This is a genomic window from Sinorhizobium fredii NGR234 (assembly GCF_000018545.1).
In the GTDB taxonomy this organism is placed as follows: Bacteria; Pseudomonadota; Alphaproteobacteria; order Rhizobiales; family Rhizobiaceae; genus Sinorhizobium; species Sinorhizobium fredii_A.
The window spans coordinates 3,625,001-3,682,671 of record NC_012587.1; the positions used below are offsets into that span (position 1 = coordinate 3,625,001).

The window sequence follows — 57,671 nt, forward strand, 5'->3', positions numbered from 1 at the left end:
ACTTGTCTGGACTTATTGGATTGTCCAGGCTCGGACGCGGTCCCGGGAAATAGCTCCACCGTATAGACCGTACCCGAAACCGACACAGGTGGTCAGGTAGAGTATACCAAGGCGCTTGAGAGAACTGCGTTGAAGGAACTCGGCAAATTGCACGCGTAACTTCGGAAGAAGCGTGACCCCATGATGGGCAACCATTGTGGGGTGGCACAGACCAGGGGGTAGCGACTGTTTATCAAAAACACAGGGCTCTGCGAAGTCGCAAGACGACGTATAGGGTCTGACGCCTGCCCGGTGCTGGAAGGTTAAGAGGAGGGGTGCAAGCTCTGAATCGAAGCCCCAGTAAACGGCGGCCGTAACTATAACGGTCCTAAGGTAGCGAAATTCCTTGTCGGGTAAGTTCCGACCTGCACGAATGGCGTAACGACTTCCCCGCTGTCTCCAACGCAGACTCAGTGAAATTGAATTCCCCGTGAAGATGCGGGGTTCCTGCGGTCAGACGGAAAGACCCCGTGCACCTTTACTATAGCTTTACACTGGCATTCGTGTCGGCATGTGTAGGATAGGTGGTAGGCTTTGAAGCGGGGACGCCAGTTCTCGTGGAGCCATCCTTGAAATACCACCCTTATCGTCATGGATGTCTAACCGCGGTCCGTCATCCGGATCCGGGACAGTGTATGGTGGGTAGTTTGACTGGGGCGGTCGCCTCCGAAAGAGTAACGGAGGCGCGCGATGGTGGGCTCAGAGCGGTCGGAAATCGCTCGTCGAGTGCAATGGCATAAGCCCGCCTGACTGCGAGACTGACAAGTCGAGCAGAGACGAAAGTCGGTCATAGTGATCCGGTGGTCCCGCGTGGAAGGGCCATCGCTCAACGGATAAAAGGTACGCCGGGGATAACAGGCTGATGACCCCCAAGAGTCCATATCGACGGGGTTGTTTGGCACCTCGATGTCGGCTCATCGCATCCTGGGGCTGGAGCAGGTCCCAAGGGTTTGGCTGTTCGCCAATTAAAGCGGTACGTGAGCTGGGTTCAGAACGTCGTGAGACAGTTCGGTCCCTATCTGCCGTGGGTGTAGGAATATTGACAGGATCTGTCCCTAGTACGAGAGGACCGGGATGGACATATCTCTGGTGGACCTGTTGTCCTGCCAAGGGCATAGCAGGGTAGCTATATATGGAATGGATAACCGCTGAAGGCATCTAAGCGGGAAACCAACCTGAAAACGAGTATTCCCTCGAGAACCGTGGAAGACGACCACGTTGATAGGCCGGGTGTGGAAGTGCGGCAACGCATGAAGCTTACCGGTACTAATCGTTCGATCGGCTTGATCGTTCCCATTGCTTATGCTCATCATAGATGAGCATCATTCTTCTGTCCTCACGCGCCAAAGGCGCTGCGGACGGCGCGCCAGACGACTGGCGGCTCGGCTCTGCCGGCTGCTGGAGTTGTCCGGATAAGACGCATGACGTGTTCAAAAACGAAGTGAAAGCGATAAACCGCAGGCGGTTTACGCGGACTTCACCAGCTTCTCATTCAGTTTGCGCCCTCCGGGCGCAAAAGCTTGCGCTTTGCCGACCTGGTGGTTCTGGCGGGGTGGCTGCACCCGTTCCCATTCCGAACACGGCCGTGAAACGCCCCAGCGCCGATGGTACTTCGTCTTAAGACGCGGGAGAGTAGGTCGCTGCCAGGTCTGCAAAGCGCAAGAAAAAACACTCATAAGATCATCTTCTCGACACACGCTCGGCCCAAGCCGAACACCGGGCCGCTGACCAAGCGGCCTTTTGCTTGGCCGGACCGCAAACAGAAACAAACGAGATTTTGCTGCGCAAAACTCGGACCGGACAAACGAGACAAATCCGCACGGATTTGCTCGCACGATACGAGACAAATTGCCAAGGCAATTTGCTCGGGTAACGCGGGCTGGAGCAGCCCCGCCGGACCACAGGCCAAAGGCCGAGGACCGGCATACAAGGAACCACCGGGCTGCCGCCCGGTTCAAGAGGTAACGCGGGGTGGAGCAGCCCGGTAGCTCGTCAGGCTCATAACCTGAAGGCCGCAGGTTCAAATCCTGCCCCCGCAACCAAATCCAAAAACAACTGGCCCGCTCGGATCACCCCGGCGGGCCTTTTGCTTTTCCGCTTCCCGCCGCGTCTCCAGCCCCGCTCTCGGCCATCGATTGCGGCGCAAGGTCATGCTTGCGGACCCCCCGCATCGTCGCGCTTCCCCTTCCTGATCTTCTCCATCCCGGCGGCGATCTCGGCGCTGGCGATGCTGGTGTTCGCGATAAGCAACGCGCGCCGCGCCGTCGCCGTGCAGCTTGCCGCGGCTTAGAAGCAAACCTTTGATGCTTCGATGCTTCGAAGATCGCATAGTGTATGTCGGGAACAGTGGACGGTAGACGTTTAAGACGATGGAAATAGCTTTACCGCTGATGCACATAAGTGCCAGGCGCATCATCGATCGGGGGATAGCCTCTTTCGGGAGCGCCGATGACCGGCGGTGTCACCCGTTTCGGCGCGGAATGGCCGGCGAGCCACTCGACCCAGTCCGGCCACCATGAGCCGTCCTTGGATGTGGCTGCCGCAACCCATTCGTCCGCGCTGACGCTGGAATCGCTCTCACGTGTCAATGCGATGCGAAAACCTCTGCCGGGATGGTCTGGCTCGGAGACGATGCCGGCATTGTGGCCGCCGCTTGTCAGCACAAAAGTGACGTCGGTGTCGGTGAGATAATGGATCTTGTAGACGGAATGCCACGGTGCGACATGATCTCGCTCAGTCCCGACGACGAACATGGGAACGCGGATGTTCTGGAGGTGAGCCGGGCGACCGTCAACGATGAAACGGCCTGCGGCAAGTTCGTTGTCGAGATAGAGGCGCTGCAGATATTCCGCATGCATCCTGTAGGGCATGTGCGTCGGGTCCGCGTTCCACGCCATGAGATCGGTCATCGGGGTGCGCTTGCCGATCAGGTAGTCGTGGACGAGGCGCGACCACACGAGATCGTTGGTGCGCAGCAGTTGAAATGCCCCCGCCATCTGATCGGCGGAAAGACAGCCACTATGCCACATCAGGCTGTCGAGAAAATGCAGCTGGCTGTGATCGATGAACAGCGCCAGTTCGCCAGGTTCGGAGAAGTCCGTCTGGGCGGCAAACAGCGTAACCGAAGCCAAGCGCTGGTCCTCGGTGCGTGCCATCGCGGCCGCCGCAATCGCTAGAAGCGTCCCTCCCAGACAGTAGCCGGTTGCGTGGATCTTGCGTTCAGGGACGATCGCGCTGACGGCATCAAGCGCGGCCAGGATTCCCAATCGCCGGTAATCGTCGAGCGTGAGGTCGCGGTCCTTCGCGCTCGGATTGCGCCAGGAAATGCAGAAGACGGTGTGGCCCTGCGCCACGAGATAGCGGATCAGGGAATTGTGCGGTGAAAGGTCGAGGATGTAGTATTTCATGATCCAGGCCGGCACGATCAGGATCGGCTCGGCGAGGACCTCCTCCGTCGCCGGTGCATACTGGATCAACTCGATCAGGTGATTGCGATAGACGACCTTTCCAGGCGTGGCCGCAGTATCGTGTCCGACGCGGAACGCTTCTGTCCCGACCGGGCGTTGCTTCGTGGCCAGCCGACCGACGTCTTCAAGCCAGTTGCGGAACCCCTGCGTGAAGTTCGCCCCGCCCGTCTCCATCGCCTTGTGTATTACTTCCGGGTTGGCGAAAGGAATATTGGACGGCGAGAATACGTCCAGCCACTGGCGCGCGGTGAAGGAGACGACGTCCTCGTGGTGCGGTGTCATGCCGGGGACGTTGCGCGTCACATTGTGCCACCACTGCTGGCCCAGCAAGAAGGCCTGCGCCCAGACTGTGTAAGGTTGCTTCTGCCAGCCCTCCGCGCGAAACCGGTTATCTCCCGGCAGCGCCTCAATGCAGGGCGGCGCGTCCGGACGGGTGGCGGCCGCAGCCATGTAGGTCAGCAGGAGGCCCCAATTCTGCGCTGCCATATGGGCAAGTTCCATGCGCTTGCCCGGCGCTGATGCGAGGTGGATCGACCAGTCGAAAAAGGCGAGCGTCAATGCGGCCGGTGAGAGACCGCCGGTCGCCGTTGCACTCAGAGCCTCACGCATCCGATCGATCGCCCGGAATGCTTCGCCGTCCGCGCCGTCGTTTTCGCATGGCAGCGCCGATTGAGCCGCTATCGCTCTGGCCGACCCTGCTTGCCTCGCGCGGTCTGCAGCCAAAACTGGTCGATCACCCGTCTTCATCGCGAAACTCCGTTCAGCCTTGCCGCCACAGTCGTTGATGCGAATGCCCGCTCGCCGACGGGGAATGGCGAAGTGTCCTCGATCGGAGCAGCAGACGGAAGTTACCATTTATGATGGTGCGCTGCTTCTCAGGTCTGTGCAAGTAAGGCCTTTCGGCATTCCCTTAAGTAGCCTTCGAAGGCCGGGTTCGGTTGCCCTGCACATCGCCTTCCGCAAAGCGCTCCTCTCCCGAAACTCGTCCGTATTCGGGAGGCGCGCTGGAATGGTGCGGACCTCTCAGAAGCGATATCGAACCAGGCGCCCCATCCGATAGGGAGTTAGGATGGTGCTAAAGAGCTGCAGTGCGATCTGGGCGGGCGGTGACATCCGCGCCACCTGTCCGATGTCCCAATCCGAACGATCCTCGATGAGCGTTAGCCTCGGTACCTGCCGTTCTATCTCCGCCGGGTCGTCGAGTGCCCAATGGAGAGAGGCACCGGTGGCGCGGATGGCCGGATTGTAGCGCAGCAGTCGGATTGCGAAACTGCTATAGGCGTCGAAGGCTATCTCGCCCGAGGGAAAATGGCCGGCGATCCGTCGCAGAACCTGTAAAACCTGGTATTCCTTCAGATAAGGTAGAACGCCCTCGGCGACGATCATCGCCGGCCTGTCGGCGGGAAGTTCCGCAATCCAACCACTGTCGACGATCGATCCGGCAATCATCGCGCAGCCCGCGCGGTCGGGGTAGATCTGCTGACGCAAGGCGATGACATCGGGAAAATCCACTTCGAACCAGCGAATTCCCGGCCCGGGATCTATCCGGAAGATACGACTGTCGAGACCACAGCCGAGATGGACAACAGTCGCCTTCGGGCAGCGCTGAAGGAATGCCTCGGTCCAGCGATCAAGCGTATAGGCGCGCAGCGCAATGCCGATGGTCATGTCGTGACCAACCTTAAGATGCCAACTGTCCTGATCGATACGGTGCAATGCATCTGCGGCGAAGCGATCGCGAAGCAGCGAATCCGGCATGGCGCTTTCGGCTGCCTTGGCTTGGAGCGTGATCAGCAGGGTTTCCCTTGCGCCGGTGAGGCGGATTTGCTCCGGTTGCATGATACCTCCAAGGTGCCCAGCATCTGGAGGGTACTCCCTCTGCCGCAGGAGCAGCAACGATCTTGATATCCTCGGCACCCATCATCGAGGGCCGCGCGCCGAGGTGAAACGTCGAATCTGTCTCGGCAGCTACGCTTCGGTTCGGAGCCGGTTACCGCTGCCACCGCGGCATCAAGAAGATCGACGAGGCCCCCCACGGCAGGCTGCATGCCGGGCCAGAACCACGACGCGCCAAGATCGAACCCGTCACCCGACGGTTCACCGCTGGCGCCGACAGACAGAATTCGGCCCGCTCAGGCGGTCGCGGGGCTCGAGAAGCTTAAAGCCTAAAAAGCGGCAGACCCAGCCATCCTTCGAGTCCACGGACCATCTGCCCTACCGCAGCGGCGGTCACATTGAGTTCTTCGGCCGCGCCAGAAAAGCTTCCGTGGGTGCACTCGCTTCGAAGGCACGCAGGGCGTTGAGATAGACCGGTGATTTCCTGTTCAAGGCAGCTTTCTCTTACGGGAAGCGAGGTGGGTGGAGTGCTGCGACACTAAATGAGATCCCGCTTCTCGTCATGCAGCAGATTGGATCAGCAGAGCATGAGATAGGTATGTCCGAAGCGCTCTTTCCACGCCGGAATGGACGCAACGCGGCCCTTGATTAGCGTCAACTTCTGCACGCGCTGCGTTAACGTGACAAAATTTCGCACGGCCGACGACGCTCCCGTCATCAAGGAGAGCCGGCGCCGCACGCGTACCACATGGGCTGCGTGCGGCTGTTTGAAGTGCACCAGAGGTGCCCAAGGATCGCGGTGGCGTCGGGAGTGTTGGCGGGTTGCGCGCCGCGCGTCCAATCGGACGCGCTAAGGCCGCTGTAGCATTTTTGAATGCTCTAATGAATCAGGGATTGGCTGCCAGCCGGAGCGACAAGTCCGCTCCTCAGGGCCTGGACCCACTTCTCGACTTTGCCCATCGTCCCCCAGCCCGCCACGGCAGCAAAGATCGGGAACGCAGCGGTTACAAGGTCGCGGCCCAGACCGCCGCCGGGCTGCGTCGCCGTGGTGCTCACGTTTGCCACGCCATCGATCAGCGTGCCGGCGACGGCCGTTATCGGTGCCAATTGCGGGAAGAATATCGGCAGGACTGTTGTGGCGAGCATCCCGACAACGCCGATCGCGGTCTTTCGACCGTCGAGAGCATGGCCGATCGTCTTGCCGAGCGCACCGTTGACCGGCGTCAGTTGGGGGTCGCTGGTCGAGACGAGTGGGTCCGGTTTCTTGCCATTCAGAATTTCGCCATTGAGTATGATCGGATCGGCGGTGAGCACGCGCAGGATGTCCTGCAACCAGACCATGTCGGTCTGATTCGGCGTCGTGCGCCCGCGCAACATTGCTGCGAGCGTCAGAATCTGTTGCAGCACCTGTGCGGGGTTGACCTCGGCCGGCGTAGGCGCGGGCTGCGATATGGCGGGCACGGTCGTTTCCTCCTGTGGAACATCGTCTTGGTCGACGAGCAAGTAATAGAAGCTCTCCTGGCCATGCTTCTTCAGCAGGCCGTCCACCAGCGTCTTGAATTCATTCCATTGGTGCGGCGGAACGGTCTGGCAGCCGAGGCTCGAGGTCGACGTGATGCCGCCGCGGTGAAGATTGATCCAGAAGCGGCCGCCAGGCGAATCCGTATCCTCACCGGTCTCGTCGCGGATGACGGTGCAGTTGCTGTCCTGGCGAAAGGCGGGATAGGGGCCGTTCTTGCGTGAAAATCCGTGTGGGCCTGGACGATACCGGATCGCCTGGTGCGACTTCAATTTGGCGATGCCGCGGGCGAACCGGCCGGGATCGGTATTGCCGTTGAAGTTATGGACGCCGTCAGGCTCGAGGACGAAGATGGCATCATCATAGACGCCGCGGTCGTTGGCCCCCTCCTTGCCCATTGTGTTGAGGTAATAGCCACGCACGGCCACGACCGCCACCGCATCGTCGCGACCGTCCTCGGGAATGAGGTCGTGGAACTTCTGGAACACGGCTTTTGTGACGCCGATGGTCTGATTGGGGCGGTGGAGCGGCAGAAGCTGCGAGATCGGATTTGCGAGCAGCTCTTCGGTGGACTGCTCGTCCTCCGAACTCACCGCGCCGCTAAGGAGCGCCTCGATCTGGTCGGCAGTGAAAATCTCCTCCGGGCCGCTCTTGCTCTCGAGAACGCGGATTTTCGGATTGCCATAGTCGCCTTTCGAGAACATCGCCGTCTCGCGCTCGCGGCGGGCGACCAGGCCCTCGAGGACCTTGCCCTTGCTCTTGTTCCAGCGGGCGAACTCGGCTGCAGCGCCGGCCGCGTCTCCGGCGTTCAGCTTCCGCGTCAAGGTGGCACTCGATACTGCGCCGGTGTTGAAGTGCCAGGAGACGAGCGCATCGAACTGGTGCTGCGAGAGCACGGCTCTCACTGCTGCCTGGACCTGGCTCTCAGTCTTGGCGAGGTCGTTGCGGTAGATATTGATGGCCTCGGTGAGCGAGATCGTCGCGCCGGCGCGGGGAGCCGGCGGGCCGGCAGCCGCGGTGTGGCCGGCGCCGATCGTCATGGTGCCGGTGCCGTCGTTGTAAGCCGCGAGCACGATCGCCTCTTCGGCAAGCATTGCGCAAATGCCGCGTAGACTTGTTTTCACGTCAGCCTCCCATTCCCCAGATGACCCCTTCGAAGCGCATCAACAACGACGCCTCTACCGTTGGACCATGCTTTCCGCCATGACCTGCTCCGGCAAGAAAATCCCGTCTTTGCTGACCCGCGCCATGATCTTGGGATTCAGAACGTCTCCGGCGCCTGGAAAGACCACCTCGAGCGTGGTGTCTCCATCCAGATCGTCGACAAGTATCGGGGTCGTCCGAAGCAGTTCGAGACGTTTCAGCTTTCGCTTCAGGATCTCCTGGGGCTGCAAAGACTTGCCATTGTCGTTTTCGGTTACGCTCGCAATGAGCTCGACCGCAGGGATCTTCGGACCGGCGAAAGGGCTTTCGGAGCAGCGCCCATCGGTGCCGATCTTCAGCGTCGCCAAGGCCAGTCCGTAGCCTCCGTCCTCCTCCTTCGCGGCAACGAGGCGCGACAAGAGGACGACGGCTTCGTCCGATCCGACGGAAACCACAATTGGCGGTCTGGCGAGCCAGGTGCCTTCTAGCTTCGGTCGGCACGCATCGGTGTTCGCCTTGATCAAGGGCGCCTCGCCCGTGTCGTCGTCCCGCAGCCCAGGCAAGCGCCATTGGCGGATTTGCACGCGGCCTACGCCCGTGTCGTCCGACTTGCGGATCGCCACCAGCGACTGACGCTCGCCCGTCCGACCCAAAGCGAACACGGGTTCGTCAATTTCCTCTATGTCGGCCAGCCATAACGAACCGCGCGACCGGCCGGTATCGTTCTTGGGCCTCGCGGTCTTGCGGGCGATGCCGATGCGCCGCAGAAAGGCCTTCGTTTCATAATCCTTGTCCCGCCGCGCCCAGGTGATCAGCGGATCGCGTTCCAGTGGCGACTGGAAGACCAGTGGCGCAGCCACGTAGTTGCGATAGAAGCCGTCCTCGTCCTGTTTCTGTCCCGGCTTTTCATTCGCAAGCTGGTCCGCCACCCGCAGGGCCTCCTGCGGCTGGTGCTTGCGGCGCAGCGCCGTGCTGATGAGAATGTCGCGAAAACAGGAAGCTTTCGCCCCACTTCCGTCGCAGCTGTTCGTCTGCAGCGCCATCAAGTGAAGCGTATCGGGTGCCGGCTGCGTGCCGTGGGCCGGAACGACCTGGGAGAAACCGCCATCGTCGGTCTCCGCCTTGCCCACTTCGACGATCGCGATGGTATTGCGCGCCGCGCATGGATCGTGGTCACCAAGCATTTCTTCCGTCATGCCGGCGCGGTAGAGGCAGTTCCAGTCCTCGTTGGTCGCCCGCCTCGCAGCAATCGCCAGGATGCGCCCTCCCGTTTGGTTGAGGCCGCGTCGCTGCCACCATACGAACCAGTCTTCCTTCTTGCCCTTGTGCGTCGTGGCGACGACAACGGGAGCATTGACGATGTAGGACGGGTCGCCCGGCAGCTTCACGTGGAGTTTAAGCGCCCCAAACCTGGTTCCTTTACCCATAGTCGCTTTCGAAACGAACATGCCGGAAGGTCGCATCGCAAACTTGTAAAGCGCCTTCGATCCCGGGAGCGTGCCCTCCGCGTCCGGGGCATCCGCAATCCGATAGACGGCGTAGGAAAGGGATCGAACGGGATAGGGATCGAACTCGAAATAAGTCGACGCTCTGCCATCAAGTCCTGCCTTGTTTTCGAGGCCCTGCGACAGGGCATCTACAGTGGGGTTCAGCGACCGGAATGAATCGCTGCCGCCGGCGCGGACGCCGAGGGTGACGAGCCTGGCATCACGGATGCATTTGCTTTGCTTGGCCTCCATGTCGGCGCCCGGTTCCCGACGCTCGATGAAGTAGCAAAGTCGAAACGCGTGCTCCTGCAGCAGGAAGTCGCAATCGGCTTGGGTATAGCCGTAGGTGGCCGCGCCATGTCTGTAGCAATAGTCGTGCGTCGCGCAGGCCTGCCGCATCTGGAGACCAATGGCCTCGCGCCCTTCTTCCTGCGGAAAGGCGAGGTCGGCCAAGAGCTTGGGCAGGCTGCAGCTCAGCCCTTCGCCCCGTCCGCCGATGATCTGGATGTCCGCGGAGGAAAAGGGGATCTGCCCGGAGGTGGGTGGTATCGCTTCGGTCGGCATCGCGGCGTTCGCCAGCACCTTGTCCGCCAGCAGGCGACCGAAAAAATCCATGCGTATGAAGATGGCCACAACGGCGAGGCAGACCAGAAATCCGATGGTAGCCATGAGCATAGAGACTTGGCGCATGACCGTACCTCCTCCATCGTTCTACCTACCATGACGTCGCCTCCTGCGCTGTTTCATTAGGAACAACTGAAACGCGTGCCGCACTCGGCCAAGCGACGGACATTTTGGGGGGTAAGGGGCGCAGGTCAGCTTTGGCGTGCCGTGCCGGCATTAGCGTGTCGGGTGCCTCGCTATAAATAAACGCTATAGCGGCAGAATGGAGTTGTGTTGGCCAGCGGCACTTTCGTGAACCTACTGTGACGGGGCCGGCAGATAAGCTGGCGCAACAAGAACCGCGGAAAGCGGTCAGAAGCACGCTAAGGCACAGGCCCCGGCGATCGCATCCAAGAACATGGAGTGGGAACATGAAACACACGTTGAGCCGCAGGGCACTTTGCATATCTACCGCCATCCTCTCGCTGGCCGTGACTGTCCCCGGACTGTCGGGTCTGGCGTTCGCAGCCGATGGCACCATCAAGCTCGGTATAGTCGCGCCGATGAGCGGCCCGAACGCCCGTTACGGCGCCTTCTCGATGCGCGGCGCCGAACTCGCCGTGAAGGAAATCAACGACGCGGGCGGCGTCGACGGGCAGAAGATCGAGCTTTATTCGGCCGACAGCCAGGGCACGCCGGTCGAAGGCGTATCCGCCACCCGCCGGCTGATCGACGAGGACGAAGTCGACTACGTCATCGGCGACGTTTCAAGCTCGGTCACGCTCGCCATGCAGCCGGTCGCCGAAGACGCCGAAGTTCTTCTGCTGAATGCCGCGTCTTCCAATCCGAAGATCACCTATGCCGCCGGCGTCGGCGGCTTCAAGTGGACCTACCGCAACTATCCGACCGACGAGAACCGCGCCTTCGTGGTGGCGAAGTATGCTGCCGAACAGCGCGGCTTCACCAAGTTCGCCGTCCTCTCCGTCGATAGCGACTATGGCCGGTCGGCGATCGAGTTCACCAAGAAATACCTGCCCGAGTTCAAGGGCGAAATCCTCACCGAGGACTACTACAAGGAAGGCGAAGTCGACTTCCGCAGCGTGCTCGCGAAGATCCGCGATTCCGGTGCGCAGGCGATTCTCATGTACGGTTTGGCGGACACCACGCCGATCGTTGCGCGCCAGATGGTCGAACTCGGTCTCGCTGGCAAAGTGACATTGGTCGGCAATGGCGAATTCAACACCGAGAAGACCATCAAGTCGGCTCCGACGGCGCTCGAAGGAGCGGTCGAGGCGGCGGCATGGCTGCCGGCCTGGGATTCCCCGGAGAGCAAGGCATTCGTGGAGAAATTCACCACGACCTATGACGAAGCGCCGAACAACCATGCCTATGTGCACTGGGACACGGTCCGCCTGCTCGCGCAGGCGATCCACGAGGCCGGCGGCAATGACCGCGAAAAGGTCCGCGAGGCGCTGTCGAAGATCAAGTACAAGAGCCCGGTCGGCGAGGTCACCTTCGATGATCACAACCAGGCCCGCCTGCCGATGATCCTGCTGCAGATCGAAAACGGCAAGCCGGCCATCAAAGGCGCCTATACTGCGGAAATCCAGTATCCCGCGCAGTAAAGATTGAAAGGGGACGCGACCATGTTCTCGACCGTCATCGAGCAGATCGTCAACGGCATCGTGACGGGCTCCGTCTACGCCATCGTCGCCGTCGGAATGACGATGATCTTCGGCGTGCTCAGGGCCATCAATTTCGCCCACGGCGAATACTACATGCTGGGCACCTTCGGGGCATGGTTCGCCGTGGACTATCTCGGCCTCTCCTACGAGGCGTCGATCATCGTCGGCGTGCTGTCGACGATCATCGTTGCCTATGTCGTCGGAAGGCTTGTCATGCAGCGCATGGTCGGCGCCCCGGCGGAGGCCGGGGTGCTCGCCACGCTCGGCATCGCCCTCGTCCTGCAGAACACCGTCATCCTGGTCTTCGGGGGCGGATACAAGTTCTTCTCCGGCGGCTACATCGAACCCCTGTCGGTCCTTGGCTTCAGTCTGGCCGCGCAGCGGATCCTCATCCTCGTCGTCTGTCTGCTCGTCTTCATCGGCCTCGAGCTCATGGTGACCTACAGCCGCATGGGGAAATCGATGCGGGCCGTGTCGCAGAACGTCGAGTGCTGCGAAGTTGTCGGCATCGACGTGCCGAAGGTGGTGCTGCATACCTTCATCCTTGGTGCCGCACTGGCCGCGCTGTCGGGTGTGCTGACCGCTCCCGTGAATGTCAGCGTCTATGGCGGCATGGGTGAGCTCATCACCTTCAAGACGCTGCCGATCATCATCATGGGTGGTCTCGGCAACGTCCGCGGCACGTTCTTCGCGGCAATGATCCTCGGCATCGCCGAGAGCCTGGTGGCGACCTATGTCGGGCTTCAGTTCCGCGACACGGTCGGCTTCGCCACGCTCATCCTGATGCTGATGTGGCGTCCCTACGGGCTCTTCTCGACGCAGGCGCGCTTTTAAGCGCGCCCCATGCCGAACGTTACTCGAATTGAGGACTCGACATGTCTCTCGCTGATACCGCACAGCAGATACGCCGCCGCGATCTTCGCCTTCCGCTTGCTGCGATCCTCGTGGTCGTCGCGCTTGCCGCACCATTCATCGGCAGCCGCTACGTCACCCATTCGCTGATCATCGCCTTGATCTTCATGCTGCCCGCCCACGGCCTGAACCTGCTGGTCGGCTACACCGGGCTCCTGTCGCTGGCGCAAGCCGCATTCTTCGGGATCGGCGCCTACGCCGCCGGCCTCCTTGCGGTGCATTACGGAACGCCTTTCTACGTCAATGCCGCAGCCGCCGGGCTGCTGGCCGGCGCCTGCGCGCTGCCGCTCGGCATACCGGCGCTGCGGCTGCGCGCAACCTCCTTCGTCATGTGTACGCTGGGTTTCGTGATCATCGGCCAGGCGATCGCCAAGAACTGGATTTCCGTGACCCGCGGCGACATGGGGCTTTCGGCCATCCCGAAGCCGCACTTCGCCCTCGGTCCGCTGTCCTTCACCGTCTCCGGAACCACGAGCTTCTACTACATGGCGCTTGCCATCGGCGCGCTGGCGACCCTGGCAGTGTGGATGATCGTCCGCTCGCCGGCCGGCCGCAACATGATCGCCATCCGCGAAAACGAGACGCTGGCGGAATCGCTCGGGGTCCCGACCTGGCGCTACAAGCTGCTCGTCTTCATCATCAGCGCGGCATTCGCCGGGGTCGGCGGCAGCCTTTACGCCCATTACCTCACCGTCGTCAGCCCGCTGACATTCCAGATGTATTATTCGACGACGATGCTGATCATCGTGCTCGGTGGCGGCGCCGGAACCATCTCGGGCGTCGTGTTCGGCAGCCTGCTCTTCGTCGGGCTGACCGAAGCGCTCCGGATCACGCCGGAACTGCGCATGATCGCCTACGGGCTCTGCCTGCTCGTGCTGGTCTTCTGGTTCAAGAAGGGCTTCGCTCCCGTCCTCAACCGCTTCTGGGACATGATCGGAGGTGCGAAATGACCGGTCTTCCCATCCTCGAGATCAACAAAATCAGCAAGTCCTACGGCGCGGTCAAGGCGGTCAGCGAGGTGAGCCTCCATGTCGATCGCGGCGAGATCGCCGGTCTCATCGGCCCAAATGGTTCCGGCAAGTCGACCTTCTTCGACTGCAGCACCGGTCTGCAGAGACCGGACGCCGGAACGGTGAAGCTCGATGGCCAGGACATCACCGGCTGGTCGCTGAACCGCATTGCGCGCGAAGGCCGCATGCTTCGGTCGTTCCAGAAGACGGTGGTGTTCAAGGCCCTCGACGTCGAGGAAAACCTCGTCATTGCCGGACAGATGTTCACCTTTCCATCGCTTTTCTCGACCTTCGGCATCGGCCGCCTGTCGAAGAAGCGCATATCCGGCCTGCGCGACCGGGCCCGCGAGCTCATCAAGATGGCGGGCCTGTGGGACGTGCGCCACCAACCGGCCGGCAATCTCTCCGGCGGCCAGCAGAAGCTGATCCAGTTCGCCTCGATGCTGATGCCGGAACCGAAGATCATCCTGCTCGACGAGCCGATGGCCGGGATCAACCCGAAGATCATCGAGCGGGTCATCGAAACGATCCTCTATGCCAACAAGTCGCTCGGCGTCAGCTTCCTGGTGATCGAGCACAATATCGACGTCGTGACCAGCATCTGCCAGCGGGTGGTCGTCCTCGACCAGGGCAAGAAACTCGTCGAAGGGCTGCCGCATGATATCATCGCGGACGAGCGTGTCAGGGAGGCCTATCTTGGTGGCTAATTCCGATCTTTCAATCAAGGACCTGCGCGCCGGCTACGGCACGCTGGACATTCTCAACGGCATCGATCTCGACGTGCCGGCGGGCCAGTTCGTCGCACTGATGGGGCCGAACGGGGCCGGCAAGTCGACGCTCCTGAAGACGCTCTACGGCATGACCACCATAAAGGGCGGCAGCATTGACTGGCAGGGCAAGAACATCGCCGGCTGCAAGTCGCGGGCAATCCTCGGCGAGGGGATCTCCTTCGTGCCGCAGGGACGCTGCAACTTCCCGGTCATGACCGTCGACGAAAACCTGCAGATGGCCGCCTATACGATCCGCGACAGCAAGGTGAAGGCGGACCGGGACTATGTCTACGACCTCTTCCCGATCCTGAAGACCCGCCGTTCGACCCTTGCCGGAAACATGTCCGGCGGCGAGCAACAGCTTCTCGAGGTCGCCATGGCGGTGCTTCAGCGGCCAAAGGTGCTGCTGGTCGACGAGCCATCGGTTGGCCTCTCGCCGGCCGCCATTCATGTCGTGTTCGACGAGCTGCTCCGGCTTCACGCGGCGGGTCAGACCATCCTGCTTGTCGAACAGAACACCAAGAAGGCCATGGAGGTCGCCGAACGTGCGGTGATCCTGCGCCTCGGCAAGGTCATCTGGGACGGCTTGCCGAAGGACATCACCCATGAGGAACTCGGCGAGCTGTTCCTGACCGGCAAGATGCGCGGCGAGACCGACGCGGTGCACTAGATCAGGGCGGGATGCGGGCCGGGCGCACGCTTCCCCATCCCGCTCCAGAGCCAGATTGCAGCAGATCACAGTCCAATATTGAGGAAAATCCGATGAGCACTTTCGTGCCCGCGTCTCGCGTCTCCAGGATCAAGGTGTCGCCGAGCACGGCGGCCGCAGCCCGGGCCCGCGAATTGAAGGCGGCCGGCCGCGACATCGTCGACATGACCGTCGGCGAGCCGGACTTCGACACGCCCGACAACGTCAAGGCGGCCGCCCACGCGGCGATCGACCGGGGCGAGACGAAATATACGCCGGTGAACGGCACGCCGGCGTTGCGCAAGGCCATCATCGGCGATTTCGAACGCCGCCTCGGTCTCAGCTACGCCGACAACGAGATTTGCGTCGGCGGCGGCGCCAAGCAGATCCTCTTCCTGGCACTGATGGCGAGCGTCGAGTACGACGCGGAGGTGATCATCCCGGCGCCCTATTGGGTCTCCTATCCGGACATGGTCATCGCCAATGACGGCAAGCCCGTCATCGTTCAATGCCCGCAGGAGCAGGGCTTCAAGCTGACCCCCGAGGCCCTTGAGGCCGCCATCACACCGAAGACGCTTTGGCTCGTCCTCAACGCGCCTTCAAATCCGACCGGCGCGGCCTATAGCCGGGCCGAACTCGAAGCGCTTGGCCAAGTGTTGCTCAGGCACCCGCAGGTCTTCGTACTTTCCGACGATATCTACGACCAGGTCTGGTTCCGCGATGAGCCGATGACGACGCTCGTCGCTGCGGTGCCGGAGCTGAAAGGTCGCGTGCTGCTTACCAACGGCGTCTCGAAGTCCTACGCGATGACCGGATGGCGCATCGGCTACGGGGCCGGCCCGGCGCCGCTGGTTGCGGCGATCAACAAGCTGCAGTCGCAGATGTCGTCCTGCCCGTCGTCGGTGAGCCAGGCTGCGGCTGCGCATGCGCTGTCGTCGGATCAATCCTTCGTCGCCGAAAGCGTGAAGGTCTACAAGGAGCGCCGCGACTATGCATGCGCGCGCCTCAATGCGGTGCCGGGTCTCTCCTGCCTGGTGCCGGACGGTGCCTTCTACCTGTTTCCGAACTGCGCCGGCGTGATGGGCAGGAAAACGCCCGAAGGCAAGACGATCGAGACGGACCTCGATTTCATCCTTTACCTGCTGGACGGCGTCGGGGTTGCGGCGCTGCAAGGAAGCGCCTACGGGCTTTCGCCCTATTTCCGTTTGTCCATCGCGACGTCGATGGAGGCGATCACCGAAGCATGTGACCGCATCGAGCGGGCGGTGGCTGCTCTCAAGTAGCGCCGGTGGGGGGGCTATGGCAGGGCGGATTCGGAAGTGCTGAACTTTCGGGGTGCGCCGGGCTCTGCCCCTCACCCTAGCCCTCTCCCCGCAAGCGGGGAGAGGGGACGCCGCTGGCGTATTTGGCTGCTGTTACTGCAAGATCGAGAACGTCACCGCGGGTCCCCTTCGCCCCGCTTGCGGGGAGAAGGTGCCGGCAGGCGGATGAGGGGCGCTTCCTGTTTGCCGAATTTGGTACCCCAGGGAGGTACTTGCTTCCCTCCGGCCACAGGCCTTACGTTTCCATGAAACAAGAAGCCGGTGGCCATGAGTGTCGATTTCAGAAAACTGAAAAGCTTCGTCAAGATCGTCGACACGGGCAGCGTTTCGCGGGCGGCGGGCATCCTGCGGACGGCGCAGCCGGCGCTGTCGCAGCAGATCGCCTCCCTTGAGGCGCACTTCAAGCACAAGCTCCTCATCCGCAGCAATGTCGGCATAGCGCCGACCGAGGCGGGACTGATCCTCTACCGCCACGCGCAACTGATGCTGAAACAGATCGAGCAGGCGCAGATCGACATCGACCAGGCCGCCAAGTCGGTGGCCGGCCGCGTCTCCATAGGCCTGGCGACCTATTCCTCGTCCAGCGCCCTGTCGCTGCCGATCCTGAAGGAGATGAAGGCGCGGCATCCCCATATCGTCGTCCACATCAACGATAGTTTCGGCCATATCCTCAGCGAGCTGATCATGACCGGGAAGATGGACATGGCGCTGATCTATGCCGCCAACCCCATCAAGGGTGTGACCCTGCAGCCGCTGTTCCGCGAGGAAATGTTTCTCGTCTCGCCACCCGGTATCGAACTGCCTGGCGAGAGCAACACGCCCCTTCCTCTCTCGGAGCTCCAGGAGATACCGTTGCTGCTTCCGAGCAAGGCACATTTGCTCCGACGTCTGATCGACGACGCCCTGGCAAGGGCAAGGGCGACGCCGGAGGTCGTCTCGGAAATCGAATCCGTTCCCGCCCTCAGCGCGGCGGTCCTCGAGGGGCTTGGTTCGACCATTCTCCCGGCCTCGGTGGTCACCGAGACGGCGAGCTTTTCCGGGGCGCAGGTGAGGGCACTGACGAAGCCTGTCATCGACGCGACCGTCTCGCTCTGCGTGGCCGATCATCTTCCGCTCTCGGAGCCTGCCATTGCTGCGCGCTCGGTACTCCTGGACGTCGTCGGCAAGCTCATGAGCAGCGAACATCCGGGAATCCGGCCCGCCTAGTGCATGTCGCCCAAAAGTGTGCAGCGGTTTTGGGATGACGACATGCACAAGAAAAAACCTGCAGCGCGCCGCGTGAGTACGTTTGAACGCGACGCGGCGGCTGCCACCAAAGCGTTCCCATAGCGGCCATAAGCAAACCCTATAGCGGCAGACTGTAGTTGTGTTGGCCAATGCGCCAACCGTTCCCCTAACCTTTGAAGCAGACATCGGGTCCGAAGCATCGGATCCGCCCACAACGGCGCTTCCCGCGCCGAACAGTCGCTTCGAGGGAAACATGGCAAAACTGGCTTTCGACACGGGCGGTACCTTCACGGACTTCGCTCTCCTGGACGACAACGGCGATCTCCACCTGCACAAGGTGCTGAGCACGCCGAAGAACCCGGCCGAGGCGGTGGTACAGGGCGTCTGCGAGCTCCTGGAAGAGTTCGCCGGCTCGATCGCCATCGAGAACCTGCAGGTGCTCGGCGCAACGACGGTGGTCACCAACGCGGTGCTCGAACGCAAGGGTGTCGAGACCGGCTTCGTCACGACGGACGGCTTCCAGGACATGCTGCGCATCCGCAACGAGGGCCGTTACGATCTCTACGACCTGAACATCAAATATCCCGATCCGCTGGTGACGCGCGCCAACAGTTTCGGCGCCGCCGAGCGCATCGCCGCCGACGGCTCGGTGATTGCCGAGCTCAAGGAAGAGACGGTGCGCGAGATCGCCGGACGCCTGAAGGAGAAGGGCATCCGCTCCGTCGCCGTCTGCCTGCTGCACGCCTACAAATACCCAGAGCACGAACAGCGCGTTGCCGCGCTGCTGCGCGAAGAGGACCCGGATATTTTCGTATCCCTCTCCTCGGAGGTCTGCCCGGAGGTCCGCGAGTTCGATCGCGCCTCGACGACGGTCGTCAACGCCTATACAAGGCCACAGATGGCCGGCCACGTCGCCCATTTGCAGCGTGAATTCGCCAAGGAGGGCATCGACCGCCAGGTTCTCTGGATGACCTCGTCGGGCGGTCTGGTCCCGAGCCGGCGCGCCGCCGAGCTTCCGGTCCGGCTGATCGAGTCCGGCCCGGCCGCCGGCGCCGTTGCCGCCGCCGAGTTCGGCCGCATCGCCGGCGAGGGCAGCGTGCTGTCCTTCGACATGGGCGGCACGACCGCCAAGCTCTGCCTGATCCCGAACGGCGAGCCGACCGTCGGCACCGACCTCGAGGTCGCCCACTATCAGCGCTTCCGCAAGGGCTCCGGCTTCCCGCTCAAGATCCAGTCGATCCAGATGATCGAGATCGGTGCCGGCGGCGGTTCCATCGCCGCGAAGAACCCGCTCGGCCTCCTCGACGTCGGCCCGCGCTCGGCTGGCGCGCTTCCGGGCCCGGCGGCCTACCAGCGCGGCGGCACCGAGCCGACCGTCACCGACGCCGATATCCTGCTCGGCTATATGGGCACCGAGTCCTTCGTTGGCGGCACGTTCAAGGTCTCCAGGGATGCCGCCCTCGATGCCATGGCGAAACTGGCAAGTTCCCTAGGCGTCAGCGTCGACCGCTGCGCCTGGGGCATCCACGATCTCGTCAATGAATCGATGAGCAAGGCGGCCGCGATGCATGCGACGGACCTCGGCGTTGACCCCCGATCGCTGCCGATGGTCGCCTTCGGCGGCGCGGGCCCGGTCCATGCCTATGGCATCGCCCGCAAGCTCTGCATCAAGCGCATCATCTGCCCGACCGGCGCCGGCGTGACCTCGGCAATCGGCCTGCTGATCGCCCCGGTCGCGGTCGACCTATCGGCCAGCCATCCGATGGCGGTCGACGCCTGGGACATGGACGCGATGAACCAGCTCCTCGCCGACCTCGCAGCCCAGGGCGCCGAAGTCGTCGCCGCGGCCGGTGTCGCGAAGGAGACCATCACCAACCGCTATACCGTCGATATGCGCTATGTCGGCCAGGGCCACGAGATCACCGTGGCGCTTCCGGACCGCAGTCTCCCCAAGGAGGATTTCCTGAAGCAGCTTCTTGCGAACTTCTCGAAGCTCTACCGCGAGCTGTTCGGCCGAACCGTGGCTGCGTCCGTCGAGGTCATCACCTGGCGGTTGAGGGCAAGCGGCGAGAAGGATCAGGTGACGCGGCCGCATGAGGCGGAAGTCGCCGATGCGAGGAAGGGGAGCCGCCAGGTCTATTTCCAGGAAATCGGCAGCTTCATGGAGACGCCGGTCTACGACCACTACAAGCTTCCCGTCCGGCAAGAGATCAAGGGCCCGGCGATTGTCGAACAACGGGAATCGACCGCGGTCGTCGGCCCGAGCGGCATGTTCCACGCCGACGCGAGCGGCAACCTCGTGATCAACATTCAGTAAGGACACCACGATGTCGAAGCCCGCTATCGATTTCCACGATCCGATCAATCTGCAAGTGATGTGGAACCGGCTGATCTTCATCGCCGACCAGGCAGACAACGTCCTCGGCAAGACGGCCTTCTCGCCGATCGTCCGCGAGAACCATGATTATGTGACGGTTCTTCTGGACAGCCGCGGCCGGGCCCTTGCCCAGTGCACCTGGTCGATCCCGGTGTTCATCACCTCGCTGCCGGCCGCCGCGCAGAAATACTTCCTGCCGAAGTTCCCGGCCGAGAGGCTGCAGGAGGGCGATGTTCTCGCGACCAACGATCCGGAGATCGGCACGGGCCACCTTCCGGACGTGACGATGATCACGCCGATCTTCAAGAACGGCAAGGTGGTGGCCTATGCCGGCTCCATCGCCCACCTGCCGGACATCGGCGGCGCGCCGCTGCACTCCGAGGCAAGCGACATCTTCGAGGAAGGCATCCGCTTTCCGATCGTCAAGCTGATGAAGGCCGGCGTTCCCAACCAGGACGTCTTCGACATCATCGCCGCTTCCGTGCGCCTGCCGACCGAGGTGCAGGGCGATCTGGAATCGATGATCGCCGCCAACAACGTCATGGGCCGCGAATTGCTGAAATTCCTTGACGAGTACGGTCTCGACGAGATCGACGGGTTGGCAGACGCCATCCATTCACGCTCGGAGGCGCAGACCCGCAAGGCGATCCGCGAATGGCCAAACGGCACCTACAGCGCCGAGGTTCTCCTCGACGGCTATGACGAGGACGTCAAGCTGAAGGCGAGCGTGGTCGTCAAGGACGACGCCATTCACGTCGACTATGCCGGCACCTCCGACCAGGTGCTGCATTCGATCAACTGCCGCACGAACTATCGCTATGCGCACTCGGTCTATGCGTTGAAGTGCCTGCTCGATCCGGAAACGCCGAACAATGAAGGCTGCATCGTACCGATCACCGACGAAGCGCCGCTCGGCAGCATCCTCAATCCGCAGCCCTGGACGGCGGGCAATTCCCGCAACCTCATCGGCCACGTCATCCCGTCGCTGATCTTCAAGGCGCTGGAAGGGGTCGTTCCGGAGAAGGTGATGGGCGACAGCGGCGGCGCGCCGATCTGGGCCGCCAATTGCGTCGGCCAACGTGACGACGGCTCGCAATATGGTTCGGTCCAGAATTTCCATGGCGGACAGGGTGCGCGCGCCGAATTCGACGGTCTGGACACATTGAGCTTCCCGTCGAACTGCAAGGTCACGGCGATCGAAATGTTCGAGATCGCCGTGCCGGCGCTCACCGAGCGCAAGGAACTGATCGCCGACTCCGGCGGGGCCGGCAAACACCGCGGTGGCCTCGGCCAGCGGGTCGTGCTTCGCAATCTCGGCAAGGCGCCGATGAGCATCTACATGGCTTCAGAGCGCGTCCGCCACCCCTGCTTCGGCGTGGTCGAAGGGCAGAGCGGCAGCGCCGGCAAGGTCAGCAGGGAAGGCAAGCCGCAGTTTCCGAAGGGCAAGGTCGTCCTCAAGACCGGCGAGCGGCTGGAGGTCGAGACGCCCGGCGGCGGCGGCTGGGGCCGTGCAGCCGAGCGCTCTCGAGAACTCATCGAGCAGGATATTGCCGAGGGTTTGATCACTCCGAAGGCCGCCAAGGCGATTTACGGCTACAATGGCCGATCGGCCGTGGCCGCGGAGTAGGAGAGGCAAATGGGTCGCATCGACGGGAAGATCGCGCTGGTAACGGGGGCGGGGACGGGCATCGGCCGTGAGGCCGCGCTGCTCCTCGCCGAAGAAGGCGCTTGTGTGATCCTGACCGGGCGCCGCCTGGGGCCACTTCAGGAGGTGGCGGATCAAATCGAGAAGAAAGGCGGCAGGGCCGTCGCCCGCCCGCTCGACATCGAATCCCGCGAGGCGATCTTCGCCGCGGTGAAATGGGCGAAGGACGAAATCGGGGCGGTCGACATCCTCGTCAACAATGCCGGCAGCGCCAGCAAGGTGCTGAACGCGCGGTTCATCAGCGAGGAGGAGTGGAATTCCACGGTGAACGTCAACCTGACCGCGGTCTTCAATCTGACGCAGGCCGTGCTGCCGGACATGATCGCCAGGGGCGAGGGGACGGTGATCACCGTGTCATCCCTCGCAGCGCTCAACCCGAACCTGCTTGGCGGCGCGGCCTATGGCGCGGCGAAGGCGGCCGTGAAGAACTTCATGACCTTCCTGCACAACACCTACCGCAACCAGGGCATCCGCGCCACGACGATCCTGCCCGGCGAGACCAACACCCCGATCATGGAGAACCGCGCCCGGCCGCCGCTCGCGGAAGAGCGCGCCGTCATGCTCGACCCGCATGATGTCGCAAGAGCGATCGCCCTCTGCGCGACCCTGCAGAAGGGCGCCGTGATCCCCGAACTGCACATCTGCCCGACCTTCATGCGAGACACCTCGGCCGACATCGAGACGGCGCGCTGGGTGGGTGCGCCGGCGGATACGCCGGACCTGCCGAAGAACAAATAGGAGGAGCACCATGAACGGCGCGAAACTGCGCGCCCGGCTTCGGGCCGGCGAACCCATAACCATGTTCACGCCGCACCACGCATCGTCCGGCCTTGCGGCGCGCCTGGTGGAGCTCGGAGCCGACTCGATCTTCGTCGATTGCGAGCACGGCACCTGGAGCTTCGAGGACGTCCGGATGACGTCGCAGATCGTCCGCTCCGTCGGCGGGGCGGCGATCGTCCGGCCGCATTCGCACGAGCGACCGGTCCTGATCCGCTATCTGAACGCGGGTGCCGACGGTCTGATGGTGCCGATGGTCGATACGGCCGAACAGGCGCGCGCCATCGTCGATGCCGTTCGCTACGCACTGCCTGCCGACCACGAGAAGCGGTTGCTCGTCAGCATGGTCGAGACGCTGGAGGCGATCGACAATCTCGACGGGATGCTCGCCGTGGATGGCATCGACGTCTTCTTCATCGGCCCCGGCGACCTGTCGCAGAACATGGGCTATCCCCCGGCTCCGCGGTTCGGCGAACCTCGCCCGGCCGAAGTCATGGAGAAGGTCGCCTATGCCGTCGAGAAGATCCGCAGCGCCGGCAAGATCGCCGGTACGCTGGTGACCGCCGAGGAACTGCCGCACTGGCTCGATAGGGGCGTCCAGTTCTTCTACATCCATTCGGATCCGTTCCTGCGGCGCGGCCTCGCCGGCATTCAGACGGCGCTCGGCCGCTGAAGCTTCGAGGGCGCCGTACTATCGTACGAGATAGGTCTCGGTCCGGCCGATGCCCTTCAGGTCGAGGGCGCAACGCGGCTCCAGCGTCCATCGGCCGCGCAGGGCGCGCCGGGTCGCTTCCGATATCTGCACGCAGTCCGGCACGCCTTGGGATTCGAGGCGGCTCGCAATGTTCACCGTCTCTCCCCACACGTCGTAGACGAAACGAAGCCGGCCGATCAGCCCGGCGACGACCGGTCCCGAATGGATGCCGATCCGGACCCGGAAGCGCTCGCCGTCGGGGGCCGCGTCCCGCAACGATTCCAGCATCGATTTTGCGAGAGCGACGATCCGGTCGGCGTGGTCCGCCGAAGGCTCCGGGATGCCGCAGGCGGCCATATAGGCATCGCCGATGGTCTTGATCTTCTCGACGCGGTGCTGCTCGGTCAGGAGATCGAATTTGCTGAACATCCTGTCCAGCCGCCTGACCAGGTCCGATGGCGGCAGCCTTGCCGCGATGGGCGAGAAGCCGACGATATCGGCAAACAGAATGGACACCTCGTCGAAGCGGTCGGCGATGATCTCCTCGCCGCCCTGCAGCCGGGCAACGATCTGGTCCGGCAGGATGGCGTGGATGAGGGAATCGGCGCGCCGCTTCTCCGTTTCGATCCGTTCGAGATAGCGGTGCTCGCGGTCGAGCCAGCGTTTCTTTTCGAGGGTGGAGTTGATGCGCGCCCGAAGCAGGATGGGATTGAACGGCTTCGTCAGATAGTCGTCGGCCCCTGCCTCGATGCAGCGGGCCACCGCGGCCACTTCGTTCAGGCCCGATATCATGATCACCGGCACGTGCCGCCAGCGGTCTTCCGCCTTCAGCCGCGACAGGACCTCGATGCCGTTCATGTCCGGCATCAGGATATCGAGCAGCAAGAGGTCGAATTCCTGCTCCGTCAGTCTCGCCAGCGCCGACAGGCCGGAATCGGCGGTGACGACGCGATGGCCCTCGCGTCGAAGGCGGCGGGAGAGCAGGTCGCGATTGCTGGCGACGTCATCGACGACGAGAATCCGGCCGCCCTGATCCGGCCAGGCGTCTTGCTCCGTCCTGAACAGGAGCCGTTCAAGCTCGGCGGCGTCGAGCCCGGCCTGGTCCCGCGGTTGAAGCGCCTCGATGGCGCTTCCGTGCGAAAGACCGGCGATGGCCTCGACCTGCTTCAAAAGCTCGGCCGCCGCTGCCAGGATCACACCAAGATCCTCCTTCAGCGTGTGCGGCTGCAGTTCTGCGGCCTCTTCGAGGATCATCTCGGAATAGCCGATGATGGCGTTGAGCGGCGTGCGCAGATCGTGCCGCAACCGTGCATCCGCCTCGGCTGCGTCTTCGGCGGGACAGTTCGCCTTGTCGTCGATCAGGCGATCGATGAAACCGTTCAATTGGGTCGCTGCAGCGCCGATCCGCTCGAGGTCGGCCAGCATATGCGTCAGACCGAGATCTCGCGCCTGTTCGAGCAACAGTTCCTGAAAGCCCAGGATCGCCTGTGCGGGGCCGGCCATCCGCTGTGCCACATGGGTGGCAAGGGCCTGACGCTGGAATTCGTTTCCGACACTCATTTCAAACGCCACTCAATGAGGTGTGGTGAGCAACTGCTCGATCTTACGGACAAGCTGCGGCAGGTCGATCGGCTTGCTGTCATAGTCGTCGCAGCCGGCATCGAGCGCCATGTCCCGATCGCTCGCCATGGCGTGGGCCGTCAGCGCTATGACCGGAATCCCGCAGGTCACCGGATTGGCCTTGATCTGTCTGGTGGCTTCCCAGCCGTCCATCACCGGCAGGCTCATATCCATCAGGATCAGGTCGGGCCTTTCCGAAGCGGCGATCTCGACGCCGTCCTTGCCGTTCTCGGCAATCAGCACGTCGAAGCCGCGACGAGACAACCGCCGCGAAAGCATGTCGCGGTTCATTTCATTGTCTTCCACCAGAAGGATTCTCGTCATTTCGGTTCCTCCGGCCTGCTGCAGGTTTCCTCGAATTCGAAACCGATCCAGGAATCCTGCCACTCAAACTTCTGCAGCAATCCTGAGCCCGTCACCCGCCGGTCTGACCGGCCGTTTCACGCGATGCGATCTGACGTTCGAGAGCCTCGACAAGTTGCGACCGGCTGTTCGCTCCCTTGTTGACGACGGCGACCGCCCGTTCACGCAGCCAACGCAACTCGCTTGCCGAGAGGTCCTTCGAGGTGACCACCACGACCGGAATGTTCTGCAGCTCTGGGATACGCTGCATCTCGCTGAGGGTCTCGAAACCGTCCAGTTCCGGCATCAGAAGATCGAGCAGGACCAGGCGCGGCAGAAGCCGTTTCATCACTTCGAGACCGCGAATGCCGTCGCCTGCCTCGTGGACCTTCCAATCCCTTTTCACCAGAATGCGCCGCAGGAAGTCACGCGAAGCCTGATCGTCGTCGACGATCAGCACGTCGCGGTTTCCGCCGCCGCTAGCCTCGATCGTCCGGATCAGCTTGTCGGTGTCGATCGGCTTGGTCAGATATTCGACCGCTCCGAGCGAGAGCCCAAGTTCGCGATCCGCCAGGATCGTCGCCAGGATCACCGGGATGGTGCAGAGGTCGGGATCGCCCTTCAGCGTGCGCAGCACCGACCAGCCGTCCTGGTGCGGCATGATGATGTCGAGAATGATGGCGTCGGGCCGATACTCCCGGGCGACCGCTATACCTTCCGCTCCGCTTGCCGCCTGCATCGAGGCAAGGCCCGCTTCCGCGAGCGCCTTTGCAATCAGGTTGCGGGCGGCCGGGTCGTCGTCGATGATGAGCGCGGTGCGGCCCGGCTGGATAACCTGCGATGGCTCGGCCGCCGGGGGCACTTCGGCCTCCCGTCTGCAGAGCGCCGGCACTTCCATCGTGAAGACCGAGCCCTTTCCGGCTTCGCTTTCGACATTGACGATGCCGCCGATCATGCGGCTGAAACTGCGGGTGATGCTCAAGCCCAAACCCGTTCCGCCATAGTTTCGGGTGGTGGAAGCATCGGCTTGCGTGAAGGCGTTGAAAAGCCGGTCCAGCTGCTCCGGCGTCATCCCGATGCCGGTATCCGATACCTTGAAGACAAGCCAATCGCCGTCCGCCCGCCCCTCTCGCCGCGCCGAAAGCGTGACGCGGCCGCCGGTGGTGAACTTCGCAGCGTTGCTGAGCAGGTTGAAGAGATTCTGGCGCAGCTTGGTCTGGTCGGAGTGCATCTCTCCGAGGTCGCCGTCGAACTCCTGCACGAAGGCGTTGCGGTTCTTCGCCATCAGCGGGGCGACTGTCGCGCTGACGTCGCCGAGCAACTGGGCGACGCCGAAGCTTTCGAGGAAGACCTCCATCTTGTTCGCCTCGATCTTCGACAGGTCGAGGATGTCGTTGATGAGCGCCAGCAGATGCCGGCCGGCAGAGGCGATTTTCTCGAGGTCCGGAACCAGCTCGTTCTCGCCGTGATCGTGCGCCTCTTCTATCAGCATTTCGCTGTAGCCGATGATCGCATTCAGCGGCGTGCGCAATTCGTGGCTCATCGAGGCGAGAAAGCGGCTCTTGGCCTCGCTTGCCGCTTCGGCATTGCTCTTCGCCCGCTCCAGCTCGGCCTGCCTCTGCTTGAGCTCGGTGATGTCGGTATAAACCGCCACAGTCCCGCCGTCCGGGATCTTGCGCTTGGTGATGCGCACCCACTTGTCGTCGAACCGCCTCTCGTCGGCGAGGCCGGCCGGATCGCGGTGGAGGCGCAGACGGTCTTCGATCCATTCTTCCGGCGCCTTGCCTTCGAGGTCCACTTTTCCTTTTGCGAGGTTCTGTTCCAGGATTTCGCGGAAGCTCTTGCCGCGAAGCTCGTTCGGTTTGTGGCTCGGGAAAATTTCGCAATATCGGCTGTTGGCGACCAGGATCTTGTCATCCGGATCGTAGAGAACGAACCCGTCGGAGATCGCCTCGAGGGCCGCGGCGATCGTCCGCCTTTGCCGCTCCGCCTCGTCTTCGAGCTTCTTCTTTTCGATCGCGTTCTGCTGGAAGAGCGAAAGCGTTTTCGCCATCGCTCCGAAGTCGTCGCCGCCCTCCTGAGGGATCTCCACGTCGTATCGGCCTTCCGTCAGATCTCCGATCACCCGATTGAGGCGCCGGAGCGGGCCGACGATCGAGCGCAGGACCAGGAGCGTCAGAAGCGAGCCGACGAGGACGACGCCGCCGACCAGGATGGCGGCGGTCGTCGCCGTCTTCTGCGCCTGTGCCACGACCTCGTTGCGGGCCGCCTCGGCATCGGCCTTTACCTGCTCGACAAGCCTGTTGAGATTCTGATCGACGTGGCCGCTGTGGGTGCGTGCCTCCGCCAGCAAGGTGTTGCCGAGGATGCGGTTGTCCGCAGTGTAGCTTTCGGTCGCCTGCAGCGCCGTTGCGACATAGGCGTCGATTTCCGTGCGGATTTCCCTGACGGCGTCCGGAGAATGCTTGGCAAGGCGTTCCAGCTGGATCTGCAGGCGTTCGCGGGCCTGTTCGGCGTTGCGCTGCGAATTCATCAGCAGGCTGACGGAGAGATCGGTCAGCCAGTATCTGAGATCGCCGAAGGCGACATGCGCCGCCGCCGCCGATGCAGCGCGGTCGAACAATTCCTGGGTGTCGGCCATGCGCTCGGCGCTGCGGTGGAGTGCCTGGGTGAGAAACACCGATGACAGGATCAGGCTGATCAGCCCGGCCGCCGTCAGCGTTGCGACGCGGGCGGAGATCGGCAGATTGGCAAGCCGGCCGGCGAGCTTCCTGGCCGGCGTCGGGACAGCCTCGACTGGCCGCAACCGCTCTCCCAGCGCGCTCATTGGAACAAGACGATGCTGATCGCACCGCCCAGGTCGCCCGCCTTGCCGCCCTCCTTCGGGTAGCCGGTGACGTCGATTTCACCCTTCGGGGCACCGTGACAGACGAGGCAGGAATCGGTGTAATACTCCGGCAGCAGCATGCGAAAGGCGGGGCGGCCGTTCACCTCGGTCACTTCCGTGTAGCTGTCCTCCTTCGGCCTTTGCGGGTCCGGGAAGACCTCCTCGATGACCTTCGCCTCCCAGGCGTCGGGAAGCGACTTGCGGTTACGCACCAGGACCTCCGGCGCCGTGACGCGGACCAGCGCCTCGTTTCCCACCTTGGCGGCGAATTTCTCGTTCATCAGGCGCGCAAAGACGGCTGGAACGAAGCCTTTGAAGGCGATGCCGGGCCGGTTTATGTCGTCCTGATGTTCGTCGATCACCTCGCGCATGGCGTCGACCTGAGCCTGGAGCAGCTTGCGGTCGCGTTCAGCCAGGCCGTCGGAGATCAATTGACTGCCGGTGCGCTTGCCGTAGAGGGCGATGGCCTCGGCCGTGAAACGCTCGCCATCGAGATGCTTGTCCGCCACGGCCGGATCGTTGATGAGCGTCTGATAATTCGAAAGCACGCTTCTGGCCGCCCTGAGCAATTCGGCGAGCCGCGTCCCGGTCGCGACATCGGCGGCCTCTTCGGCCGCCACTGGAGAGGCGAGAAGCATGCAACCCGATAAAACGGCCAAAATGTATTTTCGCGCGAAGAGTGTGAGAGCTTCCATATTGCTTTCCCTCCGCAAGGAAGCGCCAAGCCGAAAACATAGCACAGGAAGCACTTTGGAAGGAGTCATCTATGGAACACGGGCAGGCCCGGGCTGATCGCGAAAAGCATCCATTTTTGGTGCGCTGCGACCGGTAGGCCGGAAAGGCATTGTCGTTTCGGCCTCCAAGGCTAGTGTGCGCAGGCTCAATTTCGGGCAGGGGACTTACTTCATGAAGCATTCTGTTTTGGTTGCCGTCACCGTGGCGGCGATCGCGTTCGCATCGTCGGCTCAGGCCGAGGATCTGGTCTTCACGTTGAAGAATGACACAAGCGCGACGCTCGTCCGTTTCCATACGTCGCCGGTCGGGGTCGAGGAATGGGAGGACGACGTGTTCGGCAGCCAGGTTTTGGAGCCGGGCGAATCAATCGAACTTACGATCGCCGACGGCCGGGACGTCTGCGAGTACGACATGCGTTTCGAATTCGATGAGAACTCGAATCTCGAGACGACGGAAGACAAGCAGGATCTCTGCAAGCTGGGATCCTACACAATTCACGAATGATAGCGTCGCGAGCCAACGATCCCGCTGCTATTCGGCAGCGGGATCGCCGTTGCAACTTGTCGCCAATCAAGAACAACGTTCATCCGACCGCGCCTGTTGTCCCGACGATCGATCAGACGCCCGTGTTGAACGGCCAGTGAGCGGTGATCCGTCGCCACAGACGGTCGAATGCTCTCGAGACCGTAACATGCGCTTGCATTGCCGATGTGGCCCAAAGCAATAGCCGCGGAAAATCGCCTGACCTTTGGGAAAGGTAGGGCAGCGCGTGAGCTTCTATATCTGCGCGGGCTTCTGCCACGGCGCGCTCTACGCTCGCCGGGTCCTTCGGAAGATAGCGGTACCAATGATCCTGCCGCTCCGGGCGCAGGAAGCCGATGCGCTGGCGGGCCCGGCATTCAGTCTCGGCAACCCAGGCCTTTGTCGACCTTGTATCGGGGGTCACGCCGATATTCACCGTGAAGCGGGAATCGAACTCCGGTTGGTCGTCGACCGTTGCACGGAGATGACCTGGACGACGCCGTCCGTACGCCGGTTCCACGTCTGGCCGTGTCTCAGAAATCCGACCGAACCGAGGTACGGAGCCAATTGCCGGGCGATCATTCGTTCGAAAGCATTCATTCGTGCAAATCGCCTTTGGGCGCAATTTCCCGCGCCACGACCCTCTTATCCGATCCGCGCGATGGAGTCAGGATGTCCAGCACCAGAAATGCCCTGACCGTTCCCGGTCAGGGCGATTCTTGATCTCGAGTTATGAAAAAGAGCGATGGCACGGCAATGCGGCCGCAAACGTCAACCAGATCATCAACGTCATAGGTTGTGCCAGAGCAGAAATGAAAATACATGGTTGCATTGGTTTTGCAACTAGAAATTAGGGGTTTGGAAGCGTCGCGCGGGTGCCTCGTTCTGATCGAGGGTCGCTTTCGTCGAATCTCCAGTCAAGCTGCCGCTCGGCAGCGGCTGCTTGCCGGGGGCAAGCGACCGCGACCGCCGCGCCGAAGCTAGGTCCGCTAGCGACTTCGTCGCGCCGTGGCTTTTTTGCTTGTAGCTCTAGTCGCTAGAGGTTGTAGCCTGCTCTCGAAGCTGGAAGGAGCAACGCATGACAGGTCCGGTTCGGGAAAGCAGGTATCGCGTCGAAGGCATGGATTGCGCGTCCTGCGCGGCGAAGATCGACACCGCCGTCAGGCGGGTCGTCGGCGTCGAAGGCGTCAGCGTGTCGGTGAGCGCGGCCACAATGACCGTGCGGCATGCCGGAAACGACGATGTCGGTCCGGCAATCAGGCGCAAGGTTGCGGGGCTCGGCTACGGGCTTTCGCCCTTGGCCGGCGACGCGTCACCAAGTATGCCTCCGGGCGATCACGCTTGCTGCGGCCATGCGCATGGCGCGACGGGTGGTGACCATCACCGACACGATGTGCCGTCCGCACGTCTCGAAGTCCCCCCGATCATTGGCGTCGCGAATCGTGAGCGGCGCATGGAGCGTTGGTGGCAAACGAGAAAGGGCCGGCTGACGATTGCCTGCGGCATCGCGCTTGCCGGTGCCTACGGCATCGGTAAGCTCTTACCCGCGACCGAGCCCTGGATCTTCACCCTTGCCATGCTTGTCGGCCTGCTGCCGATCGCCAGGCGTGCGGTCATGGCCGCCCTCAACGGCACGCCGTTTTCCATCGAGATGCTGATGACCATCGCAGCCGCCGGCGCGGTTTTCATCGGCGCCGCCGAGGAGGCGGCGATGGTCGTGTTTCTCTGCCTGATCGGTGAGCTGCTGGAGGGGATCGCCGCCGGCAAGGCCCGTGCGAGCATCGAGGCGCTCACCGCACTTGTGCCGAAAACCGCGCTCATGGAGGCCGATGGCCGTATGACCGAGGTTCCGGCGGAAAGCCTGCCGGTCGGCGCCACAATTCTGGTTCGCCCCGGCGACCGGCTCGCCGCCGACGGCGTGATCCTCACCGGCGAGAGCGGCATCGACGAGGCGCCGGTGACCGGCGAGAGCGCGCCCGTTAAGAAAGGTCCCGGCGACAACGCCTTTGCCGGCACGGTCAACGGCGACGGGGCCCTACGGCTGCGTGTCACCGCGGCTGCCGCCGATAACACCATCGCCCGGGTCATCAGGCTGGTCGAGGAGGCGCAGGAGACGAAGGCGCCGACGGAGCGGTTCATCGACCGGTTCTCGCGCGGCTATACGCCGGCCGTCGCCCTCGTCGCGGCACTCGTTGCGACCGTACCGCCGCTTTTCCTCGGCGGTCCGTGGCAGGAGTGGATCTACAAGGGGCTCGCGCTTCTGTTGATCGGCTGCCCCTGCGCCCTCGTCATTTCCACACCGGCGGCGATCGCCGCGAGCCTTTCTGCCGGTGCCCGCCGTGGCCTGCTTATCAAGGGCGGCGCCGTGCTCGAAACTGTCGGCAAGGTCACCGCCGTCGCCTTCGACAAGACCGGCACGCTGACCGAAGGTAAGCCGAAAGTGACGGATATTCTCGGGTTCGGCTGGACCGAGGCGGACGTTCTCCGCCATGCGGCCGTCCTCGAACAGGGCTCCAGCCATCCGCTGGCGCAGGCGATCCTGTCCCGCGCCGAGGCCGGTGGAATTGCCTTGCCGGCCGTTTCGGAGATCAAGGCCCTCGGCGGCAAGGGCATCAGCGGCAGGGTGGCGGGCGCAGACCTCTTTCTCGGCTCGCCGCAAGAGGCTGGCCGCCGGGCGCCTTTGACGGCCGATGAGCAGGCTCAGGTGGCGGCATTGCACGATAAAGGCAAGACCGTTTCGGTGTTGATCGCCGATGGTCGTGCCGCCGGCGCGCTCGCGATGCGCGACGAGCCGCGCGCCGATGCCGTAACCGGTGTGAAGGCGCTGGCCGACAGCGGCCTCCGCGTCCTCATGCTCACCGGCGACAACCGGCGCACTGCCGAAGCCATTGCCGGGCGGCTCGGGATCGAGGCGCGCGCCGAACTCCTGCCGGAAGACAAGCAGCGCATCGTCGGCGAATTGAAGGGCGAAGGATATGTGGTCGCCAAGGTCGGCGACGGCATCAACGACGCGCCGGCACTGGCGGCGGCCGATGTCGGCATCGCGGTCGGCGGCGGCACCGATGTGGCGCTGGAGACGGCCGACGCCGCCAGTCTTCACGGGCGTGTCTCGGATATCGCCGCGATGGTGAGGCTGTCGCGGCGGACGATGCGCAATATCCACCAGAACATCGCGATCGCGCTCGGCCTCAAGGCGGTCTTTCTGGTGACCACGATCGCCGGTGTGACCGGCCTCTGGCCGGCGATCCTCGCCGACACCGGCGCCACCGTCCTGGTGACGATCAACGCGCTGAGGCTGCTGCGGGCGCCTGCGAAGGCATAGGTGGCGCAACCCCTCCCCAACCCCTCCCCACAAGGGCGAGGGACTTGTAGCGCGCCTCGATCAATCCGCCAATTCGATCCGTCGCAGCACACGCAAAGGCTGAGATAGGGACGGAAATGGCGCAGCACCGTAAGCCCCTCCCCTTTGTGGGGAGGGGCTGGGGAGGGGCCTTGCTCTTCGCGGCGCGCGCTCCCGGCAACGTCGGCTTGGTCCCTCATACGCCTGTGTATATTCACGCTGGACTCTCAGCGGCGATCCGATGAGAGTATAAGGAGATCGCGATTTGAGGCTTTCGCGCCGGAAAATCGGTGATAAACTTATACCAAATGGTAAAAATTTGCCGGCACGGTCCTGGGGCGGGTCGAAGCGGGCAAAAAGGGGATCGCAGGCCAATATGGATAATATTGCCATCGAATTGCGCGGGATCGACAAGAGCTTCGGTCCGGTCCACGCCAACAAGGACATCAATCTTAGGGTTCGCAAGGGCACCATCCACGGCATCATCGGCGAAAATGGCGCTGGCAAATCGACGCTGATGTCGATCCTCTACGGCTTCTACCAGGCCGACAGCGGCGAGATTTTCGTCGACGGCAAGTCCGTCTCCATTCGCGATCCGAACACCGCGATCTCCGTCGGCATCGGCATGGTCCACCAGCATTTCATGCTGGTCGAGAATTTCACCGTGCTCGAGAACGTCATGCTCGGCGCCGAGGACAGCCAGATCCTCAACAAGGGCATCGCCAAGGCGCGCCAGGAACTGAAGCGGCTCGAAAAGGAATATGCCCTCGAGGTCAATCCGGATGCGCTGATCGAGGAACTGCCGGTCGGTCTCCAGCAGCGGGTGGAAATCCTGAAGGCCCTCTATCGCCGCGCCGACATCCTGATCCTCGACGAGCCGACCGGCGTGCTGACGCCGGCCGAGGCCGACCATCTCTTCCGCATTCTCGGCCAGCTCAAGGCGCAGGGAAAGACGATCATCCTGATCACCCACAAGCTGCGCGAGATCATGGCGATCACCGACGAGGTCTCGGTGATGCGCCGCGGCGAGATGGTCGCGACCCGCACGACGCGCGAGACCTCGGTCGAGGAACTGGCCGAACTGATGGTCGGCCGCCGCGTGCTGCTGCGTGTCGAGAAGGGCGAGGCGAGCCCCGGCGATGTGAAGCTCGCGGTGCAAGGCCTCACGGTCAAGGACAGCCGCGGCGTGACCATGGTCGACGACGTCTCCTTCGAGGTCAAGGCCGGCGAGATCGTCGGCATCGCCGGTGTCGCCGGCAACGGCCAGTCGGAACTGCTCGAGGCGATCGCCGGCATCCGCAAGGCGACCGCCGGAACCGTGCTTTTGAACGGCAAGTCCGTCGATGTGACGGGCCACAGGGATCCTGCCGAACTCCGGGCCCGCGGCTTGGCGCATGTCCCGGAAGACAGGCATCACGTCGGTCTCGTCCTCAAATTCGAGGAGAGCGAGAATGCCATTCTCGGATACCACAACGACCCGCGCTATCTGAAAGGCGTCTTCCTCGACATCGACGCGATCCGCAGGGATGCCGAGGAGAAGATCGCCAAATACGACATCCGCCCGCCGAATGCGCGCCTGAAGACCGCCAATTTCTCCGGCGGCAACCAGCAAAAAATCGTCCTGGCCCGCGAGATGGAGCGCAGTCCGGACGTGCTGATCATCGGCCAGCCGACCCGCGGCGTCGACGTCGGCGCGATCGAGTTCATCCACAAGCGGATCATCGAGATGCGCGACCAGGGCAAGGCCGTGCTGCTCGTCTCCGTCGAGCTCGACGAGATCCGCTCGCTCTCCGACCGCATCCTCGTGATGTTCGCCGGCCGCGTCGTCGGCGAGCGCAGCCCGGAGGCGACCGAGGGCGAACTCGGTCTCCTGATGGCCGGCGTCGAAGGCCGCAAGGAGGCCGCAGAATGAGCACACCCTACGCGAAGCTCCCGGGCTGGGTCGAATATGGCCTGATCCCGCTGATCAACCTTGCCGTCGCCTTCGTCGTCGCCGGTCTCGTCGTGCTGCTCGTCGGCGAAAATCCGTTCGAGGCGGCTTACCACCTGATCAACGGCGCCTTCGGCCGCGGCGAATATATCGGCTTCACGCTCTATTACGCGACGACCTTCATCTTCACCGGCCTTGCCGTCGCCGTCGCCTTCCATGCCGGGCTCTTCAATATCGGCGGCGAGGGCCAGGCCTATGTCGGCGGCATCGGCGTGGCGCTCGCCTGCCTGTGGCTCGACCAGGTGATGCCCTGGTACGTGGTCTTCCCGCTCGCCATCCTCGGCTCGGCCTTCTTCGGCGCGCTCTGGGCCTTCCTGCCCGGCTGGCTGCAGGCCAAGCGCGGCAGCCACATCGTCATCACCACCATCATGTTCAACTTCATCGCCTCGAGCCTGATGGTCTATCTGTTGACGCGCGTCCTGAAACCGCTCGGATCGATGGCGCCGCAGACGCGGACCTTCGCCGAGGGCGGCCAATTGCCGAAGCTCGACTGGCTCTTGTCGATCTTCGGCCTCAATGTCGGCACCGCCCCCTTCAACATCTCCTTCCTGCTGGCGCTCGCCGCCGCCTTCGGCGTCTGGGTGCTGATCTGGCGCACCAAGCTCGGCTACGAGATGCGCACCATGGGCCATAGTCCCTCGGCGGCGCGCTATGCCGGCATCCGCGAAAGCCGCATCACCGTCATCACCATGATGATCTCCGGCGGTCTTGCCGGGATGATGGCGCTGAATCCGATCATGGGCGAGCAGTTCCGCATGCAGCTCGATTTCGTCCAGGGCGCCGGCTTCGTCGGCATCGCGGTCGCGCTGATGGGCCGCTCGCATCCGGGCGGCATCATCCCCGCGGCGATCCTCTTCGGCGTCCTCTACCAGGGCGGCGCCGAGATCGCCTTCGAGATGCCGTCGATCTCGCGCGACATGATCGTCATCATCCAGGGCCTCGTCATCCTGTTTGCCGGCGCACTCGAAAACATGTTCCGCCCGGCGATCACCCGCGCTTTCGCCATGCGCGGCCAGCGCGCCGCCGCCGTCGTCCAGACCAAGGGAGCCTGACGCCATGGATTTCTTCCACGTCCTCGTGGTGCTCCTCGAATCGACGATCCGCGTCTCCGTGCCGCTGGTCTTTGCGGCGCTTGCCGGCCTTTTCACCGAGCGGGCCGGCGTTTTCGACATCGGGCTTGAGGGCAAGATGCTCGGCGCCGCCTTCGCCGCCGGTGCCGTCGCCGCCGTCACCCAGTCGGTCTGGGTGGGGCTGCTCGCCGCTGTCCTCATCTCCATCCTTCTGTCCCTCGTCCACGGCTATGCCTCGATCACCCAGCGCGGCAACCAGATCGTCTCGGGCGTGGCGATCAACTTCATCGTCGCCGGCTCGACGGTGATTCTCGGTGAAGCCTGGTTCCGCCAGGGCGGCCGCACGCCGGCGCTCGGCGAAGGCGCCAGGTTCCAGACGATCCACCTTCCCGGCGCCGACGCGATCCGGGAAATCCCTCTCCTTGGGCCGATCTATGCGGACCTGCTCTCGGGGCATTTCCTGCTCACCTATCTCGCCTTTGCCATGGTGCCGGCGACCTGGTGGATCCTCTACCGCACCCGGTTCGGGCTGCGGCTGCGGGCGGTCGGCGAAAACCCCGGTGCGGTCGACACGGCCGGCATCTCGGTGATCTGGCTGAGATACCGCGCGGTGATCTGCTGCGGCATTCTCTGTGGTTTTGCCGGCGCCTACCTGTCTCTCGCCATGACCGCCGGCTTCGTCAAAGGCATGACGGCGGGCAAGGGCTATATCGCGCTCGCGGCGCTGATCTTCGCCAAATGGCGGCCGAAGAACGTCATGTTCGCCTGCCTGCTCTTCGGTTTCCTCGATGCGCTCGCCATCCGTCTGCAGGGCACGCCCTTGCCGCTCATCGGCCAGGTGCCGGTACAATTGATGCAGGCGCTGCCCTATATCCTCACCGTCATCCTGCTCGCCGGCTTCATCGGCAAGGCGATCCCGCCGAAGGCCGGCGGCGTACCCTATGTGAAGGAGCGTTAATGCATGTCGCCCAAAAGTGCGCAGCGGTTTTGGGACAGCGACATGCATGAATCAAGGATGCATGTCGCCCAAAAGTGCGCAGCGGTTTTGGGACAGCGACATGCATGAATCAAGGATGCCTGTCGCCCAAAAGTGCGCAGCGGTTTTGGGATAACGATATGCACAATTATAAGGACAGACTTATGCCGAAGGACGAGCTCTTCGTCGCGGCGCGTGAAGCCATGGCAAAGGCGCATGCGCCCTATTCGAAGTTTCCGGTGGGGGCGGCGATCCGCGCCGAGGACGGCAAGATCTATACCGGTGCCAATATCGAGAACCTGTCCTTTCCGGAGGGCTGGTGCGCCGAGACCACGGCGATCAGCCACATGGTGATGGCCGGGCAGCGCAAGATCATGGAGGTGGCCGTCATCGCCGAGAAGCTGGCGCTGTGCCCGCCCTGCGGCGGTTGCCGGCAGCGGCTGGCGGAATTTTCCGGCGCCAGCACCCGCATCTATCTCTGCGACGAGACCGGCATCAAGAAAAGCCTGGCGCTCTCCGACCTGCTGCCGCACAGCTTCGAGACCGAGATCCTCGGATGAGCGGCGCGGCTGAATTCCTGCGGGGGAAGCTCGGCGGACTATCGCCGCGCCACGGCATCGTCCTCGGTTCGGGTCTCGGCGCGCTTGTCGAGGCGGTGAGCGAGCCGGTCCGCATTTCCTATGCGGACATACCGGGCTTCCCGGTCAGCAGCGTTTCCGGCCATGCCGGCGAGCTCGTCCTCGGCCGGCTCGGCAATGTTCCCGTCGTCATGCTTTCCGGCCGGGTCCATTATTATGAGCGCGGCGATGCCAATGCGATGCGCTTGCCGATCGAGACGTTGAAGCGGATCGGCGTCGAAAACCTGATCCTCACCAATTCGGCCGGATCGCTCAGGGAAGACATGCCGCCCGGCTCGGTGATGCGGATCGCCGATCACATCGCCTTTTCCGGCTCCAATCCGCTGATCGGCGTCGAAAGCGACGACCGTTTCGTCGGCATGACCAATGCCTATGACGCGGCGCTCGCCGTCGGCATGGAGGAGGCAGCCGAGCGGCTCGGCATTCCATTGGCGCGTGGCGTCTATATGTGGTTCTCCGGCCCGAGCTTCGAAACGCCGGCGGAAATCCGCATGGCCCGCATCCTCGGCGCGGATGCGGTCGGCATGTCCACCGTGCCCGAGGTGATCCTTGCCCGGTTCTTCGGTCTGAAGGTCGCGGCCGCCTCGGTCATCACCAATTTCGGCGCCGGCATGACCGGAGGGGAACTCAGCCATCAAGAGACGAAGGAGATGGCGCCCTTCGGCGGCCAGCGCCTGGCTTCGATCCTCAAGGAAATGATCGCGAGCGAAGGCTGACATGGCCCTGCTTCCCCAGGAAGTGATCCGGAAGAAGCGGGACGGCGGTCGGCTCGACCGAGCGGAGATAGCCGACTTCGTCAGCGGTCTCGCCGACGGCTCGATCTCGGAAGGGCAGGTCGCCGCCTTCGCCATGGCCACCTGGTTCTCCGGCATGAACCGCGACGAATGCGTGGCGCTGACGCTGGCGATGCGCGATTCCGGCGACATCCTCGACTGGAGCGAGTTCGGCCGCCCCATCGTCGACAAGCATTCGACCGGCGGCGTCGGCGACAATGTCTCGCTGATGCTGGCGCCGATCGTGGCCGCCTGCGGCCCCAACGTGCCGATGATCTCCGGGCGAGGCCTCGGTCACACCGGCGGCACGCTCGACAAGCTCGAATCGATCCCGGGCTACAACATCCAGCCGTCGCCCGAACTGTTTCGCCAGATCGTCGATGAGGTCGGCTGCGCCATCATCGGCCAGACCGCCAATCTCGCACCGGCCGACAAGCGCCTCTACGCGATCCGCGACGTGACCGCGACGGTCGATTCGGTGCCGCTGATCACCGCGTCGATCCTGTCGAAAAAACTCGCCGCCGGGCTTCAGTCGCTGGTGCTGGACGTCAAGCTCGGCAATGGGTCCTTCATGACCGATGCGCGAGCGACCAAGACCCTGGCGCGCTCGCTCGTCGACGTCGCAAATGGGGCAGGGGTGAACACCTTGGCGCTGATCACCGACATGAACGAGCCGCTCGCGGACGCGGTCGGAAATGCGCTGGAAGTCGAGAACTGCCTTGCCTATCTGCGCGGCGAAAAGTCGGGAACCCGCCTCGACCAGGTGGTGATGGCTTTCGCGGCGGAAATGCTCGTCGCGGCGAGGATGGCGGCGCACCCGGCTGCAGGCGAAGCCATGGCTCGTCAAGCTCTGGAGAGTGGCGACGCGATGGAACGCTTCGCCCTTATGGTGCATCGGCTCGGGGGACCCGCCGATTTCGTCGATCGATCCGAAGCCTACCTCGAAAAGGCACCGGCCGTCGTCATCGTGCCTGCCAACCGCGACGGCTATCTCGCCGCATGCGAGACGCGTGAGCTGGGGATGGCCGTCATTGCGCTCGGCGGCGGGCGGACGCGACCGGACGACCGGATCGATCATCGGGTGGGACTTGCCGGCCTCAAACCGCTGGGGACAAAGGTCGAGAGGGGCGAACCGATCGCCTTTGTGCATGCCGCCGACCGGCAGCAGGCCGAAGCGGTGAGAGACAGGATTGCCGGGTTCTATGCGATTGCCGACGAGCGGCCCGCCTCGCGCCCCGTGATCGTTTCGAGAATTACCTGACGAGCTGCAGCGCGCCGTCTTCGACCCGATAGGACGAGAGGCGGCTCAGGAAGGACATGCCGACGAGCATGCCCGAAAGTGCCTTGTCCGGGAGGACCATGGCCTCGACGTTCCGGAGCGAAATGCCGCCGATCTCGACCCGGTCGAGGCTGACATGGGCGGCCTCGACGATGCCGTTGGCGGTCTGCGCCCGCGCATCGAAGGAGAGGCTGCCGACCGCGATGCCGAACCGCCGGGCGGCAGAGGCGTTGATGGCGATGGTGCTCGCACCGGTGTCGACCAGCCCCCTTTCCGACCGTCCGTTGATCCGGAACGTGCCGGTGAAATGGCCGGAGCGATCGGCCTCGAGCACGACGGCCTTGCCCGCCGCGTAGCTGGCGGTTGCCGGCGTGGGGTTCGTGGTGGCCTGCTGCGACGAGGTGGTGTCGCGGCGATCGAGATAATTGGAGACGAGGTCCGGCACGACGAGGGCAATGGCGGCAAGTCCGCCGGCAAAGGCAATGAAACGGGTCAACATTCTTGGCTCCGGGGATCGGCTGGCGCGTTCGCCGATCTCACCGGAACATTGCTAATACCGCGCAAAAAAGCCGCCGGAAAACCGGCGGCGCCTCGTTTGCTTCGTCAACTGGTTAAGGAAGATCTACTTGGTGCCGTACATGCGGTCGCCCGCGTCGCCGAGACCGGGCACGATATAGCCCTTTTCGTTCAGGTGGCTGTCGATCGAAGCCGTGAAGATCGGCACGTCCGGATGCACGCCGTGGAAGTTGCGGATGCCTTCCGGTGCGGCAAGCAGGCAGAGGAAGCGGATGTTCTTGGCGCCCCGTTCCTTCAGCTTGTCGATCGCGGCGATCGAGGAATTGCCGGTCGCAAGCATCGGATCGACGACGATGACCAGCCGTTCGTTGAGGCTGTCAGGCGCCTTGAAATAGTATTCGACCGGCTGCAGCGTCTCGTGGTCGCGGTAGACGCCGATATGCGAGACGCGGGCCGAGGGGACGAGTTCGAGCATGCCCTCGAGCAGACCGTTGCCGGCGCGCAGGATCGAGGCGAAGACAAGCTTCTTGCCCTCGAGAATGGGAGCGTCGATCTCCTGCAGCGGCGTTTCGATCCGCTCCATGGTGAGTTCCAGGTCGCGCGTCACCTCGTAGCAGAGCAGCGTCGAGATCTCCCGCAGCAGCCGGCGAAACCCTGCGGTCGACGTCTCCTTCTTGCGCATGATGGTCAGCTTGTGCTGCACCAGCGGATGATCGATCACTGTCACGCCGTCCATGGCTTCACCTTCCCCGAGAATTTGGCATACCCGCCCTCTTTTCCATGGAAAGAGCGGCAGCCGCAAGAGTGTTGGTCGAACTTGCTATTTGGAGTTGCCCCTCATCCGCCTGCCGGCACCTTCTCCCCGCAGGCGGGGAGAAGGGAAATGCCGCGCCGTCGCAGTCCCCTGTACCTTTTTCCGGCGGTTCTTGGGTTGCACGCCGTCGTCGCGTGTCGTGCGAAGTGAAGCGTAGCGGAATGAAGCATGACCCGCGACGACGGCCGAAATTGGCGTAGCCTTCCTGAACCGAGCCGATTCGTCGGGAGCAACCAATTGTCCCCTGTGGCCCGACCACCTGGAGAGGACGCGTGCCCCGTCGGATTGGCCGTGATCGATGCCCCGTGGGGAGTCCGCGCCGGAGCTGTATCCGTTTCCGAGCGCCAGTACAGGGATCGGCGAAGATCGCGGTGGCTCGCAGGCTTGGACGAGGAGAAGGGATGACCGATCAGAAACAATTCTATGCCGGCGTCGACTGGGCGTCGGAGAGCCATCATGTGTTCCTCACGGATGGTGATGGCCGGAAAATCGGCGAAAGGGTCTTCAGGCACGGCGGCGAAGGGCTCGCCGAGCTGGCGGCCTGGCTGACGGCAACCAGCGGTGCAACCGAGGCCGGGCAAATCCAGGTCGCGATCGAGGTGCCGCACGGGCCCGTGGTCGAGACGCTGATCGAGCGCGGCTGCCAGGTGCATGCCATCAACCCGAAACAAATGGATCGCTTTCGCGACCGGTTCACCCTGGCCGGCGCCAAGGACGACAGCCGCGATGCCGAAGTGATGGCCTCGGCCTTGCGCACCGATCGCCGGTGCTTCCGGCTGCTCGCCGCCGCCGATCCTGTCGTCATCGAATTGCGCGAATGGTCGCGCATGGCCGAGGACCTCGGCGCCGAGCGCAACCGGTTGACCAACCGCATGCGCGAGCAGCTCTGGCGCTACTTTCCTGCGCTGCTCGAGCTCGAAAACGACCTCGGGGCCGAGTGGCTGCTCGATCTCTGGGAAGCCGTGCCGACGCCGGCCAAAGCCGCGCGGATCCGCGCGGCGACGATCGCCAAGCTTCTCAAACGCAACCGCATCCGCCGCGTCGACGCCACCCATGTGCTCGCCGTGCTGCGCACGCCGCCCGTCAAGGTCGCCGCCGGGACGACCGAAGCCGCCAGCGCCCACATTGCCACGCTCATTGCCCGCATTCGCCTCGTGAACCGGCAGCTCAAGCAAGCGCATCAGCGGCTCGATACCCTGACTGCCCGCCTTGTCCCGACCGAGGAGACCGAGCCGGGGCAGAGGAAGCAGCATGACGTGGAGATCCTCGCATCCTTGCCGGGAGTGGGAAGGATCGTCCTCGCCACGCTGCTCGCAGAAGCCTTCGATGCCCTGCAGCGACGTGACCACGCCGCCTTGCGCAGTTTGACAGGAGTCGCGCCCGTTACCAAGCGGTCCGGCAAGAGCTGCATCGTCATCAGAAGACAGGCCTGCCACGACCGGCTCGCCAACGCCATGTACCATTGGGCACGCGTCGCCATTCAGCACGACTCTCGGAGCCGTTTGAAGTACGCCGCCCTTCGAAGCCGAGGTCACAGCCACGGTCGTGCCCTGCGATCCGTCGCCGACCGCCTCCTCAACGTCGCATGCGCAATGCTGAAAACCGGCACCACCTTCAATCCTTCCTTGGCCGAGCAGAAACTCTCTTGCTAAACGGTGGGGAGTCCTCTCCCCGCTTGCGGGGAGGGGGCTAGTCCTCGGGTTAAACCCGAGGAGAGGGGCAATCGCTCACTTGGCCACCCCTCTAAACGTGCAGCGCCGCCAGCAGCCGCTCTCTCGTCGGCTCATCCACAAAAGCCGCCTCGATCGCGGTTTTCGTCATCCGGTCGATGTCGCTGTCCGAAAAGCCCATGACATGCGCGGCGACCTCGTATTCTTGCGCGAGCGAGGTGTGGAAGAAGGGCGGATCGTCGGAGTTGAGCGTGACGCGGACGCCGGCCTCGTAAAGCGGCCGGAGCGGGTGCGAGGCGAAATCCGCAAACACCTGCAGCGAAACGTTGGAGCCCGGGCAGACCTCGAGCACCACGCCCTCCTCGGCAAGACGCTTGACCAGATCCGCGTCCTCGATCGCCCGCACGCCATGGCTGATGCGCGCGGGGCGCACATGGTCGAGCGCGTCGCGGACGCTGAAGGCGCCGGAAAGCTCGCCGGCATGAATGGTCAGGCCGAGACCGGCGTCGCGGACGATGTCGAAGGCGCGGGCGAACTCGGCGACACTGTGCATGCGCTCCTCGCCCGCCAGGTTGAAGCCGGTGACCAGCGGGTGGCGGCGCATGGCCGCATATTCGGCGGTCTTGGCGACCGATTCCGGCCCCAGATGGCGGATGCCGGTGATCAGCATGCGCGACTCGATCCCGGTCTTCGCCTTGGCCGCCTCCATGCCGGCAGCGAGCCCTTCCAGATAGGCGTCGGCACCGAGACCGATCGTGTTGCCGTGGTCCGGCGAGACGATGATCTCGCTGTAGATCGTTCCCGCTTCGGCGAGCTCGGTCAGGTAGGTTTCGGCCAGCAGCGCATAGTCGCCCTGGGTGCGGAACAGCGAGGCGACGCTGTCGTAGCATCTCACGAAGCTGGTGAAATCCTCCCAGACATAGGCCTTGTCGCGGATGATGGCGCTCGTGTCGACGCTGTATTTGCGGGCCTGCCGCAGCGCCAGTTCCGGCGGCGTGGCGCCTTCGATGTGGCAATGCAGCTCGGCTTTCTTCAGATGCGCTGTCAAAGAAGGCTTCTCCCATGTGGACCCGGCGCGATGCCGAGATGTCGGGCGGCTGTCTCGCCGATATGGGCAAAACTGTTGGCTATGCCGAAGGACCGGCTCCGGAGCGACGGACCGAACATCAAGACCGGCACGCGCTCGCGCGTATGGTCGGTGCCGCGCCAGGTGGGGTCGCAGCCGTGGTCGGCGGTGAGGATGACCATGTCGCCGGGCCGGAGCCGCCGGTCGAGATCGGGCAGACGCGCGTCGAAGGCCTCGAGCGCCGCCGCATAGCCCGGCACGTCGCGGCGGTGGCCGTAGAGCATGTCGAAATCGACGAAATTGGTGAAGACGAGATCACCCTCCTCCGCCTCCTCGACCACCGTAAGGCTCGCGTCGAAGAGCTCCATGTTGCCGTTCGCCTTGGTAAGCCTCGTCACGCCCCGGTGCGCGAAGATGTCGCCGATCTTGCCGATCGCGTGCACCGTCCGTCCGGCCGCCTCGAGCCGGTCGAGGATCGTCGGCTCCGGCGGCAGGACGGAAAAGTCGCGGCGGTGGCCGGTGCGAGTGAAATTGCCCGGATTGTCGCCGACGAACGGCCGGGCGATGACGCGGCCGATATTGTAGTCGTCGACGAGCCGGCGGACGACCTGGCAGAGTTCCAGCAGCCGCTCGAGCCCGAAGGTCCGCTCGTGCGCGGCGATCTGGAAGACTGAATCGGAGGAGGTGTAGCAGATCGGCTTGCCGCTCCGCATGTGCTCCTCGCCGTGGCGGGCGATGATGTCGGTGCCGGAGGCATGGCAATTGCCGAGAATGCCGGGCACCTCGCCTTCGCGGCAGATCGCCTCGACGAGTTGCGGCGGAAAGGCATCCCCTTCGGCCGGAAAATAACCCCAGTCGAACCGCACCGGCGTGCCGGCGATCTCCCAATGGCCGGACGGCGTGTCCTTGCCGCGCGAAACCTCGCTGGCCGCACCATAGACCCCGTAGACGCGCTCCGGCAGCGGCATGCCGGCCGGAAGCCGCCCGGTTGCGAGCTTTGCCGCATGGACAAGCCCGAGCGCCGACATGTTGGGGAGTTGCAGCGGCCCTTCGCGCAAACCGGCGCGGTCGCCGGCGCCGGATGCGCAGAATTCGGCGATGTGGCCGAGCGTGTCGGCGCCGAGATCGCCGAATGCCTCGGCGTCGGGCGCACCGCCGATGCCGAAGGAATCGAGGACGAAGAGAAAGACACGCGCCATTGAACACCCGCCGAACCGGAGCGCTGGCGCGTCCGGTCGCTATTGAACAGTGCGGGAGCGATCCCGCGCAATCCCGCAGGAATAGCGCGGCGCCAAATTCAATGCAATTGAGCGGATCCTGAGCGCGTCGCATTCAATGTATTCACGCGACCCGCTTTGGATTCGTTTCTTATGCCTGTCGTCATCCCAAAACCGCTGCGCACCTTTGGGCGACAGGCATTCAGCAGCCCGTGCAATCGATCTTGGTGCCGGAGCGCTGGCGATAATAGGCGGTCTTGGAGAGGTCGATCGCGTTGACGCTGCTCGAAAGCTCCGGCGAAAGAAGCAGCAGTTCGTGCGGCACGACGAGTTCGGTGCGCACGACGAAGGCGTTGACCGCCTCGAGGTCGGAGGGCACCGTGGTCGTGGAATTGGCCGGGTAAGGCGTCCCGCCGTCCTGGTCGCGCGACCACAGCACCGTGCCGGTCGTGGTGCCGGTGACCTGGATGCCGGTGATCTTCAGCGTGTAGTCCGTGCCGGCGTAAGGGGCCAGGATACTTTCCGCGACGTTGTTCATGCTATCCAGGAAGGCCGTATCGACGCTCGCCTCCTGGCTGACGAGGTCGGCGACGGCGCTCGAGGCACGGGCGACCTTGCGCACCACGTTCAGTCCGACGGAAAGCTCGAAAGCGCCGATATAGGCCATGATCAGGATCGGCGCCACGATGGCGAATTCCACGCCGCCGACGCCGCGACGGTCCGTTGATAGGCGCCACAAGGGTCCGAACACACCCCGGACAAGGTTCATTCCATGCGAGCGCCCCATGGTATCCTCAATAGTCTTCGTTGCGGAACGTCGCGGTCGCGACCATCAGATAGTCGTTTGGCATACTGCTGCCGGCCGACCGGAGATTGGTGACATAGGGGCGCACGAGATCGGTGATCACCTGCCACCGGTAATAGGCGCGCACCATGGTGAACTCCTTGCCCGCCCCCGGCGCGAACTGGAAGCCGCTCGTGTCGAGATCGGAGGTGTCGCTCGCGTCGACCCGGGGCACCGCCGCCGGAAACTGCGACGGATCCGCGACCTGGCGGACATCGAGATAGAGCTTTGCCGGCTCGTCGACCTCGGTGGCGGAGCAGGTCAGCAGGATGGCGATCTCGTCGCAGAAGGCCTGGCGGAACTCAGCCTCACTCATATCCTTGGTGATTTCGCCGGTGCGAATCTTGCGCGCCATCGTGTCGGTCGCATTGGCGAGCAGCTGTTCGCCGGCGAAGGCGACGAAGGTCTCGATCGAGGCGAAGACGACGATAAAGAAGGGCAAAGCGAGGATGGCGAACTCGATCGCCGTCGCGCCCCTCCTGTCTCCGAGCAGGCTGCGAAAGAGCTGCAGCGATGCGCGCCGGCTTGCCGTGGATGTCTTCGCACTTTTTTCCATTGCGCCGTTCCGTCATGTCACGTCGTGAGCGGGATGCGGAAAATGCAAGCGATTTCGCCTGCGTCCCGTTTTTTTTGCAATTGGCGCTAGAATAAGCAGAGACTGTTGAAGATTCGTTTTCCAGGACCCGAAGAATTTTAGTGGTCTTGGAAAGTTCTCAATTGCCGCTCGACGTCGTGGCCTTGCGTTCGGCGTGACGTTCGCAATTCGGCGAGCAGGAGAAGACGGTGCGCGTCGTCTGCTTGTAGACGCGCAGGGTGTTGCCCTCGTCGATCGAGACCAGGATGCGCTCGTCGACGATGGCATTGCCGTCCTGGTCGAGGATGACGAGGTTCGTCGTGCCGAAATTGCGGCCGGTCAGGACGATCGTCTTCGAATCGGCGACCGTCGCGTCCGCGACGTCCGAATTGCCGATGATGACCTTGCTCACCGGCCGGTCGAGTTTCAGCACGCGCGCGTGATCCATATAGACGCGCATCATCTGCTCCGCCGCGTCAGTCTTCTCGGCAGCGAAAAATCCGAAAAGTGTAGCTGCAAGAAAGGCAAGCGTGGCGACCGGCTTGGTCGCGAGGGGCGTGGTCATGGCGCGTCCTGATGGCGAATGGCTGCTCGCATTCTGCAGCGTTTTGGTGAATGAAAAGTTACATCAGTATTCCGAAATTAACCCGATCCCTTTCCGGAACATTCACCCAATAAACAGGGGTGGCGTTTTTACTTCACGCTAACCGGTTTCCTTAAGCCGATGGCAATCCGCCCCCGATAATTTCAGGGTATCCGATCAACGGCAAACAGTTGGCGGACGTGCTGAACAACAACGTGAAGTAGGAGAACCTCCATGAAGACCATTTTCGCCCGCCTGATGAAGGACGAATCCGGTGCGACGGCAATCGAATACGGCCTGATCGCAGCCCTGATCTCCGTTGCGCTGATCACCGGCGCGACGGCGCTCGGCGACTCCCTCGATAGCATGTTTAACGCCCTCAGCGGCCAGATGACGACCGCCGAAACCAACATGTAATCGCGTTCGCGCCCAGCAACGAACGCCGAGAGCCGTTTCCCTCGAAACGGCTCTCTTTATTGACCGGTAAGTTGCCTTTATCTCGTGCAGCTTAGGAGAACGACGTGACAATTGCTTGCATACTGGTCATTCTTCCGTTCTGTCTCGCGCTGGCAGCGTTCTCGGACCTTTTCACGATGACGATCCCGAATCGCATTTCGGCGATTTTGTTGGCCGCCTTCATCGTTGTTGCGCCTCTTGCTGGCTTCGGTATGGGAGAGATCAGCCTGCATATCGCCGCGGCTGCCGTGGTCTTTGTCGTGTGCTTCTGCCTTTTTGCGGCGAGCGTCATGGGCGGCGGCGACGCCAAGCTCCTGACTGCCAGTGCCGTCTGGTTCGGCCTCGATGCGTCGCTCGTCGACTTCCTGGTGTATGTCTCCATTTTCGGTGGGCTGCTAACGCTCGCTGTACTTCTCTTGCGCAGGCAGGAGAACGCGATTCTGGCGAGCGGCATTCCGGTGCCGCAACTGCTGCTGACGGCGAAGAAGATTCCCTACGGTATCGCGATCGCGATGGGCGGCTTTGCCGCATATCCCTCCTCACCCTTGATGGAAGCCGCCTTTCGCGCAACTTTCGTGACTACGGCATAGTTGCGAAAACGCCGATTACTTCTCGTTAACCGCGTTCATAAGCGATCCGTTAACTATAATTACACCAATTCCTGATCAATCTGTCCCCGGGGTATTTCAGGGGCTTAGTAGATCATGAAACCGGTGCGCATCATCATTCTGGCGGTAGCCGTGGGTTCCGCGGCAATGGCCGGGCTATTGGCGATGAAGCTCACCCGTTCTCCGGCGCAACGCATGGCGGAACCGCTCGTCGAGCAGGCGCCGAGCATCAATGTGCTTGTCGCCAGCAAAAGCCTGCCGGTGGGCTCCCGGCTCGGCGCCGATTCGATCCACTGGCTGGCCTGGCCGAAGGACGGCGTCGCTGAGGGCATGATCACCGAGGAGAATCGTCCGGCCGCGATCGACGACCTCGCCGGTGCGGTCGTCCGCCTGCCGCTCTTTGACGGAGAGCCCGTCCGCCAGGAAAAGATCGCCGACCCGTCCAATCGCATCATGTCGTCGCTGCTGCCGGCCGGCAAGCGGGCCGTTGCCACGGAAATCACCGTCGCGACCGGTGCCGGCGGCTTCATCCTGCCCAACGACCGCGTCGACGTCATCATGGTCCGCAAGTCCGACGGCGACGTGTACTTGACCGAAACCGTGCTCAGCAATGTCCGTGTCCTGGCGATCGACCAGCAGGTCGAGGAGAAGGATGACGGCTCGAAATCCGTAATCGGCACCACGGCGACCCTCGAACTCACGCCCGACCAATCGAAAGTGATGACGGTCGCCCAGCAGATGGCCGAGCGCATCTCGCTGGCGCTGCGCAGCGTCGCCGATGCTCAGGAAGCCGATACGGAAGCGGCCGACTACCTTTTGAGCGGCGACGGCCAGCCGAGCATTCAGGTCATCAAATCCGGTTCCATCGTCAAGAATGATGGCACCACCACGACAACGCAGAACCAGCAGTAAGATCGGACGGGGCGCAACGTGAAGCGGAGCGGAAACACATTTCGGACCTGTCTCGCAGCCGGTCTTTCATTCTCGCTGACATTTTCCGGCCTGATGCTGCCGGCGGTTCCGACCGCGCAAGCCGCCGCCTCCTCGGTGGTCCGCATCGTCGAAAGCGGTCCGGGCGTGAAGCGAAAAGTCAATCTCGGTCTCAACAAGGCCGTGGTCGTCGATCTCCCGACCGATGCCCATGATATTCTCGTTGCCGATCCGGTGCTTGCCGATGCAGTCACGCGCACGTCGCGCCGCATCTACCTGTTCGGCAAGACCGTCGGCCAGACCAACATCTTCGTGTTCGGCCCGAATGGCGAGGAGATCGTCAGTCTCGAAGTTGCCGTCGAGCGCGATGTCGCCGGCCTTGAGGCCAACCTGCGTCGTTTCATTCCGGAGGCGGACATCAATGTCGAAATCATCTCCGACAACGTGGTTCTGACCGGCACCGTTCGCACGCCGCTCGATTCGACCAAGGCGGTCGACCTCGCCCGGGCCTTCCTGCAGGGCGGCGAGGCGACGACCCGCAACATCACAGCCCAGGGCACCAACGGCGATGCCGATATTTTCGCGGAAGAACGACAAACCTCGCAGATCGTCAATCTGCTGACCGTCGAGGGCGAGGATCAGGTGACCTTGAAGGTCACCGTCGCTGAGGTCAGTCGCCAGGTTCTGAAGCAACTTGGCTTCAACGGCCGCATAAGTGACGGCGAAAGTGGATTGAGCTTCCGCAATCCGGCCAATCTCGGCGACGCAATCGGCGTCGGCGCCAATGCACTCATAAAAGGCTCGATCGGCCCGACTACGATTTCGAGCTACATCAATGCGATGGAGCAGGCGGGAGTCATGCGGACGCTGGCCGAACCGAGCCTGACGGCCATTTCGGGCCAAGAGGCGAAGTTCTACGTCGGCGGTGAATTCCGCCTCGCGGGGGTGCAGGAGATCACAACGGAAGAGGATGAGGCTACCGGAGAGTCCGTCCCAGTAGTTGAGCGGGAAGTTGAGGATGCCGAATATGGTATTCGCCTGAACTTCAAGCCTGTCGTCCTTGGTGCCGGCCGCATCAGTCTGGCAATCGAGACAGAAGTTTCGGAGCCGACCTATGAGGGTTCGGTTGTAACGGGAAACAGTTTTAGAGATATTCCCGGTAACACCTTCCTCGGCATCCGTCGCCGCGAAGCCTCGACCAGCGTCGAACTTCCCTCCGGCGGCTCGATCGTCATCGCCGGCCTCGTGCAGGACAATATCCGCCAGGCGATGTCCGGCCTGCCCGGTGCTTCAAAGATCCCGATCCTCGGCACGCTGTTCCGCAGCAAGGATTTCCAGCGCAATGAATCGGAACTCGTGATCATCGCGACGCCCTATCTGGTGCGGCCGGTCGCCCGCAGCGCGCTGTCGCGACCCGACGACAACTTCAATCCGGCCAACGATCTCGAAAGCTTCTTCGTCGGCCGCGTCAATCGGATCTACGGGCGTCCCGAGGCAGCACCCCCCGTCGGCCGCTATCACGGCAATGTCGGCTTCATCTACAAATAGGTCGGGTCATGCACAACCGAAACGCAGTTCACAAAAGACTTGAAAGGCCGGCCTCGATGTCGCTGACCCGCACCCCGGCCCGCATGGCCGCATTGGCCATCCTTGCCGGCCTGCTTGCAGGTTGCGGCAGCAAGGACAATCTGGCGACCGGCTCGATCCCGGACGACTATCGCACCCGCCATCCGATCGTCATTGCCGAAGGCGAGCGGGTGATCGACATTCCGGTCGCCTCCGGTGATCGGCGGCTGACCGCCGGCACGCGCGACGTCATCCGCGGCTTTGCCACCGAATACCGCAATGCATCGGGTGGCGTGATCCAGATCATGCTGCCGCGCGGCTCCGCCAACAGCCACGCCGCGCAGATCGTCCGCAAGGACATCCGCCGCCTGCTGGCGGCAAGCGGCGTGCCGCCGAAGAGGATGATCGAGACCGGCTACGAAGCGGTTTCGCCGGGCGACGCCGCCCCGATCCGCCTGAGCTATGTCGCGATCACCGCGCAGACCGCGCCCTGCGGCGAGTGGCCCGAGGACCTGACCCTCAACACCTTGCAAAACCGCAACTACTACAATTTCGGCTGCGCTTCGCAGTCCAACCTCGCCGCCCAGATCGCCAATCCGACGGACCTGATCGGCCCGCGCCAGATGTCGCCGGTCGACGCCGCCCAGCGTGGCGAAGTGATCGACGCCTGGCGCGACGCGGCCTCGGACGATTGAGCGACGGTTGGGTGACGCAGGATTTTGAGGGACCAAGATGAGCGCGATTGAATACAGCATCGACACCGGCGGAGCCGAGTTTGCAGCGGAGGTATCGCGCCCCGGTGACCTCGATCAGCTTCGGCCTTTGCCGCGCATTTCGATCCATGCCTTCTGCGAGACCGAGGCAATGCAGCGCCTCATGGAGCGCTGCGGGCAGGACCGCCGCATGGCGAAGGTCAGCCTGCGCATCACCGGGGGAAGCGTCGCCGCCGCCGCCAACATGTTCGCGAGCGTGTCGACGCCCAACCTGATCATCCTCGAGACTGCCACCGAGCCGCGCTCCCTGCTTGGCGAGCTGGCGCCGCTCGCCGAGGTCTGCGACCCGAGCACCAAGGTCGTCATCATCGGTCGCCACAACGATATCGCGCTCTATCGCGAATTGATCCGCAACGGCATCTCCGAATACATGGTCGCGCCGGTGGCAATGGCGGATCTGCTGGGGGCGATTGCGGCGATCTTTGTCGATCCCGAAGCCGAACCGGTCGGGCGAAGCCTCGCCTTCATTGGCGCCAAGGGGGGCTGCGGCTCGTCCGTGATCGCCCACAACTGCGCCTGGGGCATTTCCAACCTCTTTTCGACGGAAACCATCCTCGCCGATCTCGATCTGCCCTACGGCACGGCGAATATCGATTTCGACCAGGACCCGCCGCAGGGGATCTCCGAGGCGGTCTCGGCGCCGGACCGGCTGGACGAGGTCTTTCTCGATCGGCTCCTCACCAAGTGCTCCGAGCACCTGTCGCTGCTCGCCGCCCCCTCGATGCTCGATCGTGCCTATGATTTCGAGGCGGGTGCCTTCCAGCCGATCCTCGAAATCCTGCAGCGCAGCGCCCCCGTTTCGGTCCTTGATATTCCGCATGGATGGTCGGACTGGACCCGGTCGGTCCTCGGCGAGGCCGACGAGGTGGTGATCACCGCCATTCCGGACCTGGCGAGCCTCAGGAACACCAAGAATCTCCTCGACGCCCTGAAGAAGCTTCGGCCGAACGACCGGGCGCCGCATCTGGTCCTCAACCAGGTCGGCATGCCGAAGCGGCCGGAAATCGCCCCCAACGAATTCTGCGAATCCTTGGAAATCGAGGCTGCCGCCATCATCCCCTTCGACGCCGTGCTGTTCGGAAACGCCGCCAATAGCGGGCGGATGATCGGCGAGATCGACAGGAAATCCCCGGCCGCCGAGACTTTCTCGCAACTTGCCCATCTCTTGACCGGACGCACGGCGATCAAGAAGGCGCGCAGGGGCGGCCTCGGCAAGGTTCTGGCAAAGCTCGGCAGGCGATAGCATCGCGCGACGGAAGCGATTTCTGCTCCCGTCGCGATCAAAGACCGAAGGATCGAGCAGCAAACGGAATGAAGTGATGTTTGGCAAACGCGGAAATGAAGGCTTTGGCAAGACTGGCGCGCAATCGCCCGTGATGCCACCGTCCATGCCGGTCGCGCCGTCGGCGGTGATGGAGCGAGCCGCTGCGCCGATTCTCGCCGAACCGGCAGCTGCCGCGCCCCGTCCGCAACCAGCCGCCGCCCCGGCGCGCCGCCGGGCACCGCGGGCGGAGGACTATTACGATACGAAATCGCAGGTCTTCTCCGCGCTGATCGACACGATCGACCTGTCGCAGCTCGCCAAGCTCGATACCGAGAGCGCGCGCGAGGAAATTCGCGACATCGTCAACGACATCATCACCATCAAGAACTTCGCGATGTCGATCGCCGAGCAGGAGGAACTGCTCGACGACATCTGCAACGACGTGCTCGGCTACGGGCCGCTCGAGCCGCTGCTGGCGCGCGACGACATCGCCGACATCATGGTCAACGGCGCCGGCCAGACCTTCATCGAAGTCGGCGGCAAGGTCGAGGAATCGGACGTCCGCTTTCGCGACAATGCCCAGCTCCTGTCGATCTGCCAGCGCATCGTCAGCCAGGTGGGCCGGCGCGTCGACGAATCGAGCCCGATCTGCGACGCGCGCCTGCCGGACGGCTCGCGCGTCAACGTCATCGCCCCGCCGCTGGCGATCGACGGAACGGCGCTGACGATCCGCAAGTTCAAGAAAGACAAGCTGACACTGGAGCAGCTCGTCCGCTTCGGCTCGATCACGCCGGCGGGCGCCACTCTCCTGCAGATCATCGGCCGCGTCCGCTGCAACATCGTCATTTCCGGCGGCACCGGCTCCGGCAAGACGACGCTGTTGAACTGCCTGACGCGCTATATCGACATCGACGAGCGGATCATCACCTGCGAAGACTCCGCCGAATTGCAACTGCAGCAGCCGCATGTGGTTCGTCTCGAAACCCGCCCGCCGAACATCGAGGGCGAGGGCCAGATCACCATGCGCGACCTGATCAAGAACTGCCTGCGCATGCGCCCGGAACGCATCATCGTCGGCGAAGTGCGCGGCCCGGAGGTCTTCGACCTGCTGCAGGCGATGAACACCGGCCATGACGGCTCGATGGGCACGATCCACGCCAACACGCCGCGTGAATGCCTGAGCCGCATGGAGTCGATGATCGCCATGGGCGGCTACACGCTGCCGGCCAAGACCGTCCGGGAAATCATCGCCGGCTCCGTCGACGTCATCATCCAGGCCTCGCGTCTGCGCGACGGGTCGCGCCGCATCACCCACGTCACCGAGGTGACCGGCATGGAAGGAGACGTGATCGTCACCCAGGACCTGATGCGCTACGAGATCGACGGCGAAGACGCCAACGGCCGGATCATCGGCCGCCATGTTTCGACCGGTATCGGCCGGCCGCATTTTTGGGATCGCGCCCGCTACTTCAACGAGCACAAGCGGCTCGCCGCCACCCTCGATGCGATGGAAAAGAACTAATGCATGTCGCCCGAAAGTGTGCAGCGGTTTCGGGATGACGACATGCAACAAAAACAAAGACCTAAAGCGCGCCGCGTGAATAGGTTTGAACGCGACGCGCTTTAGAGCGGGATGAGGAAAAGTATGTGCGGTTTTCCGCCCGCATCCCGCTCCAACAAGGACTCTGCGGCGTCCAGCCCGGGCCGCTGAAGCAAAGGAACAGACCAAGCGATGTTCGGCATAGACATCACCGTACTGGCACTGGCCGGCCTCGTCGCGATTGCCGCGGCGGCGCTCGCCTACGGTGTGCTCTATTCCCGGATCGAGAACGACAAGAAGGCGGAGGGCCGGCTGCGCCGCGTCAGCGCCGCCGAAACGGACCGAGCCAAGATCAAGGCGGCGCGCGACCGCGTCAACGAAATGTCGAAGCGGCGCAAGTCGCTGCAGGATTCGTTGAAGGAGCTCGAGAAGAAGCAGCAGGAAAAGTCGGCCAATGCCGCCCCGTCGATGAAAAAGCGGCTGGTGCAGGCCAACCTGTCGATCTCCCCGGCGCAGTTCTATGTGTTCAGCGTGATCTTTGGCCTGTTCGCCCTGATCGTCGTCCTCATCGCCGGCGCCGGCCTGTGGATTGCCGGCGGCGTCGCACTGATTACGGCGGCCGGTCTGCCGCGCTGGCTGGTCGGGGCGATGGTCAAGCGCCGCTGCAAGAAATTCCTCGACGAGTTTCCGAACGCGCTCGACGTCATGGTTCGCTCGATCAAGTCCGGTCTGCCGCTCAACGATGCCTTGCGGCTGATCGCCAGCGACGGCCAGGAGCCGGTGAAGACGGAGTTCCGCCGCGTCGTCGAATCCCAGCAGGTCGGTCTCAACGTGCCGGACGCCTGCGCCCGCATGATCCAGAGCATTCCGCTGCCCGAGGTCAACTTCTTCGCGATCGTCATCGCCATCCAGGCGCAGGCCGGCGGCAACCTGTCCGAAGCGCTCGGCAACCTCTCCAAGGTGCTGCGCGAGCGCAAGAAGATGAAGGCGAAAGTCGGCGCGCTCTCAATGGAGGCCAAGGCCTCGGCCTGCATCATCGGCGCTTTGCCGTTCATCGTGGCGACGCTCGTCTACCTGACATCGCCGGAATACATGATGGTGCTTTTCACCGATCCGCGCGGCCACCTCATCATGGGCGCTTCGGCTGTCTGGATGAGCATCGGCATTTTTGTGATGCGCAACATGATCAATTTCGATATCTGAGGCTCTCGCGCAATGGACGGCTGGATAAGGACGCTCACCGACCCGAACATCATCATTGCCGTTCTCGTGTCGATGGCGGTACTTGCGACCTTTTATTCGCTGGCCGTCCCGTTTTTCGAACGGGGCGACCTCACGAAGCGTATGAAGTCCGTCGCCACCGAACGCGAGCAGATCCGCGCCCGCGAGCGCGCCCGGTTGAACGCCGAAGCTTCGGCCGGCAAGGCAAGTCTGAGGGCACAGCACAATACGTCGGTTCGCCAGATCGTCGAGCGGCTCAACCTGCGTCAGGCGCTGGTGGACGACAACACCGTCAACCGGCTGAAGACCGCCGGCTACCGATCGCAGAATGCGTTGAACACCTTCCTCTTCGCCCGGTTCTGCCTGCCGTTCCTGTTTCTGACCGTCGCCGTCGTCTATATTTTCGTCCTGGGCAACTTTGCCGACAAGCCGTTCATGCTGAGAATATGCTTCGCGCTCGGCTTTGCCTATCTCGGCTTCTACGCGCCGAATATCTTCATCGCCAATGCGATATCGAAGCGCCAGCATTCGATCCGCCGTGCCTGGCCGGACGCGCTCGACCTCCTGCTGATCTGCGTCGAATCGGGGGTGTCGATGGAACTTGCCATGCGCCGCGTCGCAGACGAGATCGCCGCCCAGTCTTCGGCGCTGGCGGAGGAGCTGGTGCTGACGACGGCGGAGCTCTCCTTCTTGCCGGACCGGCGGATTGCGCTCGAAAATCTCGGCCTGCGCTCCGGTCTCGAGGAGGTCAAAGCCGTCATGCAGGCGCTGATCCAGGCGGACCGCTACGGCACGCCGATCGCCCAGGCGCTCCGCGTGTTGGCTCAGGAAAGCCGCGACCAGCGCATGACGGCGGCGGAGAAGAAGGCGGCTGCGCTGCCGCCGAAACTGACGGTGCCGATGATCCTCTTCTTCCTGCCCGTCCTCGTCGCCGTCATCCTCGGCCCGGCGGGGATACAGGTGGCGGACAAGTTCTAGCGCGTCGCTTGCAGAATTGCGGCCTTCCGCCGCAACGTCCTCTTCGGCGTCGACACGAAACCGATTGCAAGCACACGTATGGCTCGGGAAGTATTTCGAGATTTGCGGATGGATCCTCGGGTCAAGCCCTGGGTCAAGCCCGAGGATGACGGCGCGAGGCAACGTCGATCAAACGATGATTGCCCATAATCACCGTACAGCGTTAAAGGAAGCGGTTATTGAGAACGCCCCAGACGTGTTCCTGGGATGCGTTTATTGCGGAGCTCCCCACGGCCGCGGTCATGGGTGACGAGATAGGGGGCGGCACCTCCCAGAAACACGTCATCCTCGGGCTCGACCCGAGGATCCAACTCCAAGCATCTACCTTACACGTAGATGGTGCGCTCGCCGAACTCGGTCTCTTCATCGAAATTGCGCGTGCCGATTCTTTCGCTCTCACCGACAAGCTTGTTCTCCGCCTGCATGGCCTCTTCAGCAGCGGTGCTGCCTGCGGTCCGAAGCTGCTCGAGCCTCCCTTCGAGCGCCTCGATCTCGCTTCGGATCGTCTGCTTTTCGGTCTCGTCCGTTGCCGCGGAAAGCTCCGCCTCCTTCCGAGCGATCTGCGCCTCGATCTCGGAAACACTGTTCGACGATGACGTGGAACCCGATGAGGCGACAAGAGCCGTGGCCGTCGAGCCGGAAATTGCGCTGACCATTTGCAAACCTAAAATTGTTGATCGAGATGCGGTGTCACGAAGAAGTGAACGCGAGGTGTAGAGGTATGCACCGCGGTTTTCTTCGTCGCGCTCAGTTGGTGTTTCCGTCGTCCGCCTTAGCGAGCTCGGTCCAGGCGCCCTTTTGCGACAGCATCGAGCGCAGATAGGCGACGTTGGCTTCCGCCTGCTCGGGCGTCAGTTCCTGCCGGGCGATCGTTTCGGCCTCCTGAAAACGGCCCTGCAGCCCGACGGCGAGGGCGAGGTTCTGGCGGACGCTGCTGTCGGCGCCGGGCTGCTCGGCGGCGGAGCGGAGGTAGGTCTCGGCGGTTTTCAGATCCTTGGTCAGCAGATAGGACATGCCGAGATTGGACAGGATGGTCGGCTCGTTGGGCTGAAGATCCAGCGCCTCGCGATACCGCAGGCGCGCATCGGAAGAGCGGCCGAGCTGATCGAGGACGGCGCCCTCGGCCGATTTCAGCTTCCAGTCGGGGCGGTCGGGCGTCTGCGCCCGGCCAATGGTTTGAAGCGCCTGTTCGAGCTGCCCGGCTGCCGCTTGAGCCTTGCCGTAGGCGCCGAGGACCTCGCGGTCCGTCGGGTGGTTGATCGCCACCTGTTGCATCACGGCGAGCGCCTGTTCGTTACGCCCGCTCATGCGCAGCAGGTTGGCGTAGTTCAGGCCCGCCTCGCGGTTCTTGGGATCGCGCTCATAGGCCTGGCCGATATTCTCCGCGGCGGCCGCAAGCTCGGTCGCGTTCATCGATTGCACCGGCTTCGACAGCTTCGGGATGGAGCCGGTCGTCAGCTCCTTCTTGCCCTGCTGCCCGGCACAGCCGCCGAGCGCCAGCGCCATCAGCGCGACCGCGGCTCCCACAGCGAGGCGATGCATGGAGGAAGAAAAGATGTGTTGCGTTGTCATGAAGTGA

General features: G+C 63.3%; 48 protein-coding genes, 1 tRNA gene, 2 rRNA genes and 1 pseudogene (1 of these 52 cut by a window edge). 32 read left to right on the forward strand and 20 right to left on the reverse strand.

Going from position 1 to position 57,671, the window contains the following annotated elements; genetic code table 11:
• The 3 genes from NGR_RS28235 to NGR_RS28245 all read left to right on the forward strand — a co-directional run.
• Positions 1-1,330: ribosomal RNA gene (locus tag NGR_RS28235) — 23S ribosomal RNA — on the forward strand (it extends 1,469 nt beyond the left edge of the window).
• Between the two features lie 243 nt (positions 1,331-1,573).
• Positions 1,574-1,688, forward strand: a 5S ribosomal RNA gene (rrf, locus tag NGR_RS28240).
• Positions 1,689-2,004: 316 nt separating this feature from the next.
• Positions 2,005-2,081 (forward strand) — tRNA-Met (locus tag NGR_RS28245).
• Positions 2,082-2,420: 339 nt separating this feature from the next.
• On the opposite strand, the gene NGR_RS28250 is transcribed toward NGR_RS28245, so the two are convergent.
• The 5 genes and pseudogenes from NGR_RS28250 to NGR_RS28270 form a co-directional block, all read right to left on the reverse strand.
• The gene (locus NGR_RS28250; protein WP_012709900.1) at positions 2,421-4,253 is read right to left on the reverse strand and encodes a PHA/PHB synthase family protein; all 1,833 of its coding nucleotides are present in this window, start codon (positions 4,251-4,253) and stop codon (positions 2,421-2,423) included.
• A 276-nt stretch (positions 4,254-4,529) separates the two neighbouring features.
• Positions 4,530-5,345, reverse strand: a complete 816-nt coding sequence (locus tag NGR_RS28255; protein WP_164924692.1) for a class I SAM-dependent methyltransferase — start codon at positions 5,343-5,345, stop codon at positions 4,530-4,532.
• Positions 5,346-5,673: 328 nt separating this feature from the next.
• A pseudogene (locus NGR_RS28260) lies at positions 5,674-5,834 on the reverse strand (LysR family transcriptional regulator); the annotation flags it as partial.
• A gap of 387 nt (positions 5,835-6,221) precedes the next feature.
• On the reverse strand, positions 6,222-7,985 hold the full coding sequence (locus NGR_RS28265) for a lysozyme (protein WP_012709902.1): 1,764 nt from the start codon (positions 7,983-7,985) through the stop codon (positions 6,222-6,224).
• A 54-nt stretch (positions 7,986-8,039) separates the two neighbouring features.
• The gene (locus tag NGR_RS28270) at positions 8,040-10,181 is read right to left on the reverse strand and encodes a hypothetical protein (RefSeq protein WP_012709903.1); all 2,142 of its coding nucleotides are present in this window, start codon (positions 10,179-10,181) and stop codon (positions 8,040-8,042) included.
• A gap of 344 nt (positions 10,182-10,525) precedes the next feature.
• Between NGR_RS28270 and NGR_RS28275 the strand changes: the two genes are divergently transcribed.
• The 11 genes from NGR_RS28275 (at position 10,526) to NGR_RS28325 (ending at position 23,240) form a co-directional block, all read left to right on the forward strand.
• The gene (locus NGR_RS28275; protein WP_012709904.1) at positions 10,526-11,719 is read left to right on the forward strand and encodes an ABC transporter substrate-binding protein; all 1,194 of its coding nucleotides are present in this window, start codon (positions 10,526-10,528) and stop codon (positions 11,717-11,719) included.
• A gap of 21 nt (positions 11,720-11,740) precedes the next feature.
• A complete protein-coding gene (locus NGR_RS28280) occupies positions 11,741-12,613 on the forward strand; it encodes a branched-chain amino acid ABC transporter permease (protein WP_012709905.1) in 873 nt (290 codons plus the stop codon).
• A gap of 41 nt (positions 12,614-12,654) precedes the next feature.
• Positions 12,655-13,641: a branched-chain amino acid ABC transporter permease gene (locus NGR_RS28285; RefSeq protein WP_012709906.1), complete on the forward strand. Its 987-nt coding sequence runs from the start codon at positions 12,655-12,657 to the stop codon at positions 13,639-13,641.
• Complete coding sequence (locus NGR_RS28290; RefSeq protein WP_012709907.1) at positions 13,638-14,408, forward strand: ABC transporter ATP-binding protein; 771 nt, start codon at positions 13,638-13,640, stop codon at positions 14,406-14,408. Before NGR_RS28285 ends, NGR_RS28290 begins: the two co-directional genes overlap by 4 nt.
• Positions 14,398-15,141 (forward strand): branched-chain amino acid ABC transporter ATP-binding protein, encoded by a 744-nt coding sequence (locus NGR_RS28295; RefSeq protein ID WP_012709908.1) that lies wholly within the window; start codon positions 14,398-14,400, stop codon positions 15,139-15,141. Before NGR_RS28290 ends, NGR_RS28295 begins: the two co-directional genes overlap by 11 nt.
• Before the next feature lie 92 nt (positions 15,142-15,233).
• Positions 15,234-16,442, forward strand: coding sequence for an aspartate transaminase (locus NGR_RS28300; RefSeq protein ID WP_164924542.1), 1,209 nt, complete (start codon positions 15,234-15,236; stop codon positions 16,440-16,442).
• A 306-nt stretch (positions 16,443-16,748) separates the two neighbouring features.
• Positions 16,749-17,687 (forward strand): nitrogen assimilation transcriptional regulator NAC, encoded by a 939-nt coding sequence (nac, locus tag NGR_RS28305; protein ID WP_012709910.1) that lies wholly within the window; start codon positions 16,749-16,751, stop codon positions 17,685-17,687.
• A 274-nt stretch (positions 17,688-17,961) separates the two neighbouring features.
• Positions 17,962-20,025, forward strand: coding sequence for a hydantoinase/oxoprolinase family protein (locus NGR_RS28310; protein WP_012709911.1), 2,064 nt, complete (start codon positions 17,962-17,964; stop codon positions 20,023-20,025).
• Between the two features lie 10 nt (positions 20,026-20,035).
• Positions 20,036-21,712 (forward strand): hydantoinase B/oxoprolinase family protein, encoded by a 1,677-nt coding sequence (locus tag NGR_RS28315; protein ID WP_012709912.1) that lies wholly within the window; start codon positions 20,036-20,038, stop codon positions 21,710-21,712.
• Between the two features lie 9 nt (positions 21,713-21,721).
• On the forward strand, positions 21,722-22,528 hold the full coding sequence (locus NGR_RS28320; RefSeq protein WP_012709913.1) for an SDR family oxidoreductase: 807 nt from the start codon (positions 21,722-21,724) through the stop codon (positions 22,526-22,528).
• 10 nt (positions 22,529-22,538) lie between these two features.
• The gene (locus NGR_RS28325) at positions 22,539-23,240 is read left to right on the forward strand and encodes an HpcH/HpaI aldolase family protein (protein ID WP_012709914.1); all 702 of its coding nucleotides are present in this window, start codon (positions 22,539-22,541) and stop codon (positions 23,238-23,240) included.
• A gap of 18 nt (positions 23,241-23,258) precedes the next feature.
• On the opposite strand, the gene NGR_RS28330 is transcribed toward NGR_RS28325, so the two are convergent.
• The 4 genes from NGR_RS28330 to NGR_RS28345 form a co-directional block, all read right to left on the reverse strand.
• A complete protein-coding gene (locus tag NGR_RS28330; protein WP_012709915.1) occupies positions 23,259-24,821 on the reverse strand; it encodes an adenylate/guanylate cyclase domain-containing protein in 1,563 nt (520 codons plus the stop codon).
• A 12-nt stretch (positions 24,822-24,833) separates the two neighbouring features.
• Positions 24,834-25,205 carry a response regulator gene (locus tag NGR_RS28335; protein WP_012709916.1) on the reverse strand — a complete coding sequence of 124 codons (372 nt, stop codon included), beginning with the start codon at positions 25,203-25,205 and terminating at the stop codon, positions 24,834-24,836.
• A gap of 91 nt (positions 25,206-25,296) precedes the next feature.
• A complete protein-coding gene (locus NGR_RS28340; protein ID WP_012709917.1) occupies positions 25,297-28,050 on the reverse strand; it encodes an ATP-binding response regulator in 2,754 nt (917 codons plus the stop codon).
• Positions 28,047-28,805, reverse strand: coding sequence for a Tll0287-like domain-containing protein (locus NGR_RS28345; RefSeq protein WP_012709918.1), 759 nt, complete (start codon positions 28,803-28,805; stop codon positions 28,047-28,049). The genes NGR_RS28340 and NGR_RS28345 overlap by 4 nt, the downstream gene beginning before the upstream one ends.
• A 211-nt stretch (positions 28,806-29,016) precedes the next feature.
• Here NGR_RS28345 and NGR_RS28350 point away from each other — a divergent pair, with 211 nt between their 5' ends.
• Positions 29,017-29,349 (forward strand): hypothetical protein, encoded by a 333-nt coding sequence (locus tag NGR_RS28350; protein ID WP_012709919.1) that lies wholly within the window; start codon positions 29,017-29,019, stop codon positions 29,347-29,349.
• 112 nt (positions 29,350-29,461) lie between these two features.
• Here the strand turns inward: NGR_RS28350 and NGR_RS28355 are convergent, their stop codons facing one another.
• Together NGR_RS28355 and NGR_RS33280 are read right to left on the reverse strand one after the other, a co-directional pair.
• Entirely contained in the window at positions 29,462-29,803 is a 342-nt protein-coding gene (locus NGR_RS28355) for a DUF4304 domain-containing protein (RefSeq protein WP_348774931.1), read from the reverse strand.
• On the reverse strand, positions 29,800-29,967 hold the full coding sequence (locus tag NGR_RS33280; protein ID WP_348774932.1) for a DUF4304 domain-containing protein: 168 nt from the start codon (positions 29,965-29,967) through the stop codon (positions 29,800-29,802). The genes NGR_RS28355 and NGR_RS33280 overlap by 4 nt, the downstream gene beginning before the upstream one ends.
• A gap of 478 nt (positions 29,968-30,445) precedes the next feature.
• Between NGR_RS33280 and NGR_RS28360 the strand changes: the two genes are divergently transcribed.
• The 7 genes from NGR_RS28360 (at position 30,446) to deoA (ending at position 39,415) form a co-directional block, all read left to right on the forward strand.
• Positions 30,446-32,689, forward strand: coding sequence for a heavy metal translocating P-type ATPase (locus NGR_RS28360; protein WP_012709920.1), 2,244 nt, complete (start codon positions 30,446-30,448; stop codon positions 32,687-32,689).
• A gap of 394 nt (positions 32,690-33,083) precedes the next feature.
• Positions 33,084-34,619 carry an ABC transporter ATP-binding protein gene (locus NGR_RS28365; protein ID WP_012709921.1) on the forward strand — a complete coding sequence of 512 codons (1,536 nt, stop codon included), beginning with the start codon at positions 33,084-33,086 and terminating at the stop codon, positions 34,617-34,619.
• Positions 34,616-35,749 carry an ABC transporter permease gene (locus NGR_RS28370; protein WP_012709922.1) on the forward strand — a complete coding sequence of 378 codons (1,134 nt, stop codon included), beginning with the start codon at positions 34,616-34,618 and terminating at the stop codon, positions 35,747-35,749. The genes NGR_RS28365 and NGR_RS28370 overlap by 4 nt, the downstream gene beginning before the upstream one ends.
• A gap of 4 nt (positions 35,750-35,753) precedes the next feature.
• Positions 35,754-36,725 carry an ABC transporter permease gene (locus tag NGR_RS28375; protein ID WP_012709923.1) on the forward strand — a complete coding sequence of 324 codons (972 nt, stop codon included), beginning with the start codon at positions 35,754-35,756 and terminating at the stop codon, positions 36,723-36,725.
• Positions 36,726-36,883: 158 nt separating this feature from the next.
• On the forward strand, positions 36,884-37,303 hold the full coding sequence (locus NGR_RS28380) for a cytidine deaminase (RefSeq protein ID WP_012709924.1): 420 nt from the start codon (positions 36,884-36,886) through the stop codon (positions 37,301-37,303).
• Positions 37,300-38,097, forward strand: a complete 798-nt coding sequence (locus NGR_RS28385; RefSeq protein WP_012709925.1) for a purine-nucleoside phosphorylase — start codon at positions 37,300-37,302, stop codon at positions 38,095-38,097. Before NGR_RS28380 ends, NGR_RS28385 begins: the two co-directional genes overlap by 4 nt.
• A gap of 1 nt (position 38,098) precedes the next feature.
• Positions 38,099-39,415, forward strand: a complete 1,317-nt coding sequence (gene deoA / locus NGR_RS28390) for a thymidine phosphorylase (protein WP_012709926.1) — start codon at positions 38,099-38,101, stop codon at positions 39,413-39,415.
• On the opposite strand, the gene NGR_RS28395 is transcribed toward deoA, so the two are convergent.
• Together NGR_RS28395 and upp are read right to left on the reverse strand one after the other, a co-directional pair.
• Positions 39,408-39,932 (reverse strand): retropepsin-like aspartic protease family protein, encoded by a 525-nt coding sequence (locus NGR_RS28395; RefSeq protein ID WP_012709927.1) that lies wholly within the window; start codon positions 39,930-39,932, stop codon positions 39,408-39,410. The genes deoA and NGR_RS28395 overlap by 8 nt on opposite strands.
• A 123-nt stretch (positions 39,933-40,055) precedes the next feature.
• The gene (gene upp / locus NGR_RS28400; RefSeq protein WP_012709928.1) at positions 40,056-40,685 is read right to left on the reverse strand and encodes a uracil phosphoribosyltransferase; all 630 of its coding nucleotides are present in this window, start codon (positions 40,683-40,685) and stop codon (positions 40,056-40,058) included.
• A gap of 479 nt (positions 40,686-41,164) precedes the next feature.
• Here upp and NGR_RS28405 point away from each other — a divergent pair, with 479 nt between their 5' ends.
• Entirely contained in the window at positions 41,165-42,415 is a 1,251-nt protein-coding gene (locus NGR_RS28405; protein ID WP_012707828.1) for an IS110 family transposase, read from the forward strand.
• A gap of 91 nt (positions 42,416-42,506) precedes the next feature.
• On the opposite strand, the gene NGR_RS28410 is transcribed toward NGR_RS28405, so the two are convergent.
• From NGR_RS28410 to NGR_RS28430, 5 genes are all read right to left on the reverse strand, one after another.
• Positions 42,507-43,481 (reverse strand): adenosine deaminase, encoded by a 975-nt coding sequence (locus NGR_RS28410; protein ID WP_012709929.1) that lies wholly within the window; start codon positions 43,479-43,481, stop codon positions 42,507-42,509.
• The gene (locus NGR_RS28415; protein WP_012709930.1) at positions 43,478-44,698 is read right to left on the reverse strand and encodes a phosphopentomutase; all 1,221 of its coding nucleotides are present in this window, start codon (positions 44,696-44,698) and stop codon (positions 43,478-43,480) included. The genes NGR_RS28410 and NGR_RS28415 overlap by 4 nt, the downstream gene beginning before the upstream one ends.
• Positions 44,699-44,918: 220 nt before the next feature.
• Positions 44,919-45,485 (reverse strand): TadE/TadG family type IV pilus assembly protein, encoded by a 567-nt coding sequence (locus NGR_RS28420; RefSeq protein ID WP_012709931.1) that lies wholly within the window; start codon positions 45,483-45,485, stop codon positions 44,919-44,921.
• 25 nt (positions 45,486-45,510) lie between these two features.
• Positions 45,511-46,116: a TadE/TadG family type IV pilus assembly protein gene (locus NGR_RS28425; RefSeq protein WP_012709932.1), complete on the reverse strand. Its 606-nt coding sequence runs from the start codon at positions 46,114-46,116 to the stop codon at positions 45,511-45,513.
• A gap of 157 nt (positions 46,117-46,273) precedes the next feature.
• Entirely contained in the window at positions 46,274-46,699 is a 426-nt protein-coding gene (locus tag NGR_RS28430; RefSeq protein WP_012709933.1) for a pilus assembly protein N-terminal domain-containing protein, read from the reverse strand.
• A gap of 252 nt (positions 46,700-46,951) precedes the next feature.
• Here NGR_RS28430 and NGR_RS28435 point away from each other — a divergent pair, with 252 nt between their 5' ends.
• The 9 genes from NGR_RS28435 to NGR_RS28475 all read left to right on the forward strand — a co-directional run bounded on the left by NGR_RS28435 (position 46,952) and on the right by NGR_RS28475 (position 56,053).
• Entirely contained in the window at positions 46,952-47,134 is a 183-nt protein-coding gene (locus NGR_RS28435) for a Flp family type IVb pilin (protein ID WP_012709934.1), read from the forward strand.
• Positions 47,135-47,238: 104 nt separating this feature from the next.
• Positions 47,239-47,763 (forward strand): A24 family peptidase, encoded by a 525-nt coding sequence (locus tag NGR_RS28440; RefSeq protein ID WP_012709935.1) that lies wholly within the window; start codon positions 47,239-47,241, stop codon positions 47,761-47,763.
• A gap of 114 nt (positions 47,764-47,877) precedes the next feature.
• A complete protein-coding gene (gene cpaB, locus NGR_RS28445; RefSeq protein ID WP_012709936.1) occupies positions 47,878-48,693 on the forward strand; it encodes a Flp pilus assembly protein CpaB in 816 nt (271 codons plus the stop codon).
• A gap of 93 nt (positions 48,694-48,786) precedes the next feature.
• Positions 48,787-50,259: a type II and III secretion system protein family protein gene (locus tag NGR_RS28450; protein WP_240545225.1), complete on the forward strand. Its 1,473-nt coding sequence runs from the start codon at positions 48,787-48,789 to the stop codon at positions 50,257-50,259.
• 56 nt (positions 50,260-50,315) lie between these two features.
• Complete coding sequence (locus NGR_RS28455) at positions 50,316-50,972, forward strand: CpaD family pilus assembly protein (protein WP_164924543.1); 657 nt, start codon at positions 50,316-50,318, stop codon at positions 50,970-50,972.
• 37 nt (positions 50,973-51,009) lie between these two features.
• Positions 51,010-52,293 (forward strand): AAA family ATPase, encoded by a 1,284-nt coding sequence (locus NGR_RS28460; RefSeq protein WP_012709939.1) that lies wholly within the window; start codon positions 51,010-51,012, stop codon positions 52,291-52,293.
• 76 nt (positions 52,294-52,369) lie between these two features.
• Positions 52,370-53,836, forward strand: coding sequence for a CpaF family protein (locus NGR_RS28465; RefSeq protein WP_164924544.1), 1,467 nt, complete (start codon positions 52,370-52,372; stop codon positions 53,834-53,836).
• Between the two features lie 210 nt (positions 53,837-54,046).
• A complete protein-coding gene (locus tag NGR_RS28470; protein ID WP_012709941.1) occupies positions 54,047-55,057 on the forward strand; it encodes a type II secretion system F family protein in 1,011 nt (336 codons plus the stop codon).
• A gap of 12 nt (positions 55,058-55,069) precedes the next feature.
• Positions 55,070-56,053 (forward strand): type II secretion system F family protein, encoded by a 984-nt coding sequence (locus NGR_RS28475; RefSeq protein WP_012709942.1) that lies wholly within the window; start codon positions 55,070-55,072, stop codon positions 56,051-56,053.
• Between the two features lie 365 nt (positions 56,054-56,418).
• Here the strand turns inward: NGR_RS28475 and NGR_RS28480 are convergent, their stop codons facing one another.
• Both NGR_RS28480 and NGR_RS28485 read right to left on the reverse strand, forming a co-directional pair.
• A complete protein-coding gene (locus NGR_RS28480; protein ID WP_012709943.1) occupies positions 56,419-56,748 on the reverse strand; it encodes a hypothetical protein in 330 nt (109 codons plus the stop codon).
• Positions 56,749-56,839: 91 nt separating this feature from the next.
• Positions 56,840-57,664, reverse strand: a complete 825-nt coding sequence (locus tag NGR_RS28485; protein ID WP_164924546.1) for a tetratricopeptide repeat protein — start codon at positions 57,662-57,664, stop codon at positions 56,840-56,842.
• Positions 57,665-57,671 lie beyond the last annotated feature (7 nt).

Excerpts from the sequence above, each read along its gene's own strand:
- NGR_RS28385 (WP_012709925.1), top strand. The coding sequence starts at position 37,300 with ATGAGCGGCGCGGCTGAATTCCTGCGGGGGAAGCTCGGCGGACTATCG.
- NGR_RS28320 (WP_012709913.1), top strand. The coding sequence starts at position 21,722 with ATGGGTCGCATCGACGGGAAGATCGCGCTGGTAACGGGGGCGGGGACG.
- NGR_RS28485 (WP_164924546.1), bottom strand. The coding sequence starts at position 57,664 with ATGACAACGCAACACATCTTTTCTTCCTCCATGCATCGCCTCGCTGTG.
- NGR_RS28420 (WP_012709931.1), bottom strand. The coding sequence starts at position 45,485 with ATGAACCTTGTCCGGGGTGTGTTCGGACCCTTGTGGCGCCTATCAACG.
- NGR_RS28315 (WP_012709912.1), top strand. The coding sequence starts at position 20,036 with ATGTCGAAGCCCGCTATCGATTTCCACGATCCGATCAATCTGCAAGTG.
- NGR_RS28345 (WP_012709918.1), bottom strand. The coding sequence starts at position 28,805 with ATGGAAGCTCTCACACTCTTCGCGCGAAAATACATTTTGGCCGTTTTA.
- NGR_RS28310 (WP_012709911.1), top strand. The coding sequence starts at position 17,962 with ATGGCAAAACTGGCTTTCGACACGGGCGGTACCTTCACGGACTTCGCT.
- NGR_RS28450 (WP_240545225.1), top strand. The coding sequence starts at position 48,787 with ATGCTGCCGGCGGTTCCGACCGCGCAAGCCGCCGCCTCCTCGGTGGTC.
- NGR_RS28340 (WP_012709917.1), bottom strand. The coding sequence starts at position 28,050 with ATGAGCGCGCTGGGAGAGCGGTTGCGGCCAGTCGAGGCTGTCCCGACG.
- NGR_RS28270 (WP_012709903.1), bottom strand. The coding sequence starts at position 10,181 with ATGCGCCAAGTCTCTATGCTCATGGCTACCATCGGATTTCTGGTCTGC.
- NGR_RS28365 (WP_012709921.1), top strand. The coding sequence starts at position 33,084 with ATGGATAATATTGCCATCGAATTGCGCGGGATCGACAAGAGCTTCGGT.
- NGR_RS28465 (WP_164924544.1), top strand. The coding sequence starts at position 52,370 with ATGTTTGGCAAACGCGGAAATGAAGGCTTTGGCAAGACTGGCGCGCAA.
- NGR_RS28425 (WP_012709932.1), bottom strand. The coding sequence starts at position 46,116 with ATGGAAAAAAGTGCGAAGACATCCACGGCAAGCCGGCGCGCATCGCTG.
- NGR_RS33280 (WP_348774932.1), bottom strand. The coding sequence starts at position 29,967 with ATGAATGCTTTCGAACGAATGATCGCCCGGCAATTGGCTCCGTACCTC.
- NGR_RS28285 (WP_012709906.1), top strand. The coding sequence starts at position 12,655 with ATGTCTCTCGCTGATACCGCACAGCAGATACGCCGCCGCGATCTTCGC.
- NGR_RS28380 (WP_012709924.1), top strand. The coding sequence starts at position 36,884 with ATGCACAATTATAAGGACAGACTTATGCCGAAGGACGAGCTCTTCGTC.
- NGR_RS28375 (WP_012709923.1), top strand. The coding sequence starts at position 35,754 with ATGGATTTCTTCCACGTCCTCGTGGTGCTCCTCGAATCGACGATCCGC.
- NGR_RS28435 (WP_012709934.1), top strand. The coding sequence starts at position 46,952 with ATGAAGACCATTTTCGCCCGCCTGATGAAGGACGAATCCGGTGCGACG.
- NGR_RS28325 (WP_012709914.1), top strand. The coding sequence starts at position 22,539 with ATGAACGGCGCGAAACTGCGCGCCCGGCTTCGGGCCGGCGAACCCATA.
- NGR_RS28475 (WP_012709942.1), top strand. The coding sequence starts at position 55,070 with ATGGACGGCTGGATAAGGACGCTCACCGACCCGAACATCATCATTGCC.
- NGR_RS28275 (WP_012709904.1), top strand. The coding sequence starts at position 10,526 with ATGAAACACACGTTGAGCCGCAGGGCACTTTGCATATCTACCGCCATC.
- NGR_RS28480 (WP_012709943.1), bottom strand. The coding sequence starts at position 56,748 with ATGGTCAGCGCAATTTCCGGCTCGACGGCCACGGCTCTTGTCGCCTCA.
- NGR_RS28300 (WP_164924542.1), top strand. The coding sequence starts at position 15,234 with ATGAGCACTTTCGTGCCCGCGTCTCGCGTCTCCAGGATCAAGGTGTCG.
- cpaB (WP_012709936.1), top strand. The coding sequence starts at position 47,878 with ATGAAACCGGTGCGCATCATCATTCTGGCGGTAGCCGTGGGTTCCGCG.
- NGR_RS28455 (WP_164924543.1), top strand. The coding sequence starts at position 50,316 with ATGTCGCTGACCCGCACCCCGGCCCGCATGGCCGCATTGGCCATCCTT.
- NGR_RS28250 (WP_012709900.1), bottom strand. The coding sequence starts at position 4,253 with ATGAAGACGGGTGATCGACCAGTTTTGGCTGCAGACCGCGCGAGGCAA.
- NGR_RS28280 (WP_012709905.1), top strand. The coding sequence starts at position 11,741 with ATGTTCTCGACCGTCATCGAGCAGATCGTCAACGGCATCGTGACGGGC.
- upp (WP_012709928.1), bottom strand. The coding sequence starts at position 40,685 with ATGGACGGCGTGACAGTGATCGATCATCCGCTGGTGCAGCACAAGCTG.
- nac (WP_012709910.1), top strand. The coding sequence starts at position 16,749 with ATGAGTGTCGATTTCAGAAAACTGAAAAGCTTCGTCAAGATCGTCGAC.
- NGR_RS28255 (WP_164924692.1), bottom strand. The coding sequence starts at position 5,345 with ATGCAACCGGAGCAAATCCGCCTCACCGGCGCAAGGGAAACCCTGCTG.
- NGR_RS28415 (WP_012709930.1), bottom strand. The coding sequence starts at position 44,698 with ATGGCGCGTGTCTTTCTCTTCGTCCTCGATTCCTTCGGCATCGGCGGT.
- NGR_RS28370 (WP_012709922.1), top strand. The coding sequence starts at position 34,616 with ATGAGCACACCCTACGCGAAGCTCCCGGGCTGGGTCGAATATGGCCTG.
- NGR_RS28350 (WP_012709919.1), top strand. The coding sequence starts at position 29,017 with ATGAAGCATTCTGTTTTGGTTGCCGTCACCGTGGCGGCGATCGCGTTC.
- NGR_RS28330 (WP_012709915.1), bottom strand. The coding sequence starts at position 24,821 with ATGAGTGTCGGAAACGAATTCCAGCGTCAGGCCCTTGCCACCCATGTG.
- NGR_RS28470 (WP_012709941.1), top strand. The coding sequence starts at position 54,047 with ATGTTCGGCATAGACATCACCGTACTGGCACTGGCCGGCCTCGTCGCG.
- NGR_RS28430 (WP_012709933.1), bottom strand. The coding sequence starts at position 46,699 with ATGACCACGCCCCTCGCGACCAAGCCGGTCGCCACGCTTGCCTTTCTT.
- NGR_RS28405 (WP_012707828.1), top strand. The coding sequence starts at position 41,165 with ATGACCGATCAGAAACAATTCTATGCCGGCGTCGACTGGGCGTCGGAG.
- NGR_RS28290 (WP_012709907.1), top strand. The coding sequence starts at position 13,638 with ATGACCGGTCTTCCCATCCTCGAGATCAACAAAATCAGCAAGTCCTAC.
- NGR_RS28360 (WP_012709920.1), top strand. The coding sequence starts at position 30,446 with ATGACAGGTCCGGTTCGGGAAAGCAGGTATCGCGTCGAAGGCATGGAT.
- NGR_RS28395 (WP_012709927.1), bottom strand. The coding sequence starts at position 39,932 with ATGTTGACCCGTTTCATTGCCTTTGCCGGCGGACTTGCCGCCATTGCC.
- NGR_RS28335 (WP_012709916.1), bottom strand. The coding sequence starts at position 25,205 with ATGACGAGAATCCTTCTGGTGGAAGACAATGAAATGAACCGCGACATG.
- NGR_RS28460 (WP_012709939.1), top strand. The coding sequence starts at position 51,010 with ATGAGCGCGATTGAATACAGCATCGACACCGGCGGAGCCGAGTTTGCA.
- deoA (WP_012709926.1), top strand. The coding sequence starts at position 38,099 with ATGGCCCTGCTTCCCCAGGAAGTGATCCGGAAGAAGCGGGACGGCGGT.